Raw genomic sequence first — 57,421 nt, 5'->3', positions numbered from 1 at the left:
GGTCTTGCCCAGATGCTCGCGCGCTACCGACACGGCCTTCAGGATGGCAAAAATCTCCTGTCCCGGTGCAAGACCCAAGGCATCGACCGACCGGCGCGTCACCCGTGCCAGCATGAGGTTCCCGCCAGCATCAAGCTGCACCATCGCGCCGGGGCCGTCGCCAATGCGGACGTCGCGGATCGTCGCGGCGAGCACGTTCAACGCGGATATGCCTTCGGGCCGGGTCTTGGCGAGCATGACGTCCTGCGCCTCGACCAGTACGCGTAATGTCTGGCCGGGATCGCACGGGACATGAGGGATGAGGAGCCGGGTTGAGCCGGCGGACAATTCCGACAGCCCGTCGGCGTGATGCGCGACCACCTTGGCCTCGAGCATCGCGCCCGCCGCGCCCGGTCCGAGGGGCGTGATCTGCGGATCGGCAAGCACTTCTTGCGCTGGGCCGGTGCGCAATATGTGACCCTGTTCCAGGACAATTATCGTGGTCGCGAGGCGGGCGACTTCGGCGGCGGAATGGCTCACGTAAAGCACGGGCACATCAAGCTCGTCCCGTAACCTCTCGAAATATGGCAGTATTTCTGACTTATGGTCATCGTCGAGCGCGGCGAGCGGTTCGTCGGCCAGTAGAAGCCTTGGCCCTGAAAGGAGCGCGCGCCCGATCGCGACCCGGCTTTTCTCGCCGCCGGACAGGTCGGCCGGACGGCGAGAGAGCAGCGCGCCGATACCCAAAAGCTCAACAATAGTGTCCAACTTGGGAAGGTTTGCACCTTTTGGCGCGTACTTGCGACCGTAGGCAAGATTTCGTTCCACCGTCAGATGCGGGAACAGGCGCGTGTCCTGAAACACGTAGCCCATGCGGCGCCGATGCGGCGGGGTCCATGACGTCCTGTCTTGCAGAACCTCTCCGTCGAGCTCGATCAGACCCTGTTCCGGGCGCATCAGTCCGGCGACGGCGTTCACGACGCTGGTCTTGCCCGATCCGGACCGTCCGAAGAGAACGGTGACGCCAGGAGGCGCTTCGAAGGCCACGTCGAGGGCGAAATCCCCGAGGCGGTGTTGGATGGACACTTTGAGGCTCATCCGCCAACCCTCCGCGCCACCCGGCGGGCGAGCCATTCGGACAATGCGAGCGCGCCCAAGGCGATGGCAACCGACACCGCGACGAGCCGCAATGCGGCGCTTTCACCACCGGGAACTTGTAGGAACGCGTAGATTGCAGAGGGCAGGGTTTGCGTCTGTCCGGGTATGTTAGAGACGAATGTGATGGTGGCGCCGAATTCGCCCATGGCTTTCGCGAAGGCGAGGATCGCGCCGGTCAGGATGCCCGGCAGGATCAGCGGCAGGGTGACCGTGACGAAGACCTGAAGGCGGGATGCGCCGAGGGTGGCGGCGGCGTCTTCGAGTTTCGGGTCGACCGCTTCGATGGACAGACGCATCGCACGGACCATAAGCGGGAAAGCCATGATCGCGGCGGCGAGCGCGGCCCCGGTCCAGCGGAAGGCGAAGGTGATGCCGAGCGGATCGAGAAGGCGGCCAAGCGGTCCCTGGGTTCCGAAGGCGAGGAGCAGGAGATAGCCGGTCACGACAGGGGGCAGGATGAGTGGCAAATGCACGAGGCCGTTCAGCACCTGACGGCCAGGAAAACGCCAGCGCGCCAGTGCGTAGGCTGTTAGAAGTCCGAACGGAATAGACCCTAACATGGCCCAGAATGAGACTTTGAGCGAGAGCGCGACCGCCTGCCACTCTTCTGGGCCGAGCCAGTTCACGGCGTATCCTCGACCGCGTCGAAGCCATAATCGGCGAATATTCTGCGCGCGGTTTCGCCGGTGAGGTAGGCGAGAAACGCATCTGCGTCGCGGGCCTCGCTTCGGCTCACGCGGGCGGCGGGATAGCGGATCGGTGCGTGGCTGTCGTCGGGAAAGCGGGCGACGATCGCGACCCTGTCATCCGCTTTCGCATCGGTGGCGTAGACGACGCCCAGGGGCGCTTCACCTGTCGCCACGAGTGCGAGCGCGGCGCGCACGTTGTCGGCCTGTGCGACCCGGCCTTCGAGCATGGGCCAAATGCCGAGATGCTCGAACGCGGCTTTGCCATAGATACCGGCGGGAACCGACGTGACGACGCCCATCGCGAGGTATCCCTCCGGCCCGAGCGCTCCCATTAACGCCTTGGCGGTGAGCTCCACGTCCGGCGACGGTGCTCGGGCGACCAGAACGAGGCTGTTTTGAAGGATATCACGGAGGCTGTCGGAGACGATGTCGCCGTCGGCGTCGAGGACGTCCATCCATTCGGTGTTGGCGGAGATGAACACGTCCGCCGGGGCGCCGAACCCGATCTGACGTGCGAGAAGACCCGAGCCTGCGAAGGACAGGGTAACATCTGTGCCCGTCTCGGCCTCATATAGCGCGGCCACGTCGCTCAGCGCGTCACGCAGGCTTGCGGCGGCGAAGACCGTGAGGTCGTCGGCCATGGCCGGTGCCGCCAGAAGGCAGGCGCATATGGTCGCAAGGCGCAGCATCGCTCCACCATAGCCCTATGCGTGGGGCGGTCCGCAAGGCGGGAATCCGGCTTTGGGAGTGCAGAAATCATCTTGTGGTCAAAGGTTTGGGTTGCGATGTATGTTGGACGCGACGGAACAAAGACGGTGGAGCCCATGGCGCCTGCAAAGATCACTCCCGTGCTGCTCTGCGGCGGCTCCGGCACCCGGCTCTGGCCTTTGTCGCGAAAATCCTATCCCAAGCAGTTCGTTCCGCTGATCGGAGACAACACGCTGTTTCAGGCGTCCGCGCTTCGGCTGTCGGGTGCGACGGAGGCTTTGAGCTTCGAGAAGCCCGTGGTTTTGACCAATTCGGACTTTCGGTTCATCGTGACCGAGCAGCTTGCTGGCGTCGGGATCGACCCCGGCGCGGTCGTGATCGAACCGGAGGGGCGCAACACCGCGCCCGCTGTGCTCGCCGCCGCGCTCAGGGTTGCCGAGACGGACCCGGAGGCGATCATGCTGGTCGCGCCGTCGGATCATGTGGTGCCGGACCCGGAGGCGTTCCGCGATGCCGTGGCGCGGGGTCTGGAGGCGGTGGAGGCCGGCGACCTCGTGACCTTCGGGATCACACCGGATCGGGCGGAAACCGGATATGGCTACCTCGACCTGTCGGACAAGCCCGGCAAGGACAGGGCGGCGGTGAAGTTGAACCGCTTCGTCGAGAAACCTGACGCCGCTCGGGCCGAGGAGATGGTTAAGGCGGGGAACTTCCTGTGGAATGCAGGGATCTTCCTGTTCCGCGCGCGCGACATCATCGACGCGTTCAAGACCCATGCGAAGGATCTGATGAAGCCGGTCCGCGGGGCGTTGGCCGAAGCCGAGGTGGATCTCGGGTTCCTGCGGCTCGCACCGGGGCCGTGGGGCGAGGCCGAGGATATTTCCATCGACTATGCCGTGATGGAGAAGGCCGAGAACCTGTCGGTCGTGCCCTATGATGGCGGCTGGTCGGATCTGGGTGGCTGGGACGCCGTGTGGCGTGACAGCGGGCCGGACGAGAACGGTGTCGTCACCTCGGGCGAGGCGACGGCGATCGACTGCACCAACTCGCTTCTGCGGTCCGAGAACGAGCGGCTGGAGGTCGTGGGCATCGGGCTTGATAACATCATGGCGGTGGCGATGAACGACGCGGTGCTGGTCGCCGACATGAGCCGCGCGCAGGACGTGAAAGAAGCGGTGAACGCGCTCAAGGCGAAGGGCGCGGATCAGGCGACGATGTTTCCCAAGGATCACCGCCCCTGGGGCTGGTTCGAGAGCCTCGTCGTCGGCGGTCGGTTCCAGGTGAAGCGTATTCTCGTCCATCCCGGCGCGTCGCTGTCGCTGCAAAGCCATTTCCACCGTTCGGAACACTGGATCGTGGTCGAAGGCACGGCGAAGGTGACGGTGGACAAGGAAGTCAAGCTCGTCAGCGAGAACGAAAGCGTCTATATCCCGCTCGGGGCCGTTCACCGGATGGAGAACCCCGGACGCGTGCCGATGGTTCTGATCGAAGTGCAGACCGGCGCTTATGTCGGTGAGGACGATATTGTCCGTTACGAGGATATCTACGCGCGGAGCTAGGCGGTGGCGCGGTTGGGCGCGGAGTGCACGGCTTCTTGTGTTCTCTTTTGGGTGCGCCTCTTAACCGCTTCATCTCGGTTTTGCGCGAGCGCGAGATAAAGCCCCAAAGCGCACCATTCGCCAATCGAGAAGTAAATGTCGTGGCTTGCGGACACCAGCGGCCGAACGAGCAAGACTGCGCACAACACGATGCAAACGATTTCGGATTGCCGGTTTTCGACCCGACCCGACATCAGCGTTATCGTGCGTATGGTCATCTGGAAGAAAAAGTAGCCGGCGATCAGCAAGCTCAGAGACAGGCCGAGTAGACCGGTCTTTAGTCCGAATGCCAGTGGCACATTGTGAACGTCTTTCATGTCACCGCTCGCCAGCCCGAGTTCAGCGCCTTCGGGACGGCCCAGCACCCACGCGTTTTCGAATTCTCGCAATGCAGCGGAAATCATTTCTTCTCTGCCGATGGATGATGCGATGCGTTCGAGCCAAGCGACCCCCAAATCCGGAATTGCGACCACGAGTGCCGCAACGAGGGTGATCAGGAAGATCCCGACAAAGCGGTCCTTTCTTCGGGATGTAAGCAAAAGGAGCGCGAGAAAAATCAACTGGAAGAGCCAGACCGACCTTGAGAACATCATCGTCGCGACGACCATGAGGAGTATGAAAGCGACCTTGCTCGCCCGGCTGCGATCAAGAAAAAAGTACAGCGACGAGATAAGAAACGCCATTCCGGCAGAGTTCCGAAAGGCGACGCCGTGGACTTCGAGATCGCCTGCAACGCCGAACAAATTGTTCGAAAAGATCTCGTTCCAACCGCGGAAGAGAATGCTGGATACGGCTGAAATGGATCGCGATGCGACGAGTTCGGAAAACACGTCGAATACCCCGATACCAAATGTGAGCAAGACCGGGGACACGAGAAGGATCGCGGCGGCGGTCGAGCGGGACGTGGAATAGGACCGGCTGGAAACTACAGTTGCGACGGCAAGCGCGGCAACGAGATAATAGCTCATCTTGATGGCGGACACGACTGACCCGGCGTCGCTGAAGATGATCGCGCGTAGCAACGACAACATGATGAGGCCCGTGAGCGCCAGGGGGACCACGGTAGATACGACCGTGAGACGCCCTTTCATGGCGACGATCGCGATCAGGACGAGGATGCAAACGTCAACGGCGCGAACGAGCATCCCTCCCACGGAGGCGACGTAGCTCCATGTGAACGGTGCAAGAAGGAAAATTGCCGCTACAAAAACGCCGGAAACTGAGCCCAACGTCGGGCGCAAGGCCAAACCTGAGGCTTGGGCGCTCACGCTTCACTCCCCGGTCGGTCTTGTCCGCCTATGCTTGTCGCTCGACGGCTGGATGTTCGGCCCTTATGCGGCACGGGCCGCCTCCCGTGCGTCGATGGACCACGAACCCCGATCTCTGCCCTTGGCGATATCTTTCACCCAGTTCTGAACATAGTCTTCCAGACCAGGCGTTGCGACGAGATCGAAGGGGTGAAGCCAGAAATGCACATGATCGCCGCGCTGTGCCCGGTTCAGCGCCAACTTCAGGCGGCGCTTGGTCATGGTTCTTTTCAGACGACCCGCATTTTCGCCCCAGTTCACAAGTTCGCTCGCGTGGTGGAGGATCGGTCCATCGTTCGAGGGTATCTCGGTAACCGGGCTGACCGGCCGCATGATCGACGCGCAGAACCGGGATGCGAGGTTGCCGCGTTGGCCGGGGGCGGCTTCATTCAGGGCATGCATCCGCGCGACTTCGACACCTGACCCTGAGAAAAGATGGAAATGGGCTGCCCGGTTTTCGGGGAAGACGAAGAACCTGTGATCCAGTCCGGCTTTCTCATTCGCGCGGGTCGCTTTTGAGATGTCTTGCCCGAGCACGATTTCGTCCTGATCGGCGTCATCGAAAAGGACGTGGCTGTAGCCATGGGTGCCGAAGACGTGCGGCGTGCGGGAGGTCAGCACAGTGTCGAGCAGGTCGCGCCCGTCGTGGGTGGCCTGCTCCGCCGTCGCGAGAAAGGCGCGGGTCCGGTTCGCAAAGCTGCCGCGGAGGTGGCCGAGATCGCGGTCGGGTGGCGCTTCGATCATCGCGCCGACGACCGCCCAGATGCAGGGGATTTCAAGATCGTCGAGCAAAGCGACGAAGCGTTTGAGACTGGGACGCAGATCGCGATAGACGCCCGCTGCCTCACGCCTGCGCCACATGCCATTCCCCACCACGCCCCAACCGAGTTCGAAATCCAGCGATAGAGTGATTGCTCCTGTCATCGAGGCGCTCCGTCATAGCCGAGTTTCACCATCATCGGACCTGCCACGTCGCGGTGTGCCGCGCGGTCCGAGGATGTCAGTCGCGCGATACTCGCCGGGTTGTCATCACGGATCGTGAAACGGCGTTTACCCACGGCGATGACGCCCCCGCCGAGGTCGCGGGCGGCGTGTTCATCGACGCCGACGAAACGGAAGAGCCTGACCAGTGTCGCGATGGGGTCGGCCGTGAGGTCTTCGTACCTGATTTCAAGGAAGTTCGAGACTTTCTCACGGTCTTCCAACAGACGCTGGTTCGAGGCGACCCATTGCGCGGCCGCTTCTTCGATCGGGTAGGTGTTGGCACCCAATTCGTCGGCTGCGTTGCCGGACGGGTGGGCGCGACGCCGGATACCTTCTGCCGCGCACAATCCATTTCGCACGACGCCGACGAAACGGCAGTTCTCGAACCCCGCTTCCAGCACCGGCATCCATGCACCGTGGATGATGGATTTTTCGAGAAACACCCGTTTGCCATTCGGCCACCACGGCGCCCAGTCACGGGCGGCTTGACGTGCGAGGGTCTTGGGGTCGGCATGGGAAAGATCCGTGAGGTCAGCGTTGCGGTGCCACATCCGCTGCCACCCACCTTGCTCGATATCCGGGAAGACCGAGGTCAGCTCGACGCCTTCGCGCGGGAGTGTTCCGATTTCAGGATGAGCGCCGAGCATTTCGCGCAGGATCGTTGTGCCGGAATTGTAGCATCCGCCGATGAACAGCCAGCGATCCGGCAGTCGCGGCGCGAAGAGGCGTCCCACCGATGTCCACAGGCGGAACCTGACCCAGGGTCGCACAAGGGCCTGCCGCCAGGCATTCGCGACGAGTGCGCCGCGGTTTCGTTCGGTGAAGGCCATCGCGCGTGCTGTGATTCCCATGTCACTTCTCCTTCACGGGGTGCGCCGGAACACCGACGACGATGGCACCCGGCGCAACGTCTCGGGTGACGACGGCACCAGCACCGATCACCGCGTAATCGCCGACTACGACACCGGGAAGGATGGTCGCGTTCGCTCCGACGTGGACATGATCGCCAATCGTTATCGGAGCCTTTTCGGGTGCAAGATCGGCCAGGCGCTGCCCGAATTGAGCGCGTTTGTTGGTCACGGAGTAGAAGACGACACCGCTGGAAATCGCGCAGTCCCTGCCGATGGATATCCCGCCGCCCGCCGCCATCAGCACGTGATGCGAAATGTGCGAGCCGTCACCGATTGAAAAGGTCCCGGCTCCCGGCATCACGACCACATTGTTGCGAAACACCACGCCGTGTCCGATTGCGATCTGCCCTGGGCGCGCCAGAACTGTGCCGCGCGCCAGTTCCCTGAACCCGAAGCCCAAACGCGCGTTTACAAGCGCGGCGCGAAGTCGGACTTCTGCCGAATACCCGCTGTCTTCCCGGATGAGTTCTGACAGCCATCCACCGAACCGGGCGATGAGTTCTATGACAGCCTCGGGCAGCAGCTCACGACGCAATCGGCGAAAGCGCGTTCTCTTCGTTGGCAATGCACTCATCTTGGTTGCCTCGCCAAATTCATTTCATCCGGGTTTATGAACCTGCGCGTTGCGGTCGGGTGCAACAGCGCGAGCCCCCCGAGGCTGCCGAATGCAACCCAAGCCACGGCGGCGAACAGCGACTGAGTCGGGTCGAGGATTACGGACAAGGTCATCAGGCCCAGCGCAAGCACGCCACCCGGGAGCAATGCCGCCAAGCCGACTTCTTTTGCATGGACGCCCATTTCGGATACGAGGCGCCAGGGAACCACGACGACGTGGTTCAGGACGTAGAGCGTGGAAAACACCACCGCGAGGATCAGAAGAACGGTGTCGGCAGATGTATTCAGGTTTATTCCAATCAGGACGAAGACCCCATAGACCACGCCCCCCGCGAGCAGCCACGGGGCGTAGGTTCCAACGCGGCCTTGGCCGTTGAGGATTTTCATCCAATTCTCCGACAAGGAGCGGGCGAGGACGCCGAGGGACATGATCCGGAACAGGGTCGCAGCCGTTTCGACGTTCCATCCGCTCCCGCGCAAGCTGTCGCCCAGCCAGTAGCGGAAAAGCGGGTCGGCCAGCACCCAGAGGATCGTGACCGAGCCGAAGCTGAAGACGCTTTGAACATAGGTGGAGCGGAGCACGATCGCGCGAATCTCGGCGTTCGGGCCGGGTTTTCCGGCGCCGTAGAGCCGGGCGATTGCCGCGTCGAGGCCGATCACGAGTCCCATGGAGATTTGCCGCTGGTAGCCGATGAGTAGAAAGACGAGGCCAAGGACAAGCGTCGGGCCTTCACCGAATGCGACGTTGACCGCGAGTGTCGAGAAGCGGAGATAGAGCAGGAAGGCGACGACGATGGCGATGTTCCAGCCGAAGATGCGACGCGTCCATCGAAGATCCCGTGCGCCGATCCTGACGGGTCGGAATCCGAAACGGGCGTCGGCCGCACGGGCGACGGCGAAGGCCGCGACCTGCACCAGAATGTAGAGCGCCGCAGAGGTCACGAAGAACGCGTTCGCCAGTTTCACGTCGCCCGCATCGCCCGCAACAACCAGAAGCCCAACGACAGCGACAAGGTCTGCGAGCCGTTCCGACGCGAGGATGACGTTGTAGGCGACCACGCGTCCGACCACGAGGAGGGCCTGAGTTGGCGGTGTTGCGAGCGACGAGAACACGGTTCTGAGGGCGCCGGATGCCAAGGCGAGCGCGAAGGTCGTGTCGGGCAGGTTGCCGGTGTCGAATTTGTCGCGAAGCAGCCAGAGCACAAGAAAGATTGTGCAGGCAAAAAGGCTCGCGAACGCGGCAAAAAGAAAGCTGATCCAGTATGTGCGAGCGAAAGACCGGTCTTCGAACGAGAGGCCAAGAAGCGGGACGACGCTTTCCTGCATCACGATCTTCATGAAGAAGGCGAAACCCGTGCCTGAGATGACGATCAGGTAGATATTGAGCGCCGAAGCGCCGATTTCTGCGAGCAGTCGGACGATGAGCAGACCGCTCGCGAACGTCACGAGAAGGCGCAGGTAATTGCTCGCGATCCTGATCCTGTTGGCGGTCATGCGGCCTCACGATCTATGAGCGAGAGGATTTTGTCCGCGAAGCTTGCAGAAAGTTTCCTGGCGTCGAAGTGGCGTGCCCATTCGTAGCCATTCTGCGATACGGCGCACCACCAATCCGGGTCTGTCAGATCATCCAGCGCGAAAGCCGCGGCACGCCAATCGCCGGCGGGGAAAAGCTGCGCGGCTTCACCTGTGCTTTCGCGAACCGACGAAATGTCGGCGGCGATGACCGGGCAGCCGACAATCATCGCTTCCAGCGCAACCATGTAAAAGCTTTCCAGCTCCGATGCGGTCAGAAGCGCGAAGGCAGTGGACAACGTGCCATACAGGGTATCGCGGTCGACATAGCCGCGAAATGCGACTTGTCCGGAATTGTCGCAAAAGGATCGCAGGCCGGGTGAAAGACTCGAACGGATCGCTTGGGTGTTTCCGAAAATCTCCAAACGGGCCATGGGCCGGGATACCGCGAAGGCACGAAATGCGGAAAGAGCGATCGTGTTTTGCTTGTGCGGTGCGCCGCTGGTGATCATGCAGACGGTTTCGACCCGCGGGGGCGAATGGCGGGGCCCTGACTGCGAAGGAATGTCTATGCCCGCGTAGGCAACGTGGTCGGTTTCGTGTTCCGGCGCGCTGGACCGCGCGAGCTCGCGAAGATGCGCGGATTCGAACAGGTTGATCGAGCTTTGGCCCAGCGCGGCGTGGGCAGCGCGCGGTTGAAGCAGGGCGCGGGGCATCCCAACGGCCGCGCGGCGCTGGCGGAAGGGGAGGAACGGGATGACGTTGATATGATAGGTCGCCTGAGGAAGCGTGACAGGGCTGAAGTAATTGAAACTCACGAGAGCGTCGGCCTTCGCGTCGTGGGCAAGACGGTCCAGCCGCGTGGCGCGGTAGATGTAGGCGCGAATAGCGCCGTGCGCGCCGGGTATCGGGAGGATGTTTACGCCGTTCGCGGCAAGGTCGCATTCGGGAAGCTCACGAGCCGTCAAGACAGTGACGCGGCTTCCCTTGAGCACCAAGGCCTTAGCGAGCCGCGCCATGACAACGGACCCGCCGCCCGCGTTGAGGTTCAGAGCGTCTATCATCACGTGCGGGGCCGGCTGCATCAGCTCGTCTCCGGTGCGGGATGAAGTCCTGCGCCGGTGTCCAGCGACGCGATCAAATGACACCATGTCGCGAGTATTTCGTCACGGTTGGCGAGGCGGTCGTGGGCCTTCAATACGGTGCGGCGCTCGGGTCTGGCGGCAATCAGCCGAGCCAGTGCCTGAGCGATACGCTCGGGATGATCGGTATCGGGAACGACACCGACACTCGATGCGACCAGATCACGTGCAAGGTGGCTTTCCGGCTCGACGAGTGCGAGAACGGGAACGCCGAGGCCCAGATAGGTGAGGAGTTTCGAAGGATAGGCGACCCGGTAGATGCCGCGTTCCAGTGATACGAGTCCCACATCAGCACCGGCAATCAGGTCGCGCGCCTGGTCGAATGGAAGAAAGGGCGCGAACTTGACCTGCGGATGCTTTCCCCAACGCGATTTCAGGTCATGCTGTGCCGCACCGTCCCCCAGGAAAAACAATTCGATCTGCGGGTTCGTCTCGAAGAGCCGCGCGATTCCGTCTGCCAGCTTCGACAGGTTCTGGAACCGGCCGAGATTGCCGGCGAAGATCACGCGGCAAACCCCGGCAGGTTTCAAAAGATGCTCAGGCGCGGCCCTGTTTTCGCCGAACTGGTCCAAAGCTAAGTTGTTGATGATGCGGATCGGGAGCGGCCCGAGGCCACGGTTCGACAAGGTTTTCGCCATGTCGGGTGACAACGTGACGATGGCGGAGGCTCGGCGCAGGGTCTGATTGTCGAGTAATCGGAGGAGACGGTAGATGGCGCCCCGACCGAACGCCGCCCCGCTGATTTGTGAGACTTCCGGGTGGATATCCTGAAGGTGGTATACGAAGCGCGCGCCGCATATCCGGGCGGCAAGGCTCGCACTCCATCCCGCGAGAACCGGGGGGAAGGTAGAGGCTGTCACGACATCCGGGCGTGTTCTGAGGATGTGGAGAAAAAGCGCCGCGCAGTATATCAGCACGTTTGCTCCACGGCGCCACGCCGCCGACTTTTCATTCCGGAGCACGCCGACACGCCGAATACTCAACGCCCCGAGTTGCTCGCGCCGTGGTGCCGCGTTCCCGTCTGCGCGGTATGATGGGATCGACGCGAAGACATGGACGCGATGCCCCTGTTGCGCGAGCTGGTCGCCGATTGCGCGAAGAAGGGTCGCGTAGGGGGGCGTGTCCGGCCAGAAGAAGCGGTGGGTGAGCAGGACTTTCATGTCGGTCAGGCCGCTGCGAGGAGCGCGTTGATTCGACCGACGACCTCATCCTGTTCCGTTTCGGACATGTCGCTGCCGGATGGCAGACAGAGGCCGGTCGAAAACAGGTCTTCATCGACCATGTTGCCTATATAGCGGCTGCCCGCGAAGAGAGGTTGCATGTGCATCGGTTTCCAAAGGGGACGCGCTTCGATGTCATGCTCGAGAAGGGTTTCACGAATGGCTTCCCGCGTGATGCCACATAGATCGGGATCAACGGAAACGGCCGTGAGCCAGAACGACGAGTTGTAGCCGTCAGGTTCGGGCATGAACCGGATGCCGGGATGCCGGAGGGCTTCGCGATAACGGCGATTGATTTTCCGCCGACGTTCGACACGATCGTTCAGGACCTCCATCTGACCGAGACCAATTGCGGCGCAGACGTTGGAGAGGCGGTAATTGAAGCCAAAGGCGGAGTGTTCGTAGTGCGGGGCCGGGTCGCGGGCCTGCGTTGCGAAGAAGCGGGCGCGGTCGGCGATTTCGGCGGAACGGGTCACGAGCATACCGCCGCCGGAGGTCGTGATAATCTTGTTTCCATTGAAAGAAAGGATCGCGATGTCGCCTCCGGTCCCGCATTTGCGACCGTCCTTGTATTCCGCGCCCAGGCTTTCGGCGGAATCCACGACGAGCTTCACCCCGTAGTCTTCCGCCAATGCCTCAAGCGGGGCGAGATCGACGCTTTGTCCGTAAAGGTCGGTCGGAACGATGGCTTTCGGCAATCTGCCTTCGCGGGCGGCGACGGCGAAGGCATTGCGGATCAGTTCGACGTCGACAGTCCACGTTTCGGGGTCAAGGTCGAAAAAGACCGGTTTTGCGCCGAGATAGAGTACCGGAAAGACACCGCCGGCAAAGGTCATGGATGATATCCACACCTCGTCACCGTCTGTGACACCCGCGAGTTTCAGGGCGAGGTGAAGCGCGGCCGATCCCGACGCAAGCGCGACACAGTGGACATTGCCGCCGAGGTAGTCGGCAACCGCATCCTCGAAAGCGTTCAGTTGCGGGCCGACCGGTGCCACGAAATTGCACGCGAACGCTTCGTCGATGTAGGCCTTTTCGCGCCCTGACATGTGAGGTCTGGAGAGCCAGATTCTCATACGTTTCTCCTTGAACCTAGTAACCGTGACGTCGCATTGGCGGTGCGAGCACCTGATGGACCGTTTCAGCGAAGGCAGAGGCGGCGGATGCGCCTTTGCCGACCGAAGATCGACGCACGGACCCTGCCGCTGCGGCGATCTGTTCGCCGGGTCGCGTTTCACTCAGCCAGTCAAGCAGGCCCGCAAGGGTGCCCGCCGGATCTGCGGTGAAATCCTCGTATCGCAGCGTGGTGAAGCGGGCCGGGTCGATCGTTTTGAACGCGGCGTCCGCGCTGGTCACGCAGGCAGCCCATTGGCGGGCTGCGAGTTCGTCCAATGGGCGGTCGGAGTGGTCCTGCATTCCCGCGAAACGCGGACCCCAGCTTCCAAGATGTGTGCGCTTTCCGGTTCGCAGGGCCAGGCGCGCGCTGGCGGCCGAGAAGGCGTAACGCGGCAGATCGGAGGCGGGCGCGTATCGTGCCTTTGCGATGAAATAAGGAAGACCCGGCATTTCTAGCTCGCCACGCCATCTTTTGCGCGCGGAGGCAACGACGTCGTAGCCATCACGCAGGATATGGATGAAGCGCGCTTCGGGAAGCACGGCATCGACGAACGGCACACGCAATGCGTTGGCGCAGGTTTTTTCCACCACGAACGGCGGCTTGCCTCGTTGACGCCAGATGCGAAGGAATGCGGCCCTGATGTATGCGCGCACCTGCGGCGTTGCTTTTGACCGAGGGATTTCGTCATCCGGATGATCGAGGTTTCCGTGACGCCAGATCGGGTTGATCTCGTCGCACGGCCACGTCGCGAAGCCGTCGAGACGGGTGATCGCATCGCGCAATGCGTTGGTGCCTGACCTTCCGGCGCCGATGATGACGATCGGCGTGAACGGCAGGGTAACATCACAGGCTCGGTTCATCCGAACACCGTTCTTGCGATGTAGTCGACGTCACCTCGGAGGCTCCACTCTTCCATGTATGCAAGGTTCAAACGGACCTTTTCGGGCCATATGACTTCTGCGTTGTGGCGTTCGGGATCGCTTGCGGCACCGAGGATTTTTTCCTCCTCACGGAAGCGAAGGGTGGCCGGACCGGTGATGCCGGGGCGCAAGGCGAGAAGTGCTCTGGCGTCGCCTTCGAGCCGGTCCGCCCAGCCGGGAACGTCGGGCCGGGGACCGACGAGAGACATGTCGCCGCGCAGCACATTCCAGAGCTGAGGCAACTCGTCGAGCTTCAGGCGCCGCAATTTCGCGCCGAGGGGTGTGATCCTATCGTCAAGGCAGGTTGTTATCGTCGTGCCGTCGACCGGGCGCATCGTCCGCACTTTCAGCAACCGAAAGCGTCTGCCATGCCTTCCGATGCGTTCCTGCCGAAAGATCCCGCTGGCTCCGGTGTCCCAACGCGCGAGGACCGCCGTCAAGAGAATGACCGGCCAAAGAACGATCAGTCCGGCGACGGAGAACGTCAGATCCATCGCGCGTTTGAGTGTTTGGTCGCGGCGCGTCATGGCAGGATTGCCGCCGTGTTCGCTGTCGCTGGACGCGAACCGAATGCGAGCGACAGCCGCAAGAGGACCGAGACCGGCCAAAGGGTTCGGCAAAAGCGAGTTCGACGATGGATCAAGCCCGGAATGTATTCGGTCATTGGCACTACGCACTCAACATTATCCCTGGGTTTTCCTGTCCGCGGTGACTTCGGCATTTGCACTTTATGCGTGTGTAAATACCGAGCAAAACATCTCCAAGGAGATTTGAGGCAGATACTCTCATGCGGTCAAACTTGATTCAACCTAGAATTGTTAACGAGACCCACCAAACACGTTAAGGAAAACCAGTCCTTTTCCCTTCTGGGGGTCGCGGTCGGCGGAGCGCCGCGCATCAACTGGACCGAATTGAGCGGGATTATTGGTCGTAGTCTGATCCATAGGCGGCGTAAGCGCCGTAGCGACCGCCGTAGCCGTATCGTTGCATGCCCTTGGGGTCGATCTGGCTGAGTGCGAGACCCGTCACCGGCTTTCCGACCATTTCGAACTGGCGCAGCGCCGAGGTAACCTGCACCTTCGTTGTCGCATCCCACTTCACGGTGAACACGATGGCGTCCACGTGATGCGCGATGATGCGGGAATCGGGGACGACGAGCACCGGGGCGGTGTCGATGACCACAATGTCGTAGCGGTCACGACATTCACTCAGGAACTCGGCAAACCGCTCGGACGAAAAAAGATCGGCTGCGTTAGTGTCGCTTTTGACACCGATCAGCACGTCGATGCCCAGACCTTCATGGTGCGTGACCACGTCTTCGAACTCGGATTCGCCCGATAGCACGCCCAGGAATCCAGACTTGTTCGTAATGTCGAAATACTCGGCAAACACCCTGCGGCGAATGTCTCCTTCCAGAAGCAGGACTTTCTTGCCCAGACCGGCGAAATTCAGCGCCAGGGCGAGGGAATTGGTCGTCTTGCCCTCCCCCGGAATGGAAGAGGTGGTCATGATGACTTTCGGCGGGTTGTCGAGGTCGGACAGCATGAGAGACGTGCGGAGGTTTCGGATCGCTTCTGCTGCGGGCGACGTCGGGTTCCTGATGAAGAACTCAAGCACGTTCTTGCGCGCTTTTTCGGGGATCGACGGAATCTGGCCGAGAACGGAGGCCCCCGTCGTCTGTGCGAGATCCTCCGCGGTACGGAACGAATCCTGCTTCATTTCGCGCACGAGGACCGAGCCTACCCCGCCCATCAAACCGAGCATCCCGGACAGAACGAGCACGAGCGACGTCCGGGGCGCGGAGGGGCCGTTAGGCTCAATCGCCTCGGACAGAAGCCGGCTGTCGGCCTGTTGCATCCCGGTCTGGACGGCCGTTTCCTTCATTCGGGTCAGAAAGAACTCGTAAAGCGACCGGGCGGCGCCCGCTTCGCGCTGGAGCTGTTCGAGTTTGACGAGGTCGGTGGATTGTTCGTCGAAGTTGGACTCGAGCCGCGCGAGGCCGGACTGGAGCGATGACAATTGAAGTGCCGCTCGCTGGTGATCCGCTTTTATCGCGGACAGCACCTCGTCAAAGCGGATCAGAAGTGCGGCCTTTGACGTGCGTTGATCGGCGAGCTGGTCAAACCTGCTGTCCGACGCGGCCAAGCGCATGACTTCGGTTTCGCCGGATTCGCGGGCGGCTTCCATTTCGGCAATCCTGATGGCGCCTTCGTCGCGTGTGGCGCGGACGTCTGCGATGCGCGCCCGAACATTCTTGACCTGCAGGCCCAAAGCTTCGAGCGTTTCGGAATTGACCAGAGTGGTCTGCGCGGCGAAATCCTGTGCCTTCTGTTCTGCGATCTCCAGCTCAGATTGAAGCGTGGCAACTCGTTGCGAAAGCCACGAGATGGCGCGTTCGGTCGCTTCGTTCTTCAGAACGATCTGATCTTCGATATACAAGTCCGCCAACCCGTTCGCGAGGCGTGCTGATTTCTCGGGATCAGTCGTGACCAGTTGAATGTTGAAAACATAGCTCGAGCGAACATTGGACACAGAGATCGCGGACATGAGGTTGTTCGTTGTCACGTCAAGGACGCGCTTTTCGGTCGGCGTTTGAGGGACTTGGCCAAGTAGCCGTTCCTTCAGGCCTGAGATCGAGTAGGTGCGTGACGGGCGGATGAAAGGGTTGAACTCGGGGTCGTCGGTAAGGCCCTGTTGCACCACGAGCTTCTGCGCCAGCCGGCGCGAGCGGAGGATTTCGCTTTCGGTGTTGATCGTCGCTTGGTCGCCGGACAGCCCGGACATGACCGACTCTAGCTCGATCATCTGTTCCTGCCGGTTTTCCAACGCGACACTGGCGCGCGCGGTGTAGGTGGGTGTCGCGACTCCATACGCGTAATATGCGCCCGCGATCATGGCGACGATTGCCGCGGCCAAGACCCGGCCTTTCCCCCGCCAGATGGTTGCGAACAGTTCGAGCAGGTCAATCTCATGCGGGGCGGGCTCCTGTATGCCGCGTTCGAATTCCCGCTGTGACCCGTAATTCATCCAATCGCTCCGCCTGGATCTCGGGCCGTTTTTGGCCCACAATCATAGATTGAGTTAAATAGTTATGTTTTCGCCGTCAACGCGTTCTGCGTTGAGAGAGCCAAAGGTCGGACTTCGTGCATCGGCGCTGTTGCGATGGAAGGGGAAGGACCGTTCAACTGGAGGACCAGAGTTTGCTTCGACACTCCAGGGGGATCTTCATTTGATGCTCAGGCGCGGTTGAGCTAGATCGCATGAGGGCAACGAAGGTAGGACGATGTCACTTTTCGGCAGGCTTTTCGGAGGTAGTGGGCGTCGTGGGGCCGATGACGCTGATCCCGGTCCCGCCTTCACGGCGCCGCTTGCGCCAGAGCGAACGATTGCGATCATCGGTGATATTCACGGATGCGACGAACTGCTGTCTCGCCTACTCGATAAGCTGGATGCGGTTGGCGAGAGGGACATGACGATCGTCACGGTCGGCGATTATGTCGACCGAGGGGAACAGAGCCGCGAAACGCTGGACCGATTGCAAAGCGAAGCGAAGTCGGGCCGCATGATCTGTCTTTCGGGCAATCACGAAGCGATGCTGCTCGATTTCGTCGACCGACCGGAGGAGCATGGTGCTCGTTGGCTACGAAATGGTGGGCTGCAAACACTTGCGAGTTTCGGAGTCGGGGGCATATCGGACATTTCGTCGGGCACCGACCTTGTCACGGCGCGGGATCGGTTCGTGAATGCTCTGGGGGGAACGGTCGACTGGTTGAAAGAGCTTCCTGACCGCTTCCAGTCGGGCAACGTTGCGGTCGTACACGCCGGAGCGGACCCGGATGTTCCAATCGCCATGCAACAGACCAGGCACCTGCATTGGGGCCATCGGAAATTCCAGGCGCGGACCAGGGCGGATGGGACATGGATTATTCATGGTCACACCATCGTTCCAGAGGTCGAGGCCTATCGCGGCAAGATCGGTGTCGATACCGGCGCCTACGCGACCGGGCATTTGTCGGCGGTCGTAATTGCGCCGGACGGGTCAACACAGGTGGTTCAGACGCCGTAGCGGGCGTCGAACCAGCCGCGCGCCGAAAGGCGGATGACGGGCGTTCGCGGTTTCCCACAACCCGTGCGCGGGTCATGTTACCTGACCCTCACGTAATGCGCGAATTCTCGCTGATCGGCTGATATCCGCGCTCAAAAGGACGTGCCACCGCGATCTGGTCGCACTCTTGCCCAAGTATCGGCGAATTCCGGCAGGAAACTCTTAATCAATCAACGAGCGCATGACGCTCTTCTCAACCTACCGTGGTGGCCGCACGAGCGGACGCCCTGCAAAATCGGACGGCCCAACAATGAAAATTCTTGCTGTCGATGACGATAAAATCGTTCGTGACCTGCTCAAGGAAATCCTTGTGAGCGCCGAATACGGCGAGGTGCAAACGTGTGAATCCGCCGAGCGTGCGCTGGAGCTGATCGCCGAAGCGAAGAAACCCTACACCTGCTTCCTGCTCGACATTCAGATGCCGGGCATGGACGGGATCGAGCTTTGCCGGAAGATCCGGGAAACGCCCCAGCACGCGGAAACGCCGATCCTGATGCTCACATCCATGTCGGAGAAATCCTATATCGACCGTGCGTTCTCGGCCGGTGCGAGCGATTACCTGACCAAACCACTGGATGCGACCGAGATCATCGTTCGCCTGGGTATCGCGGAGCAGCTTATCAACGAGCGTAAGTCGTTGGCAGAGAGTGCGGATGTCATCGACTCGCTGATCGAAGTGCTCGATCGCACGACGCAGCACGATCTCGACGAGGCGATCGACCTCGGCAAGATGGATCGGCTGCTTCGGTATCCGGCCTTCGAGAACTACCTGTATCAGTCCGGTCGGAGCGCGCTTTTCCGGACCACAGTGTTTGCCGCGAAAATCCGCAATGTGGAGACCCTGCACAGGATTCTGCCTCCGCTCGAGTTCAAGAACTTCCTCAGGTCGGTCGCCGCCGCGATCATTGATCGTCTCGACAGCTATGACGCCTATATCGCCTACCGTGGCGCGGGTGAGTTCGGGGGTGTGATCCCACGCAAGGGGCAACACGTCATCAAGGCTCTCGGAGAAGAAATCACCGTCGCGATTGCGGAGAGCGAAGGCAAGCACACGGCCAAACTGCCGCCGGCCGCAACGGTCGTGCTGGCCCCCGGCTCGCCGATCCGCCTCCCGACCCGCGGTGAACTGAGCAAGGCGACGTGGACCGCGATCGAGAATGTTCGCCTAAAAGCCAACCCTGTTGCCGCGCCGGAACCGAAACGGCGGTTCTCGCTCGGGTTCCGGGATGAAGGTGCCATGGGTGGTTCCGGGTCGGAGGACCTGCAGGACGATTTGAGGGCCGAATTCGCACAATTACTGCGCGAGCAATTGAACACGGAAGTCGGCGAACACCCTAAGCTTTCTCTCGCAAGCGACCGGAAGTCTCCGCCCAGCATTTTCAAGAAACGTCAGAACAAGGCCAAGAGACAGGGGTCCGGAGATCCGTCGAAGGCGTTCCCGGGCGGAAAATCAAAAAAGGTTGAAAACCCTTTCAGGCCGGGCTCCGGTGACGCGACAGGGATGCTTCCCGAAGCCGGGGGAGATAACAGCAGACCACAGGGGAAGTCGAAGAAACTAAATTTTTCTAATGGATGATCGAAGCGCGTTTTGAACGCGGGCCGCCCTGACTTCGGCTGTCTGGCCACGTTGCGGGCTGCACCTTTGATGGTCCTGAAACGGTTATCGCAATTCAATGGCGATACGATATTGGGTGAGGGTATTATGCGGTCGGACGATTTTCCCCGCGGGGACAAAGTGTTGCGGGATCAACCCACGGCGCGGGGACTGAGACTAGGACAAAGGGACAAGGTTTTGGGCAGGAATGTCGGCGGGTCTTCCCGCTCGTATCAGGAGAAATCCAGAGCCGCCCTCGCTGCGCTTTCCCCCGCTGTCGAAAAGATCCGGGGCGAGTTCGTAGGCAAGTTGACGGGATATCACGCGCGGCTCAGGTCGGCGATCATGTCGGACGCCAAGCCAGAGCAGCAAAAAGCCCTTTTCGACGACGCGTCTTTTGTTTCGCACCGGATCGCCGGCGTGGGCCACACGCTTGGGTACTCGGAGCTGGGTGCAGCAGCGCGACGGACCGAGGCAACGCTTGCCGCTTACAAGTCGAACGATGTCTCGGTGGGACGTGATGTCGTGATAGCGCAGATCCGGCAACTTATGGTCATGATCGAAGCGATCAAGGCAGAGTACGGCGTAACTGCCGACTAACGGTCCTGCAGCGGCCTACGCGATCTGTGCGGACCGACGTCGCAGCTTTCACGCGCTCATTCAGGATGGTAACGGTCCGGCCTCAGGCGTCGGATTGATGCTTCTGCCACGCTTCTTCGATCAGTTCGCAGAGCCGAGCGATTTCGAACGGCTTCACGATTACCGCCAAAGCGCCCTCATCGACCAGGTTTTCCGCGAAGGTGTCTTCCGACTTTGCCGTGATGAATACGGCCGGCACATCTTCGAGACCGGGAATATCACGTAGTTTGCGCCAGAGCTCGACCCCGCTGATGCCCGGCATCATGTAATCGAGCAGGAACAATTGAGGGACAAGATCCTCGGATGAATTGAGTGCGTCTTCGCCGGACTCGAACTGCTGGACCTGGTAATGCCCGACCATTTCGAGCGCCATCTTCGTGAGCGCGCGGATATCCTCATCGTCATCGACGTGAAGGATTCTCTCTAGCTTGTTCATTCGCGGATACCGTGCACGTAGCTTTCCTCATACGCGGAGACAACTTTCGTCGAAGCACTCATCCTATGCATCCTCCCGAGCATGGGGCCTGAAGCGGACCGAACGGGAACAGGAAGCAGTCTTTTCACACCCTCATTGGTATATACTCTAGACGACACTATCCTTTCGCATCAACCGGGATTCCACCTGCCGAAAGGCTACATATCGCAGGTTGATCCCGGATAGTGGGACAGATCAGGCCGAAAGGGCCAACGGGTCGCTTCCGGTTTCACCGGTGTCTTCCTGTTGCACCTGATCGAATTCTACGAAGAACGTTGAGCCGACGCCCTGTTCGCTTTCGTAGTCGATCGTGCCCTTGTGTCGTTCGACGATCTGCTTGGAGATGTTGAGGCCCAATCCGGTGCCGCCGACCTTGCGGATATCGGAGGAGTCGACCTGGCTGAATTTTCCGAAGACACGCTCACGTGCATCTGCTGGTATCCCAACGCCCTCATCTTCCACCGATATACGCACACGGTTTCCGTTGGACTCGAGACGCACCTGAACGGATCCGCCCTCATCCGAGAATTTCAGCGCGTTCGACAGAAGGTTGTTCATGACCTGTATCAAGCGGTCATGGTCGCCGTTCATCATCACGTCCGTGGCAGGGATGATCGTTGTCACGTGAATGCCGAGCTTTTCTGCATAGCCAGCCGTGGCCTCAACCGCTTCTTTCACCAAGCTGTTGACACTCATTGCTTCGAAGTGGAAGTCCATCTCGCCCGCCTCCATTTTCTGAAGGTCGAGGAGGTCGTCGATCAGGTTGGCCAGACGCTGGCCGTTCTTCGCCGCGATGGCGAGGGGCGGTTTGAGCGTTTCGGGCACTTCGCCGAGAACGCCGGCGTTTACCAGGTCGATCGAAGCCTTGATCGACGTCAGGGGGGTGCGAAGCTCGTGACTGACCGTCGAAAGGAATTGCGACTTGATTTCGTAGGCGGCCTTCGTGCGTTCGTTCTCTTCGCGGATCAGTTTCAGCTGTTCGAGCCGCTCTTGATAGTTCTTGTAGAATTTCGCCGAGGTGTCCGCGATGAAATACAGCACGAAGAGAATCGTGAAAAATTCCAGCCAGACCACGGAGGAGAGTTCAGGCCGGTATCGTAAGACGTCCAGGAAAGCGATAGCCACAAAGGTCGCCCCGTAGATCGACAATCTCAGGAGCAGCACCGTGAATATCTGACTGTTATACATCGCGGCGAAAAGAGACGCGGAAAACAGGAAAAAGAGGGGCGTGAAGTGCCCGCCTGAGGTTTGCTGCCACGCGATGTTGAGAATGAACACACTGATTGCGCCGGCGCTGACGACCGTGTTGAACGTGATCCGCCTGAGGTAACGCCGGCCGATTTCCGGGTCCTTCCCATCCCAGGATTTCGCTCTCGCTCCGAGAATCTGATCAAGAAGTTCCGACAGAAACACGCCGATGTAGCATGCAATGGTCGAGAACGGATCGAAGTAGAAAGCCGCAAGCAGTGCCGCCGCCAGGAAACTCGCCTGCCGCTGCCAAATGAGCTTGTTGGTTAGATCAATATAATCCTTGATCCGTTCTTCGCGGTCTTCCCAGTCGAACCATTCCGACCGCGCCGCTCTTACCAGGCGTTGCATCCTTGCCTCTTTCCAAACTCCCGCTACCGGGCACGTTACACATGAATTTTGGTAGAAATCGGACGGTTTTCGGGCAAATCGCCCTTTCGGCGTGTATTTCGAAGGTCGTCAGGACGTGCACACGCATGAAGGCACGATAAACATTTCATCAATCTGCGGCCTAAAAACGAGGCCGCGGTCGTCATTTACGGTACTTGCCAGCGGCGCGACTAGGCGGCGCGAAAAGAGTTCCGGCCCGATGCAACGTAGGATTCGCGTAGTCTAGGAAAATTGATCTCGGACTGCGGAATAGACTCTATCTTGCCGAAAAACGGATATCTGTGAAGGACTTCGTCACGGTGCTCTTTCACCTTCGCGGTCAAGAGGCAAACGGGCTTTTTCAATCCCGGATACTGGCGGGGAGGTGCATAGACCTCATACCCCAGGTAACGAAGATAGAACGCGGAATGCTCTGTACGCACCGGTGCGAGGGCAACGTCCACGTCGTAAAACGACGTCGCGAGGAACGGAATACGCAGTGCCAAGAAGTGGAGAGGCAGCCGCGCCTTCCGCGCCTCCGGGTTCACGACAAACCGGGTCGGATCGAGGAGCGTGTTGCCCGCGTCGACTGTTTCCATGATTTCCGGAAACACCTCAATCGTAGGCGCTTCCTTGTTCAGACGCGACACGAGGTGGAGACGGACGGCGGCCACAACCGTGTCGTCCATTTCAACCGCAACGTGCACGCAATTGTCACTCTCGTCGAAGGAATCCGACATGACCCGGTCTTCGTTTCGCGGAATCGAATTCTCGGCGCGATAGCACTCGTAGCGAAGCCGAAAGACCTTATCGAGGTCGTCACCGTTCGTCATGACGGTGTATCGGCAATGCTTAAGCGTTTCCAGAACCTGCTCGTACAATTCTCCAGCCCCCAATCGCTGCCCGTTCACATCGCAGCGCGACACAACAGCAGATCGCTGTAGTCGCGGTAGACGGATTTCTGTTTTATGATTTCGAACCCTGCATTCTCGACCGAAGCTGCAAGCTCTGCTCCGGTGTGCGTCCAATACAGGCCGTTTTTCTGCGCTTCGAAAATCGCTTTGTTCTGCTTCGCGATTTCCCGACCCTGCCAGAACACTTTCAGTGCTTTGATGAGGCCGTATTCCCTGGTCAGGTGGGAAAACAAGTACGATCGCCAATCCGTCACGTTCATGGTTCGCCCTAGATCCACAAGGAACATAAGGCCGCCAGGCTCAAGAAAATCACGCAGGTTTTTCAACCGTTCCGTTTGATCCGGCATGGAATACAGCGAGTGAACGCAGATTATGGTATCCGCTTTGACCGAAATTTCGGCGTCTTCCAGACCGGTACCAACATACGTGATGTTGTCGAAACCAGACAGCTTCTCCTGGGCACGCATTCTCATACCCTGGTCGGGTTCGATCAGGTAAATGGCGCTTTCGGGGAACTTCTGAGCGGCCAGGAGCGAGTATGTCCCGGTGCCACCGCCAACGTCGAAAATGACGCGCGGCGGCTCGATCCCGGAAAGGAATTCATCGCATTCCTTCACGAGCTCCTGATACGCCGGATTGTAGTCGGCGAGCAGGTCGTACGACGTTGCGTAGGCCGTCCAGTCCGCAGTCTGCTTCGCAATTCGAGACGCGTCATTCTGGTCGGTATTTTCCCGACGATCGGCCTTCAGGGACCAAGAATTTCCAGATTGAACGCGCGACGCCATCAGAGTCGACTCCCGATTTTACGTTCTCGCGGCAAGCAGGCACAAGAATCATTCAGACAACTCTGAGGTTACATTGGAAAAGTGCATTTACAAGGAAATATGTCAACAATTTGGCCGATTTGGCGGGATTGTTTCCTAAATCGCTCTAGTCCGTGGTGATGTGCGAAAATGGGTTCGGTTGGGAAAAAATTTTCCCGAGCGAGGCGTTCTCTTAACCCGAAGAACACGCCATATCTGTCCAGGCCGCAGTGTGATCCAGCGCAGGAACACACAAGGAAATAAGGCCTATCGCGCAGTTACCAAAGACATCACGGGCGAAACCGCTTGGAAAAATTATCGTAGTGACTCGCAAACCACGCAACCCATCGAACCGCATATCACTTTGTATAGTTAACCGCTGGTAAAGGCCACAAAGATGACCGACGGCTGCCTCATTTCTGGTCGAAAACGCAACGAGTAACCTACACGGGAAAAACGCGCACAGAAGTGCGTCGAGACTTTGAATTGGAGTTGAAATGAGAGTCCTAGTCATCGATGACGATCCAACAATCCTCGATATCGTTGTTCAGTACCTGGATTTCTCAACGAAGCACGAAGTAAATGCCGTGCCTTCGGCAAAGGCGGCGCTCGAGGCCATTTCGGACGCAGAAGAACCTTTCGAGTGCTTCCTTTGCGATATTCAAATGCCCGAAGTGGACGGGATATCGCTCGTCAAATTGATCCGCCAAAGCCCCGGTCACAAACAGACGCCGATCATCATGCTGACGGCGATGCACGCGAAGCAGGATCTCGACCGCGCATTCCACGCGGGCGCTACCGATTACGTGACAAAACCATTCGACTGCGTGGACCTTCCGCCGAGAATGCAGGCGGCTCAGAAGCTTTCGCTGGAGAAGTCCCGAAACGAACATCGGACCTACAAAGCCGGTGAGCTGGTGGGCATGGGCGGAGAGCTGAAGGAGATCATGCTCAACGATCCGATAACGCTCCCAGGCATTGAATCCGCGCTCGAATACAGCGAGTTCGAGAATTATCTGCGAGAGTTACTGCGTCGTCGCACGGCCCGGCTGACGACTGTCGCCGTGAAAATCGGATCGGTTGACCATCTGTATGCCGAGTACACATCCGAACAATTCAAGCTGATGCTCGGCGCAACCGCCGCGGCGGTGCAGGATACCCTGCTTGCCGACGGAGGTGTGCTTTCGTATCGCGGCAATGGCACCTTCCTGTGCATCCCGGAAAAAGGCCAGACGCTGCGGCACCGCAATCAGGAAACGGAATTAAACAAACGCCTGCGGAGCGTGTTTTCGTCCGGAGACGAGGTCCCCGTTCAATTGCATATCGGCGAGCAGGTGCTCTTGCCCAAGCATTCCGAGGCGGAAGCCATGACTTCGCTTGCCCGCGCGGTGGAGAATGCCGAAGCTCGAAACGGCGATGTCAGCAATGCCTTTCTGACCAATTTCTTCAACGTTCCGCGGCTCTTCTTTGGAGGACGCCGGGTGGGTCAGGAACAAAAGCACCTTGAGAAACGGTCCTACGAAGCGCTCTTGAACGATACCATCAAAGAAACCGGGAACGATGTCTGGCTTCAGGGTCTTCTGCGGCGCGACAAAGTTTCGGACAACGGGCAAAGCCACTAGGATTCCAACAAGACCCCTAGCCTCAGGCGGCGTGAGGACGTCGACACCTCACGCCTTTAGGTAACGCAACACGCTCTCGATAATCGCCGTCCGCATCGCGTGCTGACCGTCTTCGGTGAACACGGAAGCTCCGAACTTCGCCGCGAAGCTGGGTTGATTGGACACGTTGTAGAAACTCTGCGCCTGAATTTGCCAGAACAGGAGAAGCGGATCGACATCGGAGCGGAAAACGCCTTGATCCTGTCCACGGCGGACGGCACGTTGCAGCCGGTCAACCACGGACATCACCATGTCTGATATGTACGCCGACTTCTGGACGAACTGGGCATGATGCATGTTCTCGTTCATGACCATTCTCACCAATTCGGGATTGGCGCGATAGAAATCGAACATGTAGCCGGCGATTTCCCTGACGGCCGCATCAGGCGCCAGGCCCTCAATGTCGATGGCGTCCATTCCATCACGCGCAAGGGCGTAGGCGGCTTCGATCGAGGCGATGTAGAGACCTTCCTTGTCGCCGAAATAATAGTAGATCATCCTCTTGGATGTCTTGGTTTTCTCGGCAATCTCGTCGATCCGTGCACCCGCGAGGCCGAACTCCGCGAACTCGTGCATGGCGACCGACAGGATATCGTGCTTCACACCTTCGGCGTCTTGTTTCCAAGTCTTTCGTAGTCTTTCGTCTTTCATCTGCACGCTGCTCGCTCTCTTTTTTCCCGCCCTCTTGTGGAAAGAGTTAGCAGGTGGAGTCAGGTCTGCAAGGCAGTTTTTCCTTACTGTCTATCGAATTATTTATTATGATCAATAGCTTAACTTTGGCTTGCCCGAACTGCCTCGCAAGCCGAAGTGGCCTTTATTAACAAATGGTTAACGGGGCTATGTGAAAGGAACGGTTCGTTTACCATTCGCAATGCGGGGGCGTGTATCCACCATGAAAACTCTTCATTGCGAGATCCAATATGCCCCAGTCGTCGCCCAGACTAACGCTTCCGTTCATCCAGCCTGCCCAAGCGCAAAAGCATGTCACGCATAATGAGGCGCTGCGTCGGCTCGACATCATCGTGCAGCTTTCGGTCACCGCGTTCGACGCCGTCACGCCTCCCGCTAACCCCGATGACGGTGAGAGCCATGCGATCGGTGCCTCAGCCACCGACGCGTGGGCCGGTCATGACGGTGATGTCGCCTTCTGGTTCGACAGCGCATGGCATTTCGTGACGCCGTCCGCCGGGTGGCTCGCGGTAGAGGCCGGCTCGACGGATGTGATGGTGCACGATGGGTCCGGCTGGGTCGCGGCATCGACGAGCGTGGACTTCGACAACCTTCCCGGTGTCGGGGTCAATACGACCTCCGACGCGACAAATCGGCTTTCAGTGAGCGCTCCAGCCACGCTTCTTACCCACGAAGGTGCCGGGCATCAGCTCAAGATCAACAAGTCGTCTGCCAGCGATACCGCGTCGCTTCTGTTTCAATCCGACTGGTCCGGACGCGCGGAAATCGGGCTTGCCGGCACCGACGCCTTTTCCGTCAAGCTCAGCGCTGATGGCGTGAATTGGGAAGAAGCCCTGTCGCTGGCTGCGGGGAGTGGCATCGTGACGACCGCCAACATGGTTGGTGTGGTGGCCGCCACCCCCGGCCCCGGGAACGCGGTGATCGAAACCGGGGATGGCGCAAACGGCAGCTACACGAAATTCGCGGACGGCACGCTGATTTGCCAGATCGAAGCCTTCACCACCGCGGACGGCGCTGCCGCGACATGGACCCTGCCCGAAACCTTCGCGAGCGCCGCTTACTCGGTCGCCGCCACAGTGCTGGGTGCAACGCCTGGCGTGATTACGATTTCGTCCCAAAGTGCTACGGACGTCGAGATCGTGAGTTTCGACCTCTCCGGGTCTGACAGTGTGACGCCGGACGTCTCGTTGCTCGCCGTTGGCCGCTGGCTCTGACCGAAACGCCACGGCGCGGCGGAAATCGCGCCGGGCCGACTGTGACAAGGCCAAAAAGCCGTGTAGGACGACCGAAAAGAAGGGCGAAGCACATGGCCAAGACGATCCATATCCTGAACGGTCCCAATTTGAACCTGCTGGGCAAACGGCAGCCGGAGATTTACGGCGCCGACACGCTTGCCGATGTCGAGGCCACCTGTGCCAAGCTCGGACGTGAGCTTGGGCTGGAGGTGGCGCTGTCTCAGTCGAACCACGAAGGCGAAATCGTCGAGATGATCCACGCCGCACGGGAAAAGGTGGAGGGCATCATCATCAACCCTGCCGCTTACACGCATACCTCTGTTGCTATCCTCGACGCACTGAACACGTTCGAGGGTCCGGTGATCGAGGTGCATATTTCGAACGTCCACAGGCGCGAGAGCTTCCGCCATCATTCTTACGTCTCGCTCCGGGCGGACGGTGTGATCGCGGGACTTGGGGTCGAAGGCTACCAACTCGCGCTTCGCAGGATGGCGACGCTTCTCGCATGACGGCCCGCTACGCTGTGCTTGGCAATCCATTGAGCCACACGAAATCGCCCTTCATCCACAACGCGTTCGCCAGACAGTTCCACGACGACTTGACCTATGACGCGATAGAGACCGGGCTCGACGGGTTCGCTGACGCGGTCCACGCATTCCGGGAGGCAGGGGGGCTCGGAGTCAACGTGACAGTGCCGTTCAAGGTCGAAGCGTTCGAACTCGCCGACACCGCGCGCGATGCGGCCGCGATCTGCGGCGCCTCGAATTGCCTGAAATTCGTGGGCGATGAGATCGTGGCCGAAAATTTCGACGGTGTCGGGCTCGTGCGCGACATCTCGGCCAATCTCGGTCATGATCTGACCGGCAAACGCATTTTTTTTGCGGGGGCTGGCGGCGCAACACGTGGCGCGGTCGCCCCATTTCTTGCCGCGGGCGCGATGAGCGTGACCATCGCCAACCGTACCGTCGCGAAAGGCCGCGACATCGTCAAACGCCTTGGAGACCGTGGTGAGATCCACGCGATCGGCTACGATGAGGTTACGCGTGGATACGACATCGTGGTGAACTCGACCACAACCAGTCTGACGGGCAAGAAACCGCCTCTGCCTATGTCGGTTTTCGAAGACGCCGCGCTTGCCTACGATCTGGTCTACGGCAAGGGGCTGACCCCCTTTCTTGAAGACGCGCAAGCGAGTGGTGTCGGTATCGCGGATGGTGTCGGCATGTTGGTGGAACAGGCGGCCGAAGCGTATCTCTGGTGGCGTGGTAAGCGGCCCGATACGGCGCCTGTGATCGCCGAGATGACCATCCCGCTCACCTGATCCGCTTCATCGTTTCAAAAATACTTCGGGGAGGTCTAGAGGGGCAGCGCCCCTCCAGCGTCGCGACGCGTGCCACGCACGCGGCGCAAATCAGACAAGTCCTTTGAAGAACCCTTGGAACCACGAAAGCGGCAGGTGCTGTCCGACGGTGAACAGCCACGAAAACGGTCGCGGAAAGCTGTAGGAAAAGCGCCGCGAGTCGATCGCACGCATGACGTGATTCGCGGCGGCTTCGGGCGACATGAGCTGCGGCATATCGAACTCGTTTTTCTCGGTCAGGCGTGTCTCGATGAAACCGGGGTTCATCCTCTGCACGAGGATGTCGGTCTTCGACAGGTCGATACGCAGGTTTTCCGCGGTATGCATCACAGCGGCTTTCGATAGCCCATACCCAACCGCGCCGGGCAGGCCGCGGAACCCCGAGAGAGATCCGATAAGCGCGATGTGGCCACGATTGGCTTCGACGAACTTCGGTACGACCTCGCCCAGGATGTTGAGGCAGCCCGTGATGTTCGTATTCACCATCAGACGCGCAGCATCACCGTTCCATTCTGTCGCCTTCATCGGCTCATAGGCACCGACGGAATAGACGATCCCGTCGAAATCACCCGCCTGTTTGGCAGCATGAGAAACTGAATCCGGGTCGGTGACATCCACCATCACCGCCTTTGCATCGCGTAATTCACCCACAAGGTCTTTCAGGCGATCTTCTGACCGGGCCGACACAACGAGCGACGCGCCACGTTTGTCGAGCGCATGTGCAAGTGCGCGCCCCAACCCTTCGGATGCGCCGATGATCCAGTATCGTTTGGCGGGAAGTTCCTTGGACATGTAGCAATAACGCAGGCCCGAGGGGCCTGTTCCCTAGCTGATTTCCTCGGCAGGCGGGGCTGGCCTCTTGCGAAACACTGCGCCTTTTGCCGTGAGTTTGGCGGCCTGCCACAGGATCAACGCCATGACCCTGAGAGCGCCGGCCGGGCGGCGCAGCGCGGCCCCTGCGAAACGTGGATAGGTCAACGGGGCAAGCGGGCCCGTGAGGGTCGCGGTCAACCCCTTGTTGCCGTCGATAAGGTCGATGGTAATGGCAATCCTGTCTTCGCTCATCGCGAAACGGAACCGATAGTCGCCCGAGATTTCCTGAAACGGCGAGACGTGGAACACCTTTTGCGAGGTCAGGTGATCGGATGGCAGGATTGGTTCGAAACCGGGCTTTGCGCATAGGTAGGAATGCCGGTCGCCCATCGTGTTGTTCACCTCCGCGATCACAGCGATGAGGTCGCCGTCGCGGCGGGCGAGCCAGAACGCGACCGGGTTAAACCAGAAACCGAGGAACCGGGGCTGGGCGAGCAGCAGGATCTCGACACCGTCGAGTTCAAGTCCGGCATTGGTAAATACCGTCTGCGCCCATGCTACGCCGTCACCATCACCACGCGGACCGCCGTGATCACGGTCATGCAGGGCGAAGATGCCCCAGGAATTCCTCGAGAACAGCGGCGGCAGATCCGCCGTTTCATTCGGATCGATCAATAGGTAGTCGACCCCGTAGGTAAAGGCGTTTCGGACGGACCCCTTACGGACATGGGTCGTTGACCCGCGCATATGTCTGTGTCCCGTCATTCCGCTGCGACCAACATGTTTGCGGGCGACAGTGCATCGGCGATCGCCACGCCTGAGGCGAAGCCGTCCTCGTGGAAACCGTAGCGTGTGTACGCGCCGGCGAACCACGTATTGTTCTCGCCTTGCATCTCGCGCAGGGCGTGCTGGGCACGCAGGGCAGCACGGTCGAAGACAGGGTGGCGGAAATTGGCGCGGTCGTAGATCAAGTCTTCCCGGATCGACTCGGCGGGGTTGAGCGTGATGAAGAGCGGGTCGTCTTCGGGAATGTTCTGAAGCCGGTTCATCCAATACGTGACGCCGATTTGATCCCGCGCGGCACGCGTGTCGGCCTGATAGTTCCACGATGACCAGCACAGCTTGCGCCGTGGCATCTGCGTTACATCGGCGTGAAGGATCACTTCGTTGTCCTGGTAGTTCAGATTGCCGAGCGCGGCGCTTTCAGCAGAAGTAGGGTCTTTCAACAGCTTCAGCGCATCGTCGGAATGGGTCGCGAATATGACATGGTCGTAGATTTCCGGCGCTTGGCCGTAGGGCTTGACCTGCGCTGCACCGGCAAGTCGCGTCACGGCTTCTATCGGAGTCGCTGGCCGAAGATCCACGCCTTTTGCGCGCAGATTGTCGGTCAGACGCCGCACGTATTCGACCGAGCCTCCGTCAATCGTCATCCACTGGTGCTGCTGCCACCCCAGAAGCGCGTGGTTGCGAAAGAAATTGACGAGGCTCTTGGCCGGGAATCCCCGGATTTCGTCCGTGGAGGTCGACCAGATCGCGCCGCACATCGGCATGAGGTAGTAGCGCTCGAACCACTGGCCCAAACGCATCTTGTCGACCAGATCCGCGATGGTCATGTCATCGTCGTCGGCATGAGCCTCGGCTTCGGCGTTGAACTTCGTCAGGTCGCGGATCATCTTGACGAAGCGCGGGCGGGCGATGTTGCGCCGCTGACCGAAAATCGCGTTCAGGGACTGCAGGGAGTATTCCATTGCGCCACCGTCGACGGTCGCCCCGAAGCTCATGTTCGATTTCGCCACTGGCACATCGAGTGCGTCGAGCATCCGGGTGAAGTGCGGATAGGTTTCGTAGTTGAACACGATGAACCCGGTGTCGACCGGCTGATCCCCGTTCCGGCCGGCCATCTTGGTCCGCGCATGACCGCCGAGGCGCGGTTCGGCCTCGAAGAGCGTCACGTCATGGGTGGCGCCCAACGTGTAAGCAGCGGCAAGACCGGACACGCCTCCGCCGATGATGGCAATGCGTTGGGTCCGTGTCAGGGGGGCATCGAAAGACATACTCGTCATATCCTCTTGGTTTTCCGTTCGATTACGTGTCGGGAAAAAATACGGATCACTACTGATCCAAGTTTCAACGCGGCGCGTAATCGGGTTATGTTGAGGCTAAGTGACGACCTGATTGCCGAGGAACCAAGCACGCGATGCGTGCGTCCCGTTGGCATGGAGACAGTTGAGAAAGCCCGGCACGTGGCAACGAAAGCGGATCAAAAAGCCTATTCCGAGCAAACGCTCTGGATGCTTGCGATCAGGGACAACCGCGACAAGCGCGCCTTCGGGTTGTTGTTCGATCATTTCGCACCACGGCTGAAGGGTTTTGTCATTCGCGCGGGTGCCCCGGCCGGACAGGCCGAGGACATCGTGCAGGACGTCATGCTTTCGGTCTGGCGCAAAGCGCACCTATACGATCCCGAGCGGGCGCAGGTCTCCAGTTGGATCTATCAGGTCGCCCGCAATCGCCAGATCGACATCATCCGCAAGGAGGGCCGTCCTATGCCGGAGGCGCTCAAGGCGGAAGCGGAAGAGACCGAGCCCGATGCGGGTCAGGTTCTTGCGTTGGAGCAGGAAACCGATGTGCTGCGCGATGCGCTCGACCGGCTGAACCCTGACCAGCGCGACATGATCGAGAAGGCATACCTTGGTGAGCTGACTCATAGTGATATCGCCGAGGCGACGGGCCTGCCTCTCGGGACGATCAAATCCCGGATACGGCTGGGTCTGGAACGGCTGAGGCATGAATTGAAGGATCTGAGGTAGAGAGATGAGCGAACAGATCTCGCACCATATCCCGGATGCAATCATGGCGGCTTATGTCGCCGGAAACCTGCCGCGGCCCTTCGCGCTGGTGGTGGCGAGCCATGTTTCCATGTGTGACGAATGCCGGGCCAATCTGCTGGCGCATCAGGCGGCAGGAGGCGCGGTGCTCGAAGGCATGGCAGAAGAAAAGCTGTCCGGTGGTATGCGCGACCGCGTGATGGGTGCGTTGGACGATGCGATCGACGTGGAACCCGAGCCGGCGTCGCGACAGGGCATCTACCCCGGCCCGGTCGTCGATGCGCTTTCCGGGAAACCCCCGAAGTGGAAGAAGCTCGGCGGTGGCGTGCGTCAGTGCATTCTGGACATGGGCAACGAAGGGTCTGCGCGGTTGCTCTATATCCCCGCTGGCCGGCCGGTGCCTGAGCACAGCCATGGCGGGCTGGAGCTGACAATGGTGCTGCAGGGCGGGTTCTCTGACTCGACAGGTCATTTCGATGTCGGCGATGTCGAGGTCGCGACCGACGATCTTGAACACGTACCCATGGCAGACGAAGGCGAAGATTGCATCTGCCTTGCCGCCACGGACGCGCCGCTTCGGTTCAGTGCGTTTGTCCCGCGAATCCTGCAGCCATTCTTCGCGATCTAACATCGCGCTTTAGACGGAAACCGGCGGCACTACGTAAATTCCCGTAGTGCCGCCACTTTTTTGGCCCGTTGACGCGAATTTAACCGGCTGGTCCGACTGAAACCGTTTGAAATCCCTCTTCTACTGGCTAGGGTGTGGCAGGCTGCGCGCTGGGAGGTGCGCACCCAATAAAACACATGACTGACGTCATACGGAGGAGGATACTCATGGAACGTCGTAAGTTTCTGAAAGGTGCCGCACTCGGCGCCGCCGGTACCGCACTGGCTGCCCCGGCGGTTGCGCAGGGTGCAAAGACCATGACCATCGTGTCGACCTGGCCGCGGGACTTCCCCGGTCTCGGTGTATCGGCACAGCGTCTGGCCGACCGCATCACCGAGTTGTCGGAAGGTGCCATTCAGACCGAGTACTTCGCAGCGGGTGAGCGCGTGGGCGCGCTCGACGTGTTCGACGAAGTCGCGAGCGGAAACTCGCAAGCCTATATCGGCGCCGACTATTACTGGACGGGCAAACACCCGGCCCTGGCCTACTTCACCGCAGTGCCGTTCGGCATGACGTTCGCCGAGATCAACGCCTGGTGCCTCTACGGTGAAGGCCGTGCGCTTTGGGACGAAGTGCAGGACGAATTCGGTCTCTACGGCCTGCCGGCCGGCAACACCGGCACGCAAGCCGGCGGTTGGTTCAACAAGGAAATCGAAAGCGCTGACGACCTCAAGGGTCTGAAAATGCGTATTCCGGGCCTTGGTGGTCAGGTTCTGTCGAAACTCGGCGCGTCGACCGTGTCGCTTCCGGGTGGTCAGATCTACGAAAACCTCGTCTCCGGTTCGATCGAAGCGACGGAGTGGGTCGGTCCCTACAACGACTACTTCATGAAGTTCTACGAGGCCGCGAAGTTCTATTACACCGGTGGTATGCATGAGCCGGGCGCGCAGCTTTCGCTCACGTCGAACAAGTCGTGGTGGTCGGGTCTTTCCGACACGGAGCGTGCTGTCATCACCGCGGCAGCGCTCGAAGAGAACGCCAACAGCTACTACGAAGCGACCGCTCTGAACGGCGAATACCTCAACAAACTGCAGGAGGAGCAGGGCGTCGAGGTCAAATCGTTCAACGAGGACGTGTGGGACGCGATGGGCGAAGCCGCGGCGGAAGTGTTCGAGGAAACAGCAGCACATTCCGACCTGGCCGCGCGCGTCAACGACAGCGCCCAGGCCGCCATGCGCGAGTATGGTCGTGGCCTTGCCCTGTTCGAAGGGCAACTGGTGGCCAACCGGAACCGGATTCTCGGTATCGAGTAATCACTTTGTGCATCTGAGCGAAAAAATGAAAAGCGGGGCTTCTGTCCCGCTTTTTTTCTGATAAACGAGCGCGCATTCACGCAATAATTGCGATGGGAGGGGCAATGACCGAGGTCTTCGATCACACAGAGATTCCGCGCCACGGAAAGCCGGCGGTTCTGCCACGTCTTTTCGGGTGGATCAGTCTGACGGTGCTGGCGGCACTTCTGCTGAACAACATCCTCGTCGTCTATCTCGACTGGCCCGGGATAAAAGCCTTGGGCACAGGAGGCGGGACACTCCCCTACGTCCACCTTGCGATTTACGCTGTCGCGGTCGCGGTTGGGGCCGCTTTCGTTCTCATGACGCAGGATCGGTCGTTGCGCTGGGACGCGCTGCAAATCCACAAGTTCAACACCTACCTGATCCGTGCTTTGTTCTGGACGGTGTTCCTCGTGGGCGTTTTCGACGCAGCCATCGCCTTCATGCGGACCGAAGACTTCATCGAGCCTCTTCTCGGTCAGGATCTCGCGCGGAACCTCGCGCGTGCGAACTGGGTCGGGCCTTGGGTCCATGGTCCCCTCGTGATCGTCGCCTTCGTCATTGCGCTGTTCACCCGCACGCTGGGCTTCGTCTGGCTTGCGTTGTTGATCGTTGCCGCCGAGCTTCTGATCGTGATTTCGCGTTTCGTGTTCTCGTATGAGCAAGCGTTGATGGGCGACCTGGTGCGTTACTGGTACGCCGCGCTGTTCCTGTTTGCCTCGGCTTATACGCTGTTCGACGAGGGCCACGTGCGGGTCGACGTGCTCTATGCCGGGTTCGGGCGCACAAAGCGCGGCTTCATTAACGCGATCGGCACGATCCTATTGGGCATGTCGACGACCTGGGTCATCCTGTTCATCGGTCTGAACGGGCCGCAGTCGATCATCAATGCACCGCTCGCCAACTACGAGGTGAGCCAGGCCGGGCCTTACGGCATGTATGTGAAGTATCAGATGGCAGCATTCATCGGCCTGTTCGCGATCACCATGCTGATCGAATTCGTCAGCTACTTCTTCGACGCAGTTGCTGACAAACGGGACGAACCCGGCCACCGCGAACCGGCTCAGGCCGCGGCGCATTAAGGAGAACGCTTCATGGAACTCTTCTTCCTTCTTCTCCTCGTCGTCATAATGGCGACCGCGCTCGGCTCGGGTTATCCGGTCGCGTTCGCGCTTCCGGGTGCCGCGATCATCTCAATCGGGCTCGCCGCGCTCGCGGGCTATGCGTTCGAGGGTAACACCGACGCCTATTTCCACTCCGGCGGACCGCAGCAATGGCTGACGGCGGGGGTGACCAACCTCCGAGGGGTCTATTGGGAGGTCGAGAGGGATACGCTCATCGCCATCCCGCTCTTCATCTTCATGGGCATCATGCTCCAGCGGTCCAAGATTGCGGAAGACCTGCTGGTCACCATGGCGCAATTGTTCGGCCCGGTGCCGGGCGGTCTTGGCATTTCGGTGGTGTTCGTCGGCGCACTTCTGGCGGCGACCACCGGCATCGTCGGCGCGACGGTTGTTGCCATGGGGATGATTTCGCTTCCCGCCATGCTCCGCTCGAACTATTCGCAATCGCTGGCCACCGGCACAATCGCGGCCTCGGGCACATTGGGGCAGATCATTCCGCCTTCGATCGTACTCATCATTCTGGCGGACCAGTTGGCCAGTGCCGCCGACCAAGCCTCAACCTTGCGTAAGTCGTTGCACAAAGACGCGACCGGCGAGCTTTCGATGCCGTCGATCTTCGACGTATCCGGCACATCGGCTGGCGAAATGTTCCTTGGTGCGTTGATCCCCGGCCTTGTGCTGGTCGGGATCTACATGATCTATATTCTCGTCTATGCCATCCTGAAGCCGAAAGCTGCACCTGCGGTGCATGACAAGGATCAGAAATTCAACCTCGCCTTCTGGGGCCGGGTTACTCTGACGCTGGTTCCGCCTCTCGCTCTCATCTTTCTCGTGCTGGGTTCGATCATCGGCGGTATCGCGACGGTGAACCAAGCTGGCGCTATCGGGGCGGCGGGTGCGCTTATCATGGCGTCTTACCGACTGCCAACCGAAGGATCGCGCGGCCTGTTTCTTCCCGCCATCATCGCAATCGTCTCGCTCGTCGCCATCGGCTTCGCTCTGGCGAATTTCGAGATGAACGTGAAAGCCATGGACGAAAGCGCCGACAGCATCGGCATCGCCATCGGCGCGGTCGCCACCGTCGGCCTTCTGGTCGCGCTGATCATGTCGGCATTCCGGGCCATCCGCATCGACAACACGCTGCAACAGGTCATGCTGGAGACGGCGAAGACAACATCGCTTGTCTTCATCATCCTGCTCGGTGCTGCCATGCTGACCGCGGCATTCCGCGGGTTCGGCGGTGAAGAGCTGGTGCGCGAGTTCCTGAATGGCCTACCGGGCGGGTTCTGGACCCAGTTCGTGATCGTGATGGCGGTTATCTTCGTTCTTGGCTTCTTCCTCGATTTCATCGAGATCGCGGTGGTCGTCGTGCCAATCGTGGCGCCGATCCTGTTGTCTGATCCGGGCGCGAACGTCACCGCCGTGTGGCTTGGCGTGATGATCGGCCTGAACATGCAGACCTCGTTCCTGACGCCACCGTTTGGGTTTGCACTATTCTACCTGCGCGGGGTCGCTCCGGCGGTCGTGAAGACGCTCCAGATCTATAAGGGCGTGATTCCGTTCATCGTGCTTCAGCTTGTCGCGCTGGGCATCGTCGGGCTTTACCCGCCGCTTGTGAACTATCTGCCGAACCGGGTGAGTTTCCTGTCCGAAACAGCGCCGCCACCACGCAATCCCAAGCTTCAGCTCTGTCTCGAGGATTACGTCGCCGATCGGCTGGCGTCGACCAGTGTCACGCAGGACGCGATCGAAACCGGACGGATGGTCGACCTCTCGGCTTTGCCTGAGGACCTTGCAGAGGACTTCACTTCCGGTCTGGACGCAGCGGACGAAGCGATCGCTCAGATCGAAGCAATTGCCGAAACGGACGCGGCAGTGAATGCGGCCGCGGGCGAATATCGGCCCCAGCTTACCCTCGTGCGCGGGCTTGAGAAGCAGATCCGCCGTTTGCGCGAAGAACGGGACGTGGCTGCGACCACTCTTTCACGGATCGGTGGAGACAGCGAACGGGCTCCGGCGCTGGAAGAGGAAATCGCGCATATCGACGAAGAGATCGCGACACTCGAAGCGCAGATTCCTGCGGATTGGGATGAGGTGCATGATCGCTTCGCGGAATTGACCTCTGCCGAAGACGCGGCCCGGAACCAGTATCGACGCGCGGCAGACGATGCCTATTCCGGCCCGGCGGAAGTCTATGCGGTCCTGGGTGACAATGCCGCATTCATGGCGTTGGAAGGGCCGCTGGCCGACGTCCGCAGTCTGATCGAAAACGGCCAAGGCGAGGCCGACGCCGCCGAGATCGAGAATGTCGAAGACTTGATCGGCGAAGTCGAAGGCGCGGGCGACGTGAAGTCGGCGCTGGCTTCGGCTCGCCGTGAAATCGACGAGGACGAGGTGGATCGAGAAGCGGCAGTGGCTGACTATGAGGAAGCTCTGGAAGAGTACGCCGCGCAGAAACAGTGGCGAATGGATGCGGAGGGCGCGCTGCCCGGCATCCGGACCTATGTTGAAGGTGTGAAGGGCACGTTCGGCATCCGCACGCAGGATCGCTTCACCCGCGCTCAGGCGCTTGCCATGGCCCGCTGCACGGCGAACCACCGCGATGTGTCGTTGAACTTCTGATCCCGTCCCACGGGGATCGGCCAAGACCGGCGCGGGCAACCCCCGCGCCGGTTTTCTTTTGACCTTTCACTCAGGTCAGGCATCATGCCGCCATGCTGATATTCATCAACGGATTCCCCGGAACGGGCAAACTCACGGTCGGCCAGGCGCTCATGGACAAACTGGGCGGTCGACTACTGGATGTTTACACGCAAATGAACCTGGCCTACGCGCTGACGGATTTCAAAAGCGATGCGTTTTACGACACCGTGCGCGCGGTCTGGGAAGTTGCGGACAAGCGGATCACCGAGCTTCCCGCCGAGGTCCCGCTTATCATGACCGACGCACTGCGCGAGGGCTCGGACTGGTCCGCCGAAGCGTGGGCGCGGGTTGAGCACATCGCCCAGACCCGTGGGCCGCTTTACGTGGTCCACCTGCACTGCGACCCGGACGAAAACGCGCGGCGGATCGGCTCTGCTGGACGCGAAGCGATGCGCCAGTCGCGCAAACGGGCGCTGGCGCTGCAGTATCACGAAGAGGGGCGCATCCTGATCGGGGATGACGCTGAACGTGTGCTGAAACTCGACACCACGGAACTGACCGCGGAGGAATGCGCCGAGGCGATTGCGGATTGGGTCGTCACGACGTGATCCCGCGTTAAAGAACCGCCTGAATGCGGCGCGCGGCAATCCAACTTGCGCCGGCCATTGCCCCAGCTGTGAGAAGGCAGAGCGCCAGACCGCCGATTTGGTAACTGATGCCGGACAACAACGTTCCGATCAGTCGCCCTGCTGCGTTCGACATGTAGTAGAACCCAACGTCCATCGTCACCCGCTCGGATTTCGTGAAGGCGAGGATGAGGTAGCTGTGGAGCGACGAGTTGATCGCGAAAACGAAGCCGAACGCGAGCAATACGACTATCGCAACCGGCAGTAGCCAGAACGCGTCGGGCCAGAGCGCCGCCATGCCCAGCGCGACCGGAATGAACGTCAGGATGCCGACCCATCGCACCGCAAGTCGGGTCGCTTCGCCCCCTTCATGCGCGGCGGGGCCAAGCAGTCTTGGGGCCGCCGCCTGCACCGCGCCATAGGCGATGATCCAGGCCGCCATGAAACCACCGACGATGAAGAACGCGCTGTCAGTGCCGATAAGCTCTTCGATCCGGCTGTGAAAGAAGATCGGGATACCGACGACGAACCATGTGTCGCGCGCGCCGAACAGGAACATTCTCGCAAGCGACAATCGGTTGATCTTCGGGTCTTTTGAGAGAACCTGGCTGAATTTGGCTGATTTAGAGCCTTTTGGCAGGCCTGACGGCATGAAGGCCATGACCGCAACAAGGATCAGAGCAAGCACACCTGCCATCGCAATCACGGACGCCTTGAACCCGATCAGCGCGAGTAGTCCAGCGCCGAGGAAGAAGCCCACCCCTTTGACCGCGTTCTTTGATCCAGTCAGTGCCGCGACCCAGCGAAACAGCCCGCCGTCCGCCGACGGTGCGAGCAGTTTGACAGCCGATTTCGAAGACATTTTGGCCAGATCCTTCGCCACGCCTGACAGCCCCTGGACCACCATGACGAAAGGTACCGACAGCGCGATGGCCCAGCCAGGATCGAGCCGCGACAGGGCGAGAAGTGCAACGACCTGAAGCCCAAGCCCGACATAGAGCGTGGTGGTCAGCCCAAAACGGGCTGCGATCCAGCCCGCAGAGAGGTTCGTGATCATCCCCGCGATCTCGTAGAGCAAGAAAAGCCAAGCCAGTGTAATCGGCGAGAACCCGAGGTGATGGAAATGCAGGAGCACCAGCATCCTGAGGGCGCCGTCGGTGAGCATGAACGCCCAATACGCGGCTGTCACCGCTATATAGGCGGCCAGCGGATTGTCAGCGCGTGTCGAATTGTCCGTCATGCTGCCTCCCCGGTGCGTCCAGTCAGAGCGAGGCGAGCACCATCCGCGTCACGTCCGCGAGACGGCAGGCATAGCCCCACTCGTTGTCATACCATGCATAGACCTTCACCTGCGTCCCGTTCACCACCATCGTCGAGAGCGCATCGACGATCGAGGACCGGCTGTCATTCGTGTAATCCGCCGAGACCAGGGGTCGCGTCTCGTACCCAAGGATGCCTTTGAGCGGGCCATTGGCGGCGGCTTCGAACAGGGCGTTCACTTCTTCCTCGGTGGTCTCGCGCTCGACCTCGAAGACGCAATCTGTGACCGAGGCATTGAGTAGCGGCACGCGCACGGCATGGCCATTGAGCCGCCCCGAGAGTTCCGGGAATATCTGCGTGATCGCTTTGGCCGAGCCGGTCGTCGTCGGGATCAACGAATTGAGCGCCGAGCGTGCACGGCGCAGGTCCTTGGCGGGCCGGTCGACGATGGTCTGGGTATTGGTCACGTCATGGATCGTGGTGATCGACCCGTGCTTGATGCCAAGCCCTTCGTGAATGACCTTGACCACGGGTGCGAGGCAGTTGGTCGTGCACGAGGCGGCGGTGACGAGGTCTTGATCCGAATAAAAGTCACTATTTACGCCAAAAACGACGTTGAGCGCGTTGTCTTCCTTTACCGGAGCTGAGACGACGACCTTCTTCACCCCAGCCGCATAGTAGGGTGCAAGCTTTTCGTTCGTCTTGAACGCACCGGTGCAGTCGATGACCAAGTCTATATTCTCGAGGGGCAAGTCTTCGAGCGTCCGGGAATGGGTCATTGCCATGCGATGCCCGTTGACCGACACAAAGCCCTCGCCATGTGCGAAATCGGCTGCCCAGCGCCCGTGCACAGTGTCGAATTCAAGGAGATGCGCGTGGATCTCGGGCGTTCCGACCGGGTCGTTCAAGAGCACGATCTCGGCATTGACGCCGTTGTCGATCAGCTCACGAAGAACGAGCTTGCCGATCCTTCCGATTCCGTTGATGGCGATGCGTGTCATTCGGCCCCCTTGCCTGGTTTCTTCCGCGCGTAGGACACGGATGTAACAGGCTTATGACAGATGTCACGACTTCAGAGCATGTCCCGCATCATGGCGATCAGGGGTATGTCGGCGGGCGGCATCGGATAGTCGCGGAGCCTGTTCACGGCCACCCATTTCAGGCACTGGCCCTCCTGCGGCTGCGGCGTCCCCTGCCATTTGCGGCAGACGAAGACCGGCATCAGTAGATGGAAATCGTCATAAGTGTGGGACGCGAAGGTAAGCGGAGCGAGGCAACTGTTCCAAGTTTCAATCCCCAGCTCTTCGTGCAATTCGCGGATCAGGGCAGCTTCGGGCGTCTCTCCCTGCTCGACTTTGCCGCCCGGAAATTCCCACAGCCCCGCCATGCTCTTGCCTTCAGGTCGCTGAGCAAGAAGGACACGCCCGTCCCGGTCGACGAGGGCGACGGCAGAGACGAGGATCGTGTTCACGACCGGTAATCCGCGTTGATCTGGATGTAGCCATGCGTCAGGTCGCAAGTCCAGACGGTTGCATCGCCTTGCCCAAGACCGAGATCGACGTCGATCACCAACTCGTCCTGCTTCATGTAGGCCGCACCGTCTTCCTCACGGTAACTCTCCGCCACCCAGCCTTTCTCGGCCACGAGGATGTCGCCGAAGCGAATGGTGATCTGGTCGCGGTCGGCTTGCGCACCGGATTTGCCGATGGCCATGACCACGCGTCCCCAGTTCGGATCTTCGCCTGCAATGGCGGTCTTGATAAGCGGTGAATTGGCGATAGCCAGCGCATGGGTCCGCGCGTCCTTGTCTGAGGCGGCGCCGGTGACGCGGACCTCGACGAATTTCGTCGCGCCTTCTCCGTCGCGCACCACCTGATGGGCAAGGTCCAGCATGACGCCGTGGAGCGCGTCGCGGAACGGGTCAGTCTTGTCCGTGACCTTGACCCCGGACGCGCCGGTGGCGGCGAGGATCAGCGTGTCGGAGGTGGATGTGTCGCTGTCCACGGTGATGTTGTTGAAAGTCATGTCGGTCAGGTTGCCGAGCATGCCCTGAAGCACGTGTTGCTCCACTTCGGCATCGGTGAAGATGTAGACGAGCATCGTCGCCATATCCGGCGCGATCATGCCGGAACCTTTTGCGATGCCAGCGATCTTCACAGGCTTTCCGTCGATCGAAACCTCGGCGGCCGCGCCCTTGGGAAACGTGTCGGTCGTCATGATAGCACGCGCGGCGAGATCGAGCGCAGCCGGATCGAGGCCAGCGTTCAGTTCGTCCAGCTTCGCGGTGATCCGATCATGCGGAAGCCGCACACCGATTACACCAGTCGAGGCGGAATAGACCCTGTTTTCGGGCACTCCGGTGGCCTTGGACACCGCTTCGCTGATGGCCTTGACCGAGCCTTCTCCGGCCCGGCCCGTGAATGCGTTCGAATTGCCGGAGTTCACGATAATCGCGGCTCCGCCAGTTGCGTCCGACCCGATCTTGTCCTGACAGTCGAGCACGTTGGCAGAGCGGGTGGCCGACCGGGTAAAGACCCCGGCGATGGATGTGCCGGGGTCGCAGACGGCCAGCATCACGTCGAGCCGGCCCTGGTACTTCACACCGGCTTCGGCGGCGGCGAACCGCACACCTTCGATAACGGGCAGGTCAGGAAAGGAAGGCGGTGCAAGCGGAGCCACCTTGTGCGTATGCGTGGTGGCGGCTTTCAGCGCGGATTTCAATTTCTTGATCCGCGCCTTCAGCTTCTTGATCTTCTTCTTCTTTCCCATGACCTGCCCCTTGGCCCTGTTATTGGAACATTGACGGATCCGTCAAAATGGCCGGATCAAGCGTCTCGATATCCATACGCTCAACGTCGGCATCTTCAAGGAGCTTCGCAACCGCTTCTTCAACAGCCGATGTCTGAAGCTCAGCGACGATTTCCTGCCGCACTTCCTCTAGCGCAGGCGCACCCTTCTCGCGGGTCTCGTTGAGCTTGATGACATGCCAGCCGAATTCGGTCTGGATCGGTCCTTGGACATCGCCTGCTTCCATGTCGGCCACAGCGGTTTCAAACGGTTCGACCATCATGCCGGTCGAAAACCAGCCAAGCTCGCCACCAGAGGGGCCTGAGGGGCCGGTCGAGTGTTCTTTGGCGAGAGCAGCAAAGTCCGCATCCTCTTCGCGCGCCTGTTCGACAAGGTCGGCGGCTTCGGCTTCGGTTTCCACGAGAATGTGGCTTGCATTCCATTCGGTCGTCGGTTCGGCACCTTCGTATTTCGCGTCATAAGCGGCCTGGATCGCAGCTTCGTCGACGCCGTCGGACACCACGCTCTCGATCTTCTGGGCGGCGACCATCTGGCGCCGTTCGTTGTCGAGCTGAATTTCGATCATCGGGCTGATCTGGTCGATCGCCTGACTGAGAACGGTTTGCTGCACGAGTTGATCGACGAGACCCGGCAAAAGCACTTCGTTGGGAAGCTGCTGATACTGCTGAGGCAATGTCGCGCGCGCTGCGGCGACGTGTGCGACCGTAATGTCCTCGCCATTGACGGTGGCAACGACCGTTTCGGCGGTCACAGACGGCGACGTCGGCTCTTCGGTGACGGTTTCTTCCTCCTGCGCCCAGCCTGGGAGGGCCAGAGAAACGGACAAAAGCGTCGCTTTCACAAGCGAGGCGCGGGTGGGTGTATAGGTCATGAAATTTCCTCTGATCGTGCCGGAGCACCCGGCATCGTTGACTATCTTGGCCCCGGACCTTACATCGCAAGAGTCCTTGAAGAGGGCCGTCTCGCGCCCTTGATATGGGGCCTTTGGGGGCCGGGCAACCACCCTTCATCGGATCACGAGAACGTCAAAGCGCAAAGTCGCGCATCGAGCTGAAGGCAGCGGAGTATTTATGCTGGGTCTAGGAACACTCGCCAAAAAAGCATTTGGCACCCCCAACGACCGCAAAGTGAAGGCCACGCGCCCGATCATCGAGAAAATCAACGCGCTCGAGCCTGAGTTCGAAAAGCTTTCGGACGAGGGGCTGATCGAGAAGACCGCCGAATTCCGCACGCGGATCGAAAAGGGTGAGAAGCTTGATGATCTGCTCCCCGAAGCCTTCGCGAATTGCCGGGAAGCCGCGCGCCGTGCCCTTGGTCTTCGCGCCTTCGACGTCCAGCTCATAGGCGGGCTTTTCCTGCACCGTGGCAACATTGCCGAGATGAAGACCGGCGAAGGCAAGACGCTCGTCGCAACCTTTCCGGCCTATCTCAACGCGCTGACGGGCAAGGGCGTGCATATCGTCACCGTGAACGATTACCTCGCCAAACGTGACGCGGAATGGATGGGCAAGGTTTATGCCGCGCTGGGCATGACCACGGGGGTTGTCTATCCGCAGCAACCGGACGCCGAGAAGAAGGGCGCATACGGTTCCGATATTACCTATGCAACCAACAACGAGCTTGGTTTCGACTATCTGCGCGACAACATGAAAGCCTCGATCGAGGATATGAACCAGCGCGACCACCATTTCGCCATCGTAGACGAGGTTGACTCGATCCTGATCGACGAGGCGCGCACGCCGCTGATCATCTCTGGACCCTCCGAAGACAAGTCCGACCTGTATGTGACCATCGACCGGATCATTCCCGAGATCACCGAGGAGCACTACACGCTGGACGAGAAGGCCCGCTCTGCGACCTTCACCGACGAGGGCAACGATTTTCTAGAGGAACGGCTCCATCAGATTGGCGTCCTGCCCGAAGAGCAGACGCTATATGACCCGGAATCGACCACGGTGGTGCACCACGTTTCGAACGCGCTCCGCGCGCACAAGCTGTTCCAGAAGGACAAAGATTATATCGTCCGCAACGGCGAGGTCGTGCTGATCGACGAGTTCACCGGGCGCATGATGGCTGGTCGCCGGCTCGCCGACGGTCTGCATCAGGCGATTGAGGCCAAAGAGGGCTGCAACATTCAGCCCGAGAACGTGACAATGGCGTCAGTGACGTTCCAGAACTACTTCCGTCTTTATGGCAAGCTTGCGGGCATGACCGGCACGGCGCTGACAGAAGAGGAGGAGTTCGACGACATCTACGGGCTGGGCGTGGTCGAGATTCCGACCAACAAGCCGATCGCGCGTGTGGACGAACATGACGCGGTCTATCGCACCGTTGGCGAGAAATACGCGGCCATTGTCGACGAGATCAAGAAAGCCAACGAGAAGGGTCAGCCAGTTCTGGTGGGCACCACCTCGATCGAGAAATCCGAAGAGCTGAGCAAGCTCCTGAACGGCGCAGGTATCCAGCATAACGTGCTGAACGCCCGCCAGCACGAACAGGAAGCGCAGATCATCGCGGAAGCCGGGCGTCTGGGCGCAGTTACGATCGCCACAAACATGGCCGGTCGGGGCACCGACATCCAGCTGGGCGGCAATGTCGACATGAAAGTGCTCGATGCTCTTGCCTCCGATCCCGAAGCCGACCCCGAGGCCCTGCGAACCAAGGCGGAAGCCGAAGTCAGCGACGAAAAAGCGAAGGTTCTGGAAGCGGGCGGGCTTTATGTGCTTGCCACGGAGCGACACGAAAGCCGTCGGATCGACAACCAGCTGCGCGGCCGCTCGGGGCGTCAGGGCGACCCTGGCCGTTCGTCGTTCTTCCTGTCACTGGAAGACGATCTGATGCGCATTTTCGGGTCGGAGCGGCTGGACAAGGTGCTGTCGGGTCTGGGCATGAAGGAAGGCGAAGCAATCATCCACCCGTGGGTGAACAAGTCTCTCGAACGCGCACAGGCGAAGGTCGAGGGCCGGAACTTCGACATCCGCAAGCAGCTTCTGAAATTCGACGATGTGATGAACGACCAGCGGAAGGTGATCTTCTCGCAGCGGCGCGAGATCATGGAAAGCCAGGACCTGTCGGACGTCACGCAAGACATGCGTCACCAGGTGATCGACGATCTGGTGTCGGAATACATGCCGCCCAAGTCCTATGCCGACCAGTGGAATACCGAGGGGCTTTATGCCGCGGTCCTTGAAAAGCTGAACATCGACCTTCCGGTGATGGACTGGGCCGCCGAAGAAGGCACGGATGACGACAGCGTTCGCGAAAAGCTTCAGGACGCCACCGACAAGCAGATGGCAGAAAAAGCCGAAGCCTTTGGTCCTGAGACCATGCGCAACATCGAAAAGCAGATCCTGCTCCAGACAATTGATGCGAAGTGGCGCGAGCACTTGCTGACGCTCGAACACCTGAGATCGGTGATCGGCTTCAGAGGATATGCCCAGCGCGACCCTCTGAACGAATACAAAACCGAGGCATTTCAGCTGTTCGAGGGTATGCTCGACGGACTGCGCGCGGACGTCACCCAAAAGCTCGGCCAAGTCCGGCCGATGACGGAAGAAGAGCAGAAGGCCATGATGGCGCAAATGGCACAGCAGCAGGCCGCGATGGCCAAGGCCGCGGACGATGCCGAAGCCTCGGGTCCGTCCGAGCCGGGCACGCCCCGCGATGGCTTTGACGAAAACGACCCTTCGACCTGGGGCAACCCAGGCCGGAATGCGCTCTGCCCTTGCGGATCCGGGAAGAAATTCAAGCATTGTCACGGCGCGATCTGAGCGAAACGCCGAAAGGTAAGTAACACATGCCAACCTTCCGCACATTGGCCCGTCGGATAAAACATGCGTTTGCCGGTCAGGATCAGACGCCACGTGTGACGCTTGTGAATTCCCGTGCCAGGCGTGCGGCGGGCGTTCCCGGAAACTACACGCCCGACCCTCCACGTATCGAAAAACCGTCCGTTCTGTTCTTCACGACACACAAATGCGCCAGCGTCTTTGTCGCCGCTATTCTGAGGACGGCAGGCAAGCATACCGATTTCCACTATCTCAATCTTGGAAAAGCCGTCTTCAATGTACCGAGTGTACGGACGAATGAGCCCGAGGAGTTCATGTCTCAGGCGGCGTCGGATCTCTTCTTTCCGACTGGCGAGGTCTATGGACCGCTCCGGGGGCCCGTCGAGGTCCCGGATGCAGACAAGTATAGGATGGTGTTTTTCCTCCGCGATCCCAGAGACGTCCTGGTAAGCGCCTTCTATTCCTTCGGCTTTTCGCACAAGCCACCCAACAATCCGGATCGTGTGGAAGCGTTTCATCGCCAACGCGAACGCATTCAGGCTGAGGGCATCGACGCGTTCGCACTTCGTCGCGCCGAGGAATGGATGCTTCCCTACCTCACGCGGTACAAGGAACTTCGAGAAGCAAGCCCGAACGCGCTTTTCCTGTCCTATGACGAATACAAGGACGACACGCGCGGATTCCTGACCAAGCTGTTTACCTTCATGGACATGGATATCCCGGAGACGGCCATCGACGAGATTTCTGCTCAGGCGACGCCTGTGCAGAAAGACGTGAAGACAGACGATCTGAGTCACAAGAGATCTGGCCGTTCGGGTCAGTTCGCGCACGAATTGAAGCCGGAGACAGTCGAAGCCCTGAATGACATCCTGCACGAAGTCTTGACCTATTGGGGCTTTGAAACACCAGCAAGAGCCTAGGCGGAGTAGTGGTGCAACCCATTTCGATCTATACATCGCTGCCCCCTCGCATGAGCCGGGTGAATGCGGCTGGTGAAGAGTTTGGCCTCGAATACCTCAAGTATTGCCTCGACAGCTGGCGCGATCACGGTTTCGAACCCGTCACGGTCAATTCCGAGGTCGAGGTATTAAAGCTTCCCCTGGAAGAATGGGGCGTTCGCAAGATCGAGGTCTCGCGCAATGCCGCAGAAGACTATGGCAAACCTTTTGTCTATCTCGACGATTTTTACGGAAAGATTTCGGAGGATACGGATGGCGTGATGGTGTTCGCGAATGCGGACATCTTCTTCGACTTCACCGACGAACAGGTCGATAAGATCCGAAACCTTCGACCTGGCGAGGCGATAGTCCTGCGGCGGATCGACATAGACGATCTGGATCGAAACAACCCTGAGGAATACACAGGCGGTTACGATTTTCTTGCCATGCACAGTCGCGACCTGGCCCGCTTCGAGAGCGATCTCTTCGCTTTGGGCGTTCCTTGGTGGGATCATTTCGTACCGCTCATCATGCGAATGACAGGCATGACGTCGGTGTTCTTGGAGCCCTCCGGCATCTTTCATCTTCGCCACGAAGAGCGCTGGGCTGGCTGGATGCGGTTCGAAGTCGGGAACCGGTTTCTGAAGGCCGTGATTGATGCGACCCGAGATGCAAAATCCGCCGACGCGGAAATGTACACGCGTGAGATTTCGAGGATCAAGATACGGAAGGACGCGCATCTGATCCGGCGCATTCGCTTCTGGCATGACTTTCGCACCGAAGGTGTGACGGCGATGAGCCGCAACGAATTGGGCGTGATGGGTCTTTTGAACCGGTCGATGATCGAGGAATGGCGCACGGGCAAGCTTGACCGGCCCTAATCAGGCAAAACCTTGACGCAGGCGCTTTTTTCGTAGTGATTCCAGATAACTGAGCTGTTTTCGGTCTGGAAACGCATCGTTTTTTAGTCATGTTTTGTTCATTCTGTCACCGTATTGGTCGGTCAGATTTCCCTGAGTTTGTGGGAAAGGACTGTCGATATGCTCGGAAAGATCCAAGAGTTCTCGACCAGGATAGACAAGAAACGGGTCTACACGGCCGTGGGCGCGCTCGTCGTGGCACTCGCGACGGGACACCTCATGCAAAGAAATGTCGTTCAACCTATCACCGGAGGGTCCACGCCGCCGCAACAAGCGCGTATGGCTTCGACCGCACCCGTGGTCGTCCCCGTCGATGGCGCGCCCAAGCGCGAAGTGGTTGGAGGCGAAGACCCGCAATCTAACGAAACCGCTGAGGCCTCTGCTGACCAGGTCATAGACGGCGCCACGCCTCAGCCCGTCGACGTGGCGCGTGCAGAAGCAGAACGCGACGTTGTGCAAGAAGCCGCCGCGTCCGCGACAAGCGGTAACGGAGTGTTCACTGAAGACAGCACCACATTGCAGGTGGATCAGGCACCACGTCTGCAATCCATGTCGGTCTCCGGGCTTCCGTCGGGAGTCCGGGTTGATGTTCCGGTCGACGCCCCTGTGTTGCAGCAGGCACAGGCGAGCACGGAGACGAACGAACCGAACCCAACCGAAAAAATCACATTTGCCGAAGTCACGCGGAACGAAACCGAATCCGACCTGATTGCGCCGCAGGAATTGCCTGATATCGAACCGGCGGCGGGTGCACCGATGCCTGATGGGATGGATGATGGACCGGACGCATGCGAGATCGACTTTCAATTGACAGCTCGATCGGGCGCAATGATCGGCGTCAGCCTGACCGCTCCCTGCCAGGCGGGAGATGAGGTGACCTTCGACCATGCCGGGCTTCGGTTCACCGAGGCTTTGGACGAAAACGGACTGCTTATTCTGGAAATGCCGGCATTGGCCGGTCTGGCTCGCGTCAAGACGGAAGTTGGCGGTTATGCCCAAGTTGGAGAAGTCGCCGTGCCCGACATGACCGATTTCGATCGTGTGGCGCTGGTTTGGCAAGGCGGCACGGGGCTACAGCTTCATGCACTCGAAAATGGCGCGTATTACGGTGAAGCCGGTCATGTCTGGTCCGAGGTTCCCGGCACGCCGGACCGCGCCTCCAAGGGCGAGGGTGGCTACATTTCCGTGCTCGGCTCGACCTCTGACGGATACGCGGCCGATATTTACACCTATCCAGCAGGTATGTTGAACGCGCCCACGATCTCGATCGAAGCACAGGTTCTCGAGACGACGTGTGGCACGACAATCGTTGGCGAGTACCTTCGGTCTTCGCCCACCGATGCACCGTTTGTGACGACTGTGGGCATGTCGGTTCCCGACTGCGACGCGATCGGTGAATATCTTGTGTTGAAAAACCTCCCGCAAGACCTGACAATTGCTCGCAACTAGCGGGCGAAACCAGGGGCTGGGGGAGATTTCATGGCGAGGTTTCGTGCGGCGTTCGGCGCTGCATGGATAGCGGTTCTGGCGATCTTTCCTGCAGCGGCAGATGACGTGACGTTGACGTCTCGCGACGGCTCGGTCGAAATTTCGGGCGTGCTTCTCGGGTTCGATGGCGAGTTCTACAGGGTCGATACGGAATACGGGGTGTTGACCGTGGACGGCTCGGGCGTTTCGTGCGACGGACCTGGATGCCCGAACCTCACATCTTTCGTCGCCGATATGACAATCTCGGCGGCACATGCTGTGGCCGAGCCCTTGCTTCCAGCGTTGATCGAAAGCTTCGCGCGCGCCGAAGGGTATGCGGCGACGCGAGAAGAAGTGGCGGGCGAGGGGTTTCTCTACACGCTCTACACCGGCGAAGGCGCGCAGGAGGTCGCACGATTTCGTGTCAGGCTCACCACGTCGCAGGATGCATTTGGCGACCTCGTGACGGAGATCGCGGATTTCGTCGTTTCGCTTCGCGAGCCCACCCGCGAAGAGCGGTTGATCGCACGCGATGCCGCGCTCGGGGACTTGAATGCCGTGCGGCAATCACGCGTCCTGGCACTCGACGCGCTGGTTCCGGTTGTGAACCCCGGCAATCCCGTGCGCCATCTGGGGATCGAAACGCTTGCCAAAGTTTACGCTGGCCTTATCGAGCGTTGGAGTGAACTTGGCGGGGAAGATGCGCCGATTACGACATACCTGCGCGATCCTGAAGCTGGATTCGGTATGGTGTTCGATCGTGCAGTGGTCCGGGCGCAGGGCGAGACGCTGAGTGATGCCATCTTAAAGAAGGCGTCGAACGATGGTGTCACGCTCGCGGTCGAAGAGGACCCATTCGGACTCGGGATCACCAGTTTCTCGCAAACCGGGCTGACAGAAACCGTGACGCTGACGGGCAACTGTGCCTTCGAAGTCGCGCCGTCGCATACGGCGATCAAGGCCGGGGATTATCCGTTGACCGCGCCAGTGTTTCTCTATCGCCCGGCCATTCGGCTGCCGCAGGTCGGGCGTGACTTTTTGCGTTTCCTGAGAACAGGGTCTGCCGAACGCGTGATCCAGCGTGTCGGGCTTGTCGATCAGGGGATCGACGAGATTTCGCTATCAGAACAAGGCACGCGGCTTGCCAATGCAATTGCCCAAGCTGGACCCGAGGTCGCGTTGTCCGAGTTGCAGCGCATGGTGACGCTCATGAGCGGGACACGTCGTTTGACGCTCACCTACAGGTTCACCGGCGGGTCGACCGCGCTCGATGCGACGTCTCGGTCCAACGTCGGTCTCTTGGCAGAGGCGCTCGAGGCGGGAGATTTCGATGGACGAAAGCTGACCTTTGTCGGGTTCTCGGACGGGCAAGGCGCAGCGGCGTTGAACCTGAGGCTGGCCACACGTCGCGCGGAAGCGGTCCGTCAAGCCGTTGTCGAAGCCGCGGAGACTTATGATCCCGCGCGGGTCGAAATCGCGACGGACGCTTTTGGCGAGGCGCTCCCCATGGCATGTGACGACACCGATTGGGGTCGCCGAATTAACCGACGTGTGGAAGTTTGGGTGAAATAGAGCCTACTTTAGGTAACCATCCGAACGAAAGCTCACCTCACGCGACTTGCCGATCACGATATGATCGTGAAGCTGAATCTCCAGCGCGGCCGCCGCTTCGGCGATGCGACGGGTCATGTCGATGTCGTCCCGCGACGGGGTGGGATCGCCCGATGGGTGATTATGCACGAGGATCAGCGCCGATGCGCCGACCTCTAACCCCCGCTTCACCACTTCGCGCGGATAAACCGGAACATGACCCACGGTGCCTTCGGCCAGCGTCTCATCCGCGATCAACGTGTTTTTGCGGTCGAGGTAAAGCACCCTGAAGAGTTCGGTTTCACGGTGACTCATCGTGGTATGGCAATAGTCGAGAAGATCGTTCCACGACGAAACTACCCGCCGCCCGATTACTTTTGCACGGGACAGGCGATGTGCCGCTGCTTCCACGATCTTGAGCTCCTGCACGACCGAGTCGCCAACACCATGCATTTCTTTCAGCCGTTGGGGGGAAGCAGAAAGCACCCCATTGAAGTCCCCAAACCTGTCCAGAAGCCGCCGTGCCAAAGGCTTCACATCCTGCCGTGGGATTGCGCGAAACAGAAGTAGTTCGAGCAGTTCGTAGTCTGGCAGCGCCTCTGCCCCGCCGGACATGAAGCGTTCGCGTAGTCGCGCACGGTGATCTTTTATGTAGGACGGCAGTCGGGCTTTCGTCCCGACAACGGGAACCGGTTGCGCTTCGTCTGCCGCAAAGAGCGGCAGAGAAGCTTCAGACATATGCGAAGACGGCGGTGACATTCCCGCAGTCTCACCTGAGTCGGTTAGCGTAAGGTTAAAAGACGACGGTCAAAAGCGGTCAGCCCTTCATGCCGTCCCAGAACGTCTTGACCTTAGAGAAGAAGTCACGGCCTTCGGGATTGTTTTCCTCCGAAAGCTTCTCGAACTCCTTCAGCAGATCCTTCTGCTTGGCCGTGAGATTGACCGGCGTCTCGACCGCGAGCTCGATATACATGTCGCCATGACCCGCGCCGCGCAGGGCCGGCATACCCTTGCCTTTCAGGCGCATCTGACGCCCGGATTGGCTTCCTGCAGGGATCTTGACCCGTGACCGGCCGCCGTCGATCGTCGGCACTTCGATGTCTCCGCCCAAGGCTGCTGCGCTCATCGAAACGGGGACGCGGCAATGAAGATGCGCGCCGTCACGCTCGAACAGATCGTGCTCTGTCACCTGGATAAATATGTAAAGATCGCCCGAGGGGCCGCCTCGCAAACCTGCTTCGCCTTCGCCGGCAAGGCGGATACGCGTGCCGGTTTCCACGCCTTTCGGAATGTTAACCGAAAGGGCGCGCTCGCGTTCGATGCGGCCATGACCATGGCATTTGTTGCAGGGATTCTTGATCATCTGGCCCGTGCCCTGGCAGGTCGGGCAGGTGCGTTCGACAGTGAAGAAACCTTGCTGGGCCCGGACCTTGCCCAATCCGGAGCAGGTCGGGCAAGTCGTCGGATCAGCGCCGGATTCGGCCCCAGTGCCGTTACATTCATCGCAGGCTACGGACGTCGGGACATTGATCGTCTTCTGAAGTCCTTCGTAGGCTTCTTCCAGCGTCACTCGCAGGTTATAACGCAGATCCGAGCCACGCATGGCACGCGAGCGTCCGCCGCCTGGTCGACCGCCCATGAAGTCGCCGAACAAGTCATCGAAGACGTCCGAAAACGCACTTGCGAAGTCGCCCTGTTGCGCACCGTATCCGCCGCCGGGACGCGGCCCGCCACCCATGCCGCCTTCGAAGGCCGCATGGCCGAAACGGTCGTATGCCGCTTTCTTCTCGGCATCCTTGAGTACGTCGTAGGCTTCGTTCGCTTCCTTGAACTGCGCCTCGGCGTCGGGATTGTCGGCGTTCCGGTCTGGATGAAGCTCTTTGGCCTTCGTGCGATAGGCCTTCTTAATCTCGTCGGCCGACGCGCCCTTCTGAACGCCCAGCACTTCGTAATAATCACGCTTCGACATCGGTCATTCCCCCTTGGGAATACGAAGGCCGACCCACCCGTGGGCGGGCCGGCCTTCGGTATCAGGATTTACGACCGCTTGTCGTCATCGAGGTCTTCGAAATCGGCGTCGACGATGTCGTCATCCACTTCGGACGGGCCATCTTCGCCACCCACGTCGTCGGAGCTTTCATCCGACTGCGCCTTGTAGATCGCCTCTCCAAGCTTCATCGACGCTTCGGTCACGTTTTGGATGCCCGATTTGATCTTGTCGGCATTGTCGCCTTCGAGATCGTCCTTGAGGGCAGAAATTGCCAGTTCGATCGCCTCGATCGTAGTTGGATCGACTTTGTCGGCGTGTTCTTCCATCGCCTTTTCGGTCGAGTGGATGAGGCCCTCGGCCTGGTTCTTGGCCTCCACGAGTTCGCGACGTTCCTTATCGGCGTCGGCATTCGCCTCGGCATCCTTGACCATTTGCTCGATCTCGTCGTCCGAAAGCCCACCAGACGCCTGGATCGTGATCTTCTGTTCCTTATTGGTGCCTTTGTCCTTGGCACCGACGGACACGATACCGTTGGCGTCGATGTCGAAAGTCACTTCGATCTGCGGCATGCCCCGAGGTGCCGGGGGGATGTCTTCGAGGTTGAACTGACCGAGCATCTTGTTGTCGGACGCCATCTCGCGCTCACCTTGGAACACCCGGATCGTCACGGCGTTCTGATTGTCTTCAGCGGTCGAAAAAACCTGGCTCTTCTTGGTCGGGATCGTCGTGTTACGATCGATCAGGCGCGTGAACACCCCACCGAGCGTTTCGATGCCGAGCGACAGTGGGGTCACGTCGAGCAGGACCACGTCCTTGACGTCACCCTGAAGGACACCCGCCTGAATGGCTGCGCCCAGAGCAACGACCTCATCCGGGTTCACACCTTTATGGGGTTCCTTACCGAAGAATTTGGTTACTTCTTCGACAACCTTCGGCATGCGGGTCTGACCACCGACGAGGATCACCTCGTCGACTTCGCTGGTCGAGATGCCCGCATCTTTCAAAGCGGCCTGGCACGGCTTCAGCGAATTCTTGATCAGATCACCGACGAGGCTTTCAAGCTTGGCGCGGGTGAGCTTCATCACCATGTGCAGCGGCTGACCGTCAGATCCCATCGAGATGAACGGCTGGTTAATCTCGGTTTGCGAGGCCGAAGACAGCTCGATCTTGGCTTTCTCAGCGGCTTCCTTGAGCCGCTGCAGGGCCATCTTGTCCTTCGTCAGGTCGACGTTGTTCTCTTTCTTGAACTCGTCGGCGAGGTAATTGACGATCCGCATGTCGAAGTCTTCACCACCGAGGAACGTGTCGCCGTTGGTGGATTTTACTTCGAACAAGCCATCGTCGATCTCGAGGATCGTGACGTCGAACGTACCGCCGCCAAGGTCGTAGACCGCAATGGTCTTGGACTCTTTCTTGTCGAGGCCATAAGCCAGCGCGGCTGCAGTCGGTTCGTTGATGATGCGCAGCACTTCGAGACCGGCGATCTTGCCGGCGTCTTTCGTGGCCTGACGCTGAGCGTCGTTGAAATAGGCGGGCACCGTGATCACGGCCTGATCCACCTCTTCGCCAAGATAGCTTTCGGCGGTTTCTTTCATTTTCTGCAGGATGAAGGCCGAGATCTGCGACGGCGAATACTTCTCGCCCGCGGCTTCGACCCATGCGTCACCATTGCCGCCATCGACGATGGCGTAAGGGACGAGTTTTCGGTCTTTTTCGACGGCAGCGTCGCCTACGCGACGGCCGATCAGACGTTTCACTGCGAAAACGGTGTTATCCGGGTTCGTGACCGCCTGCCGTTTCGCAGACTGGCCCACGAGGCGTTCGTCGTCCTTGAAGGCGACGATGGAGGGCGTCGTACGCGCACCTTCCGAGTTTTCGATGACCCGCGGCTGCGAGCCGTCCATGATTGCGACGCAGGAGTTGGTGGTCCCCAGGTCGATACCAATGACTTTACCCATGCTCTTTTCCTCTCTTTGGCGATGTTTTGGGCTCAGGCCCCAAAGGCACCTTCGCCCGATCCCACTAGCTGGCCGGAACGAGGGTGCCGTCCCGGCGTCTCGGCGTATATAAGGAGGGGAAAACAGGCCTGCAAGGCGGTGCAAACCGCGTTCTGGACGAAAAAAGCGACTCGTTTTCAGGGTTTTGGCAATGAAAAGGCAAGAAACCGGAGAAAGCCCCTCGTTCGACATCGGCGGAGCCACGGTCTATCCCGGCTTTCTTGATGCCAAGGCCCAGCACGCGATGGTGGCGGACCTGAGAGACGTGGTGGCCCGTGCGCCCTTGTTTTCGCCCGAAACACGCTTCGGAAAAAAGATGACCGTGGCGATGACATCGGCCGGTCGATACGGTTGGTATTCCGATCGCGGGCGGGGATACCGTTACGAACCCCGGCACCCCTCAGGCAATCAATGGCCGCCGATACCCGACAGCATTCTGGCGGTTTGGAATGCCATTGCGGCAGATGCCCACGCACCAGACTGCTGCCTTGTGAACTTCTACAGGGAAGGCGCGAAAATGGGGCTGCACCAGGATCGCGATGAAACCGATTTCGCACAGCCCGTGGTGTCGATCTCGCTGGGCGATGATGGGTTGTTTCGCATTGGCGGGTCCGAGCGGGGCGGTCCTACGAAATCGGTCTGGCTTCGGTCCGGTGATGTCCTTGTCCTCGGCGGTGCCGCGCGGCTCGCCTATCACGGGATCGACCGGATCAAGTTCGGCACCTCCACGCTCTTGGCCGAAGGCGGACGAATAAACCTTACACTGCGCGTGGTGGATTGAGCGTGGCCTAGCGGCGTGCGCCCCAGGACAGCGAGGCATGTCTGCGGGTGTAGCTTTCGCCCATGAACCCGATCACCAGAAGCACCGCGGACACGATCAGCGGATAAAGCCAATTCGAGTAATGCGGGTTGTAATTGATGAAGGCGAAACCGCGCGCCTGGTCGATGATATGGAAAAGCGGGTTCCAATCGAACAGCACGAGCATCGTATACGGCAATGAGTTGGCCACGAACATCTTGCCCGATGCGATCATGTTCGCGCGGCTGTAGATCGTGGATCCGACCGTCGCGAACTGCGGAAACCATGGTTTCAAAGCATAGAAGATCATGCCGATCGACACGCCCGAGAACCAGGCGAGAATGAGCATGAAGAACGCCCCCGACATGTCCTGAAATTCCACCGGATTGAAGGCGATGTGGTAGATGTAGAGCACCACGACGACCGAAAGGATCTGAATATACAATGCGCCCAGCGCGTTCGCGATGATCGAAACGAAGGTCGACATGGGCGCGTGCTGCAACATTGGACTTGCTGGTCCGTCGGCCCCGACGACAGCACCCATGCTCTTGGTCTGCGTCATGTACAGGAAAATCCCGGACATAATGTACAGCAGGAAGTCGCCCCTGATCAGTGACCCCCGCAATCCGAGAACGGAATACATGATGTAAAACACCGCGACGAGGATCATGGTCTGCAGCATGTTGATGAACAGACCCATCAGCGCGTTCGCATGGCTCTTGCGCAATCCGTGAACGGTCACATGGTAGATAAGCTCGAACACGCCCACGATCCGGGCCGTCCGGTTTGGTTGTGTGTTCGCCTGAAACATGCGCCGTTCCTGTGCCTGCACTCGCGTTTTTTACAGGGAAATCTTGCCGTTCCCTTTAGCGATCAGCATAAGGGAGGCGGATTTACTTATCAACAACGCCGGAGGGACCGGCGAAAGGAGCGGCA

At 59.9% G+C, this 57,421-nt stretch carries 51 protein-coding genes (1 of these 51 only partly in view); 20 read left to right on the top strand and 31 right to left on the bottom strand.

Annotated features, from left to right (window positions below):
* The 3 genes in view from modC to modA are tightly spaced (each overlapping or abutting the next) and all read right to left on the bottom strand, a layout consistent with a single transcriptional unit that may run on beyond the window.
* Positions 1-1,077, bottom strand: partial view of a molybdenum ABC transporter ATP-binding protein gene (gene modC / locus KJP28_RS14675; protein ID WP_218393363.1) — the 5' portion only. The gene continues 9 nt to the left of window position 1, outside the view; only the first 1,077 of its 1,086 coding nucleotides appear in the window; the start codon lies at positions 1,075-1,077; its stop codon lies off the left edge, out of view.
* Entirely contained in the window at positions 1,074-1,763 is a 690-nt protein-coding gene (modB, locus tag KJP28_RS14670) for a molybdate ABC transporter permease subunit (RefSeq protein ID WP_218393362.1), read from the bottom strand. Before modB ends, modC begins: the two co-directional genes overlap by 4 nt.
* A complete protein-coding gene (gene modA, locus KJP28_RS14665) occupies positions 1,760-2,515 on the bottom strand; it encodes a molybdate ABC transporter substrate-binding protein (RefSeq protein ID WP_218393361.1) in 756 nt (251 codons plus the stop codon). The genes modB and modA overlap by 4 nt, the downstream gene beginning before the upstream one ends.
* A 135-nt stretch (positions 2,516-2,650) precedes the next feature.
* Between modA and KJP28_RS14660 the strand changes: the two genes are divergently transcribed.
* Positions 2,651-4,093: a mannose-1-phosphate guanylyltransferase/mannose-6-phosphate isomerase gene (locus tag KJP28_RS14660; protein WP_218393360.1), complete on the top strand. Its 1,443-nt coding sequence runs from the start codon at positions 2,651-2,653 to the stop codon at positions 4,091-4,093.
* Here the strand turns inward: KJP28_RS14660 and KJP28_RS14655 are convergent.
* The 11 genes from KJP28_RS14655 to KJP28_RS14605 form a co-directional block, all read right to left on the bottom strand.
* Positions 4,090-5,400 (bottom strand): hypothetical protein, encoded by a 1,311-nt coding sequence (locus tag KJP28_RS14655; protein ID WP_218393359.1) that lies wholly within the window; start codon positions 5,398-5,400, stop codon positions 4,090-4,092. The genes KJP28_RS14660 and KJP28_RS14655 overlap by 4 nt on opposite strands.
* 63 nt (positions 5,401-5,463) lie before the next feature.
* Positions 5,464-6,363 (bottom strand): polysaccharide deacetylase family protein, encoded by a 900-nt coding sequence (locus tag KJP28_RS14650; protein ID WP_218393358.1) that lies wholly within the window; start codon positions 6,361-6,363, stop codon positions 5,464-5,466.
* Positions 6,360-7,274, bottom strand: a complete 915-nt coding sequence (locus KJP28_RS14645; RefSeq protein ID WP_218393357.1) for a sulfotransferase family protein — start codon at positions 7,272-7,274, stop codon at positions 6,360-6,362. Before KJP28_RS14645 ends, KJP28_RS14650 begins: the two co-directional genes overlap by 4 nt.
* A 1-nt stretch (position 7,275) precedes the next feature.
* Positions 7,276-7,908, bottom strand: a complete 633-nt coding sequence (locus KJP28_RS20065; protein ID WP_272490528.1) for an acyltransferase — start codon at positions 7,906-7,908, stop codon at positions 7,276-7,278.
* Complete coding sequence (locus KJP28_RS14635) at positions 7,905-9,443, bottom strand: MATE family efflux transporter (protein WP_218393356.1); 1,539 nt, start codon at positions 9,441-9,443, stop codon at positions 7,905-7,907. Before KJP28_RS14635 ends, KJP28_RS20065 begins: the two co-directional genes overlap by 4 nt.
* On the bottom strand, positions 9,440-10,546 hold the full coding sequence (locus KJP28_RS14630; RefSeq protein ID WP_218393355.1) for a glycosyltransferase family 4 protein: 1,107 nt from the start codon (positions 10,544-10,546) through the stop codon (positions 9,440-9,442). Before KJP28_RS14630 ends, KJP28_RS14635 begins: the two co-directional genes overlap by 4 nt.
* Positions 10,546-11,763: a glycosyltransferase family 4 protein gene (locus KJP28_RS14625; protein WP_218393354.1), complete on the bottom strand. Its 1,218-nt coding sequence runs from the start codon at positions 11,761-11,763 to the stop codon at positions 10,546-10,548. The genes KJP28_RS14630 and KJP28_RS14625 overlap by 1 nt, the downstream gene beginning before the upstream one ends.
* Before the next feature lie 5 nt (positions 11,764-11,768).
* The gene (locus KJP28_RS14620) at positions 11,769-12,899 is read right to left on the bottom strand and encodes a DegT/DnrJ/EryC1/StrS family aminotransferase (protein WP_218393353.1); all 1,131 of its coding nucleotides are present in this window, start codon (positions 12,897-12,899) and stop codon (positions 11,769-11,771) included.
* 16 nt (positions 12,900-12,915) lie between these two features.
* The gene (locus tag KJP28_RS14615; protein WP_218393352.1) at positions 12,916-13,800 is read right to left on the bottom strand and encodes a sulfotransferase family protein; all 885 of its coding nucleotides are present in this window, start codon (positions 13,798-13,800) and stop codon (positions 12,916-12,918) included.
* Positions 13,797-14,387, bottom strand: coding sequence for a sugar transferase (locus KJP28_RS14610; protein ID WP_218393351.1), 591 nt, complete (start codon positions 14,385-14,387; stop codon positions 13,797-13,799). The genes KJP28_RS14615 and KJP28_RS14610 overlap by 4 nt, the downstream gene beginning before the upstream one ends.
* A 394-nt stretch (positions 14,388-14,781) precedes the next feature.
* Positions 14,782-16,887 (bottom strand): GumC family protein, encoded by a 2,106-nt coding sequence (locus tag KJP28_RS14605; RefSeq protein WP_218393350.1) that lies wholly within the window; start codon positions 16,885-16,887, stop codon positions 14,782-14,784.
* A 256-nt stretch (positions 16,888-17,143) separates the two neighbouring features.
* On the opposite strand from KJP28_RS14605, the gene KJP28_RS14600 reads away from it, so the two are divergent.
* From KJP28_RS14600 to KJP28_RS14590, 3 genes are all read left to right on the top strand, one after another.
* Entirely contained in the window at positions 17,144-17,926 is a 783-nt protein-coding gene (locus KJP28_RS14600) for a metallophosphoesterase (protein ID WP_218393349.1), read from the top strand.
* A 289-nt stretch (positions 17,927-18,215) separates the two neighbouring features.
* Entirely contained in the window at positions 18,216-19,541 is a 1,326-nt protein-coding gene (locus KJP28_RS14595; RefSeq protein WP_218393348.1) for a response regulator, read from the top strand.
* 216 nt (positions 19,542-19,757) lie between these two features.
* Positions 19,758-20,159, top strand: coding sequence for an Hpt domain-containing protein (locus tag KJP28_RS14590; RefSeq protein WP_218393347.1), 402 nt, complete (start codon positions 19,758-19,760; stop codon positions 20,157-20,159).
* An 82-nt stretch (positions 20,160-20,241) separates the two neighbouring features.
* On the opposite strand, the gene KJP28_RS14585 is transcribed toward KJP28_RS14590, so the two are convergent.
* From KJP28_RS14585 to KJP28_RS14570, 4 genes are all read right to left on the bottom strand, one after another.
* Positions 20,242-20,634, bottom strand: a complete 393-nt coding sequence (locus tag KJP28_RS14585) for a response regulator (RefSeq protein ID WP_218393346.1) — start codon at positions 20,632-20,634, stop codon at positions 20,242-20,244.
* 234 nt (positions 20,635-20,868) lie between these two features.
* Positions 20,869-22,272: a sensor histidine kinase gene (locus tag KJP28_RS14580; RefSeq protein WP_218393345.1), complete on the bottom strand. Its 1,404-nt coding sequence runs from the start codon at positions 22,270-22,272 to the stop codon at positions 20,869-20,871.
* Positions 22,273-22,481: 209 nt separating this feature from the next.
* Entirely contained in the window at positions 22,482-23,123 is a 642-nt protein-coding gene (locus KJP28_RS14575; RefSeq protein ID WP_255552404.1) for an N-acyl amino acid synthase FeeM domain-containing protein, read from the bottom strand.
* Positions 23,124-23,197: 74 nt separating this feature from the next.
* Positions 23,198-23,989 (bottom strand): class I SAM-dependent methyltransferase, encoded by a 792-nt coding sequence (locus KJP28_RS14570; RefSeq protein ID WP_218393343.1) that lies wholly within the window; start codon positions 23,987-23,989, stop codon positions 23,198-23,200.
* A gap of 515 nt (positions 23,990-24,504) precedes the next feature.
* Between KJP28_RS14570 and KJP28_RS14565 the strand changes: the two genes are divergently transcribed.
* Complete coding sequence (locus KJP28_RS14565; RefSeq protein ID WP_218393342.1) at positions 24,505-25,629, top strand: response regulator; 1,125 nt, start codon at positions 24,505-24,507, stop codon at positions 25,627-25,629.
* A 48-nt stretch (positions 25,630-25,677) separates the two neighbouring features.
* On the opposite strand, the gene KJP28_RS14560 is transcribed toward KJP28_RS14565, so the two are convergent.
* Positions 25,678-26,319 carry a TetR/AcrR family transcriptional regulator gene (locus KJP28_RS14560; RefSeq protein WP_218393341.1) on the bottom strand — a complete coding sequence of 214 codons (642 nt, stop codon included), beginning with the start codon at positions 26,317-26,319 and terminating at the stop codon, positions 25,678-25,680.
* Between the two features lie 269 nt (positions 26,320-26,588).
* On the opposite strand from KJP28_RS14560, the gene KJP28_RS14555 reads away from it, so the two are divergent.
* The 3 genes from KJP28_RS14555 (at position 26,589) to aroE (ending at position 28,914) form a co-directional block, all read left to right on the top strand.
* Complete coding sequence (locus tag KJP28_RS14555; protein WP_218393340.1) at positions 26,589-27,572, top strand: DUF2793 domain-containing protein; 984 nt, start codon at positions 26,589-26,591, stop codon at positions 27,570-27,572.
* A 92-nt stretch (positions 27,573-27,664) separates the two neighbouring features.
* Positions 27,665-28,102, top strand: a complete 438-nt coding sequence (aroQ, locus tag KJP28_RS14550; RefSeq protein ID WP_218393339.1) for a type II 3-dehydroquinate dehydratase — start codon at positions 27,665-27,667, stop codon at positions 28,100-28,102.
* Complete coding sequence (aroE, locus tag KJP28_RS14545) at positions 28,099-28,914, top strand: shikimate dehydrogenase (protein WP_218393338.1); 816 nt, start codon at positions 28,099-28,101, stop codon at positions 28,912-28,914. Before aroQ ends, aroE begins: the two co-directional genes overlap by 4 nt.
* Before the next feature lie 90 nt (positions 28,915-29,004).
* Here aroE and KJP28_RS14540 read toward each other — a convergent pair whose 3' ends face one another.
* From KJP28_RS14540 to KJP28_RS14530, 3 genes are read right to left on the bottom strand one after another with little or no spacing between them, the layout of a single operon-like run.
* Positions 29,005-29,745: an SDR family NAD(P)-dependent oxidoreductase gene (locus KJP28_RS14540; RefSeq protein WP_218393337.1), complete on the bottom strand. Its 741-nt coding sequence runs from the start codon at positions 29,743-29,745 to the stop codon at positions 29,005-29,007.
* A 33-nt stretch (positions 29,746-29,778) separates the two neighbouring features.
* Positions 29,779-30,513, bottom strand: a complete 735-nt coding sequence (locus KJP28_RS14535; RefSeq protein WP_255552403.1) for a DUF1365 domain-containing protein — start codon at positions 30,511-30,513, stop codon at positions 29,779-29,781.
* A gap of 14 nt (positions 30,514-30,527) precedes the next feature.
* Entirely contained in the window at positions 30,528-31,820 is a 1,293-nt protein-coding gene (locus tag KJP28_RS14530) for an NAD(P)/FAD-dependent oxidoreductase (RefSeq protein ID WP_218393335.1), read from the bottom strand.
* Positions 31,821-31,982: 162 nt separating this feature from the next.
* Between KJP28_RS14530 and KJP28_RS14525 the strand changes: the two genes are divergently transcribed.
* The 6 genes from KJP28_RS14525 (at position 31,983) to KJP28_RS14500 (ending at position 38,910) form a co-directional block, all read left to right on the top strand.
* Entirely contained in the window at positions 31,983-32,576 is a 594-nt protein-coding gene (locus tag KJP28_RS14525) for a sigma-70 family RNA polymerase sigma factor (RefSeq protein ID WP_418887934.1), read from the top strand.
* A gap of 4 nt (positions 32,577-32,580) precedes the next feature.
* Positions 32,581-33,222, top strand: coding sequence for a ChrR family anti-sigma-E factor (locus tag KJP28_RS14520; protein WP_218393334.1), 642 nt, complete (start codon positions 32,581-32,583; stop codon positions 33,220-33,222).
* A gap of 206 nt (positions 33,223-33,428) precedes the next feature.
* A complete protein-coding gene (locus tag KJP28_RS14515) occupies positions 33,429-34,514 on the top strand; it encodes a TRAP transporter substrate-binding protein (protein WP_218393333.1) in 1,086 nt (361 codons plus the stop codon).
* 104 nt (positions 34,515-34,618) lie between these two features.
* Positions 34,619-35,617 carry a TRAP transporter small permease subunit gene (locus KJP28_RS14510; RefSeq protein ID WP_218393332.1) on the top strand — a complete coding sequence of 333 codons (999 nt, stop codon included), beginning with the start codon at positions 34,619-34,621 and terminating at the stop codon, positions 35,615-35,617.
* 12 nt (positions 35,618-35,629) lie between these two features.
* Entirely contained in the window at positions 35,630-38,281 is a 2,652-nt protein-coding gene (locus KJP28_RS14505; RefSeq protein WP_218393331.1) for a TRAP transporter large permease, read from the top strand.
* A 92-nt stretch (positions 38,282-38,373) separates the two neighbouring features.
* Complete coding sequence (locus tag KJP28_RS14500; RefSeq protein WP_218393330.1) at positions 38,374-38,910, top strand: AAA family ATPase; 537 nt, start codon at positions 38,374-38,376, stop codon at positions 38,908-38,910.
* A gap of 7 nt (positions 38,911-38,917) precedes the next feature.
* On the opposite strand, the gene arsJ is transcribed toward KJP28_RS14500, so the two are convergent.
* From arsJ to KJP28_RS14475, 5 genes are all read right to left on the bottom strand, one after another.
* The gene (gene arsJ, locus KJP28_RS14495) at positions 38,918-40,168 is read right to left on the bottom strand and encodes an organoarsenical effux MFS transporter ArsJ (RefSeq protein WP_218393329.1); all 1,251 of its coding nucleotides are present in this window, start codon (positions 40,166-40,168) and stop codon (positions 38,918-38,920) included.
* Between the two features lie 22 nt (positions 40,169-40,190).
* Positions 40,191-41,189 (bottom strand): ArsJ-associated glyceraldehyde-3-phosphate dehydrogenase, encoded by a 999-nt coding sequence (locus KJP28_RS14490; protein WP_218393328.1) that lies wholly within the window; start codon positions 41,187-41,189, stop codon positions 40,191-40,193.
* 71 nt (positions 41,190-41,260) lie between these two features.
* Complete coding sequence (gene mutT, locus KJP28_RS14485; RefSeq protein WP_218393327.1) at positions 41,261-41,659, bottom strand: 8-oxo-dGTP diphosphatase MutT; 399 nt, start codon at positions 41,657-41,659, stop codon at positions 41,261-41,263.
* Entirely contained in the window at positions 41,656-42,957 is a 1,302-nt protein-coding gene (argJ, locus tag KJP28_RS14480; RefSeq protein WP_218393326.1) for a bifunctional glutamate N-acetyltransferase/amino-acid acetyltransferase ArgJ, read from the bottom strand. The genes mutT and argJ overlap by 4 nt, the downstream gene beginning before the upstream one ends.
* Positions 42,958-42,976: 19 nt before the next feature.
* A complete protein-coding gene (locus tag KJP28_RS14475) occupies positions 42,977-43,867 on the bottom strand; it encodes a peptidylprolyl isomerase (protein WP_218393325.1) in 891 nt (296 codons plus the stop codon).
* 199 nt (positions 43,868-44,066) lie between these two features.
* On the opposite strand from KJP28_RS14475, the gene secA reads away from it, so the two are divergent.
* The 5 genes from secA to KJP28_RS14450 all read left to right on the top strand — a co-directional run bounded on the left by secA (position 44,067) and on the right by KJP28_RS14450 (position 51,681).
* Positions 44,067-46,766 (top strand): preprotein translocase subunit SecA, encoded by a 2,700-nt coding sequence (gene secA / locus KJP28_RS14470; RefSeq protein ID WP_218393324.1) that lies wholly within the window; start codon positions 44,067-44,069, stop codon positions 46,764-46,766.
* Between the two features lie 26 nt (positions 46,767-46,792).
* On the top strand, positions 46,793-47,704 hold the full coding sequence (locus KJP28_RS14465; protein WP_218393323.1) for a sulfotransferase domain-containing protein: 912 nt from the start codon (positions 46,793-46,795) through the stop codon (positions 47,702-47,704).
* Positions 47,705-47,712: 8 nt separating this feature from the next.
* Positions 47,713-48,603 (top strand): hypothetical protein, encoded by an 891-nt coding sequence (locus tag KJP28_RS14460; protein WP_218393322.1) that lies wholly within the window; start codon positions 47,713-47,715, stop codon positions 48,601-48,603.
* 159 nt (positions 48,604-48,762) lie between these two features.
* Entirely contained in the window at positions 48,763-50,091 is a 1,329-nt protein-coding gene (locus tag KJP28_RS14455) for a hypothetical protein (RefSeq protein ID WP_218393321.1), read from the top strand.
* Positions 50,092-50,121: 30 nt separating this feature from the next.
* Positions 50,122-51,681 carry a phosphate ABC transporter substrate-binding/OmpA family protein gene (locus tag KJP28_RS14450; protein ID WP_218393320.1) on the top strand — a complete coding sequence of 520 codons (1,560 nt, stop codon included), beginning with the start codon at positions 50,122-50,124 and terminating at the stop codon, positions 51,679-51,681.
* A gap of 3 nt (positions 51,682-51,684) precedes the next feature.
* Here KJP28_RS14450 and radC read toward each other — a convergent pair whose 3' ends face one another.
* The 3 genes from radC to dnaK form a co-directional block, all read right to left on the bottom strand.
* Positions 51,685-52,437: a RadC family protein gene (radC, locus tag KJP28_RS14445; protein WP_255552401.1), complete on the bottom strand. Its 753-nt coding sequence runs from the start codon at positions 52,435-52,437 to the stop codon at positions 51,685-51,687.
* A 79-nt stretch (positions 52,438-52,516) separates the two neighbouring features.
* Positions 52,517-53,668: a molecular chaperone DnaJ gene (gene dnaJ / locus KJP28_RS14440; RefSeq protein ID WP_218393318.1), complete on the bottom strand. Its 1,152-nt coding sequence runs from the start codon at positions 53,666-53,668 to the stop codon at positions 52,517-52,519.
* Positions 53,669-53,736: 68 nt separating this feature from the next.
* Positions 53,737-55,647 carry a molecular chaperone DnaK gene (gene dnaK, locus KJP28_RS14435; RefSeq protein ID WP_218393317.1) on the bottom strand — a complete coding sequence of 637 codons (1,911 nt, stop codon included), beginning with the start codon at positions 55,645-55,647 and terminating at the stop codon, positions 53,737-53,739.
* A 190-nt stretch (positions 55,648-55,837) separates the two neighbouring features.
* Here dnaK and KJP28_RS14430 point away from each other — a divergent pair, with 190 nt between their 5' ends.
* Positions 55,838-56,467 (top strand): alpha-ketoglutarate-dependent dioxygenase AlkB family protein, encoded by a 630-nt coding sequence (locus KJP28_RS14430; RefSeq protein ID WP_218393316.1) that lies wholly within the window; start codon positions 55,838-55,840, stop codon positions 56,465-56,467.
* A 7-nt stretch (positions 56,468-56,474) separates the two neighbouring features.
* Here KJP28_RS14430 and KJP28_RS14425 read toward each other — a convergent pair whose 3' ends face one another.
* Positions 56,475-57,296 (bottom strand): ABC transporter permease, encoded by an 822-nt coding sequence (locus KJP28_RS14425; protein WP_218393315.1) that lies wholly within the window; start codon positions 57,294-57,296, stop codon positions 56,475-56,477.
* Between the last annotated feature and the right edge of the window lie 125 nt (positions 57,297-57,421).

The sequence above is a fragment of the Maritimibacter dapengensis genome (assembly GCF_019218265.1).
Lineage (GTDB): Bacteria > Pseudomonadota > Alphaproteobacteria > Rhodobacterales > Rhodobacteraceae > Maritimibacter > Maritimibacter dapengensis.
This window is presented reverse-complemented; position numbering and strand designations above follow the sequence as displayed.

Excerpts from the sequence above, each read along its gene's own strand:
- KJP28_RS14425 (WP_218393315.1), bottom strand. The coding sequence starts at position 57,296 with ATGTTTCAGGCGAACACACAACCAAACCGGACGGCCCGGATCGTGGGC.
- KJP28_RS14525 (WP_418887934.1), top strand. The coding sequence starts at position 31,983 with ATGGAGACAGTTGAGAAAGCCCGGCACGTGGCAACGAAAGCGGATCAA.
- KJP28_RS14600 (WP_218393349.1), top strand. The coding sequence starts at position 17,144 with ATGTCACTTTTCGGCAGGCTTTTCGGAGGTAGTGGGCGTCGTGGGGCC.
- KJP28_RS14465 (WP_218393323.1), top strand. The coding sequence starts at position 46,793 with ATGCCAACCTTCCGCACATTGGCCCGTCGGATAAAACATGCGTTTGCC.
- KJP28_RS14605 (WP_218393350.1), bottom strand. The coding sequence starts at position 16,887 with ATGAATTACGGGTCACAGCGGGAATTCGAACGCGGCATACAGGAGCCC.
- KJP28_RS14560 (WP_218393341.1), bottom strand. The coding sequence starts at position 26,319 with ATGAAAGACGAAAGACTACGAAAGACTTGGAAACAAGACGCCGAAGGT.
- aroQ (WP_218393339.1), top strand. The coding sequence starts at position 27,665 with ATGGCCAAGACGATCCATATCCTGAACGGTCCCAATTTGAACCTGCTG.
- KJP28_RS14660 (WP_218393360.1), top strand. The coding sequence starts at position 2,651 with ATGGCGCCTGCAAAGATCACTCCCGTGCTGCTCTGCGGCGGCTCCGGC.
- KJP28_RS14520 (WP_218393334.1), top strand. The coding sequence starts at position 32,581 with ATGAGCGAACAGATCTCGCACCATATCCCGGATGCAATCATGGCGGCT.
- dnaK (WP_218393317.1), bottom strand. The coding sequence starts at position 55,647 with ATGGGTAAAGTCATTGGTATCGACCTGGGGACCACCAACTCCTGCGTC.
- KJP28_RS14570 (WP_218393343.1), bottom strand. The coding sequence starts at position 23,989 with ATGGCGTCGCGCGTTCAATCTGGAAATTCTTGGTCCCTGAAGGCCGAT.
- secA (WP_218393324.1), top strand. The coding sequence starts at position 44,067 with ATGCTGGGTCTAGGAACACTCGCCAAAAAAGCATTTGGCACCCCCAAC.
- KJP28_RS14430 (WP_218393316.1), top strand. The coding sequence starts at position 55,838 with ATGAAAAGGCAAGAAACCGGAGAAAGCCCCTCGTTCGACATCGGCGGA.
- KJP28_RS14515 (WP_218393333.1), top strand. The coding sequence starts at position 33,429 with ATGGAACGTCGTAAGTTTCTGAAAGGTGCCGCACTCGGCGCCGCCGGT.
- KJP28_RS14615 (WP_218393352.1), bottom strand. The coding sequence starts at position 13,800 with ATGAACCGAGCCTGTGATGTTACCCTGCCGTTCACGCCGATCGTCATC.
- KJP28_RS14505 (WP_218393331.1), top strand. The coding sequence starts at position 35,630 with ATGGAACTCTTCTTCCTTCTTCTCCTCGTCGTCATAATGGCGACCGCG.
- dnaJ (WP_218393318.1), bottom strand. The coding sequence starts at position 53,668 with ATGTCGAAGCGTGATTATTACGAAGTGCTGGGCGTTCAGAAGGGCGCG.
- KJP28_RS14645 (WP_218393357.1), bottom strand. The coding sequence starts at position 7,274 with ATGGGAATCACAGCACGCGCGATGGCCTTCACCGAACGAAACCGCGGC.
- KJP28_RS14475 (WP_218393325.1), bottom strand. The coding sequence starts at position 43,867 with ATGACCTATACACCCACCCGCGCCTCGCTTGTGAAAGCGACGCTTTTG.
- KJP28_RS14595 (WP_218393348.1), top strand. The coding sequence starts at position 18,216 with ATGAAAATTCTTGCTGTCGATGACGATAAAATCGTTCGTGACCTGCTC.
- KJP28_RS14625 (WP_218393354.1), bottom strand. The coding sequence starts at position 11,763 with ATGAAAGTCCTGCTCACCCACCGCTTCTTCTGGCCGGACACGCCCCCC.
- arsJ (WP_218393329.1), bottom strand. The coding sequence starts at position 40,168 with ATGACGGACAATTCGACACGCGCTGACAATCCGCTGGCCGCCTATATA.
- KJP28_RS14565 (WP_218393342.1), top strand. The coding sequence starts at position 24,505 with ATGAGAGTCCTAGTCATCGATGACGATCCAACAATCCTCGATATCGTT.
- KJP28_RS14575 (WP_255552404.1), bottom strand. The coding sequence starts at position 23,123 with ATGACGAACGGTGACGACCTCGATAAGGTCTTTCGGCTTCGCTACGAG.
- KJP28_RS14540 (WP_218393337.1), bottom strand. The coding sequence starts at position 29,745 with ATGTCCAAGGAACTTCCCGCCAAACGATACTGGATCATCGGCGCATCC.
- KJP28_RS14530 (WP_218393335.1), bottom strand. The coding sequence starts at position 31,820 with ATGTCTTTCGATGCCCCCCTGACACGGACCCAACGCATTGCCATCATC.
- KJP28_RS20065 (WP_272490528.1), bottom strand. The coding sequence starts at position 7,908 with ATGAGTGCATTGCCAACGAAGAGAACGCGCTTTCGCCGATTGCGTCGT.
- KJP28_RS14635 (WP_218393356.1), bottom strand. The coding sequence starts at position 9,443 with ATGACCGCCAACAGGATCAGGATCGCGAGCAATTACCTGCGCCTTCTC.
- KJP28_RS14535 (WP_255552403.1), bottom strand. The coding sequence starts at position 30,513 with ATGCGCGGGTCAACGACCCATGTCCGTAAGGGGTCCGTCCGAAACGCC.
- KJP28_RS14555 (WP_218393340.1), top strand. The coding sequence starts at position 26,589 with ATGCCCCAGTCGTCGCCCAGACTAACGCTTCCGTTCATCCAGCCTGCC.
- radC (WP_255552401.1), bottom strand. The coding sequence starts at position 52,437 with ATGTCTGAAGCTTCTCTGCCGCTCTTTGCGGCAGACGAAGCGCAACCG.
- KJP28_RS14490 (WP_218393328.1), bottom strand. The coding sequence starts at position 41,189 with ATGACACGCATCGCCATCAACGGAATCGGAAGGATCGGCAAGCTCGTT.
- KJP28_RS14610 (WP_218393351.1), bottom strand. The coding sequence starts at position 14,387 with ATGACGCGCCGCGACCAAACACTCAAACGCGCGATGGATCTGACGTTC.
- KJP28_RS14630 (WP_218393355.1), bottom strand. The coding sequence starts at position 10,546 with ATGCAGCCGGCCCCGCACGTGATGATAGACGCTCTGAACCTCAACGCG.
- KJP28_RS14620 (WP_218393353.1), bottom strand. The coding sequence starts at position 12,899 with ATGAGAATCTGGCTCTCCAGACCTCACATGTCAGGGCGCGAAAAGGCC.
- argJ (WP_218393326.1), bottom strand. The coding sequence starts at position 42,957 with ATGGGAAAGAAGAAGAAGATCAAGAAGCTGAAGGCGCGGATCAAGAAA.
- KJP28_RS14510 (WP_218393332.1), top strand. The coding sequence starts at position 34,619 with ATGACCGAGGTCTTCGATCACACAGAGATTCCGCGCCACGGAAAGCCG.
- aroE (WP_218393338.1), top strand. The coding sequence starts at position 28,099 with ATGACGGCCCGCTACGCTGTGCTTGGCAATCCATTGAGCCACACGAAA.
- KJP28_RS14580 (WP_218393345.1), bottom strand. The coding sequence starts at position 22,272 with ATGCAACGCCTGGTAAGAGCGGCGCGGTCGGAATGGTTCGACTGGGAA.
- KJP28_RS14450 (WP_218393320.1), top strand. The coding sequence starts at position 50,122 with ATGGCGAGGTTTCGTGCGGCGTTCGGCGCTGCATGGATAGCGGTTCTG.
- KJP28_RS14585 (WP_218393346.1), bottom strand. The coding sequence starts at position 20,634 with ATGAACAAGCTAGAGAGAATCCTTCACGTCGATGACGATGAGGATATC.
- modA (WP_218393361.1), bottom strand. The coding sequence starts at position 2,515 with ATGCTGCGCCTTGCGACCATATGCGCCTGCCTTCTGGCGGCACCGGCC.
- KJP28_RS14500 (WP_218393330.1), top strand. The coding sequence starts at position 38,374 with ATGCTGATATTCATCAACGGATTCCCCGGAACGGGCAAACTCACGGTC.
- KJP28_RS14650 (WP_218393358.1), bottom strand. The coding sequence starts at position 6,363 with ATGACAGGAGCAATCACTCTATCGCTGGATTTCGAACTCGGTTGGGGC.
- KJP28_RS14455 (WP_218393321.1), top strand. The coding sequence starts at position 48,763 with ATGCTCGGAAAGATCCAAGAGTTCTCGACCAGGATAGACAAGAAACGG.